This window comes from Streptomyces sp. NBC_00289 (assembly GCF_041435115.1).
Classification (GTDB): Bacteria; Actinomycetota; Actinomycetes; order Streptomycetales; family Streptomycetaceae; genus Streptomyces.
This window is the reverse complement of sequence record NZ_CP108046.1, coordinates 5,344,317-5,401,987: the sequence shown is the minus strand read 5'-3', so window position 1 is coordinate 5,401,987 and position 57,671 is coordinate 5,344,317. Positions and strand designations below refer to the sequence as shown.

The window sequence follows — 57,671 nt, the reverse complement described above, 5'->3', positions numbered from 1 at the left end:
GGCCGGGGGCGATCGTCCACTGCGCCACCGACTGGGAGCCGTACGCCGAACAGATGCTCGACGTACTGACCGCGCACCCGGACTTCGAGAACACGCGGCCCGACGGCGGTTTCGCGCCCCGTCCCGACTTCAGGCCGCTGACCCGTTTCGAGGGCCAGGGACTGGAGAAGGGACATGTCGTGAACGACCTGCTCTGCCGCCGCGTACAGCGAGAAGACAACCGCACGGACCTGCCCCCCACCGGCGCCTGAGCCTCGCCGCCCGTCTCAGCGGGCGGCACGGCGCACCGTCGCGGGCGGCGCCCATCCCTCGTTAGGGTCAATGCTGTGGCCACCTGTCCCCCGTACCCGACGCATCCCAGTGACACCGCCGGCGGAGTACTGCGGCACGCGCACTGGTGGCAGCGCACATGGGTGCGTTACGGCGCGCTGATCACCCTGCTCACGCTCTCCGGGCTCGTCATCCTCGCCCTGGTCCGCGAACAGACCGGCACCGAGGGCTTCCTGGTCGGCCTCGGGCTCGCCGTCCTGCCCGTGCCGCTGCTCCTGGCCGCGTTCCGCTGGCTGGACCGCGTCGAGCCCGGCCCCTGGCGCAACCTGCTGTTCGCCTTCGCCTGGGGTGCCTGCGCGGCGGCGCTGATAGCGATCGTCACCAACAGTTTCGCGACCAGATGGATAGCCACCGCGACCGCCGATCCGTCGAGTGCCGACACCATCGGCGCGACCGTGATAGCGCCCGTCGTGGAGGAGTCCGCGAAGGCCGCCGCCGTCCTGCTCGTGTTCCTCTTCCGCCGCCGGGACTTCACCGGGATCGTCGACGGGGTCGTCATAGCCGGAGTCACCGCCACCGGTTTCGCGTTCACCGAGAACATCCTCTATCTCGGCACCGCGTTCGGCACCGACCAGCTCACCGGCGACCGCGGCATCGCCTCCGTCACCGCCGCGACCTTCTTCGTCCGCGTCATCATGTCGCCGTTCGCGCACCCCCTCTTCACCGTCCTCACCGGCATCGGCTTCGGCGTCTCCGCGCTGTCCGCCGAGCGCCGGCGGATACGGCGGGTGCTGCTGCCGCTGTCCGGGCTGCTGCTCGCGATGGGGATGCACGCGATCTGGAACGGCTCGTCGAAGTTCGGCGAGTACGGGTTCTTCGCGGTGTACGCGGGCTTCATGGTGCCCGCGTTCGGGCTGCTGACCTGGCTGGTCGTCTGGACACGGCAACGGGAGCTGAGGACCGTACGGGCCGAGCTGCCCGCCTATGTCGCGGCCGGCTGGCTGACCCCGGCCGAGCCGTACGCGCTCGGCTCGATGCGGGCCCGGCGGCTGGCGCGCGACCACGCCCGGCGCCGCTTCGGCAAACCGGCGGCCCGGGCGGTCGCCCAGTACGAGGCGTACGCGACCTCACTGGCGTTCCTGCGGCACCGGGGGCGCAACGGGCGGGCGAACACCGACTTCGTCGTACGGGAGAGGGAGTTGCTCCAGGAGCTGTGGTGGCGGCGGGAGGTGGCGCGCCCGGCGCTGGACTACGCGGCGAGGGCGACGGCTCCTCCCGTGCCGGTGACCGCGCCGCCGTGGCCGGTGTACGGCGTGTACGGCCACGCCAACGGCTACGGGATGGCGGGGAGCGGGCCCGTGACCGGAGCGGGACACGGTGTCGGCCTCGGCCTCGGTCACGGCGTCGGCGCCGGCTACGGCTACGGCTACGGCTACGGCTACGGAGCCGCCGGATACGGGCATCAGGCGGGACCGTACCCGGCCTACAACCCGTACCAGCCGTAACTCCTGCCGATCCCGCAGCCCCTACCGATCCGGCATCCCCTGCCGATCCGGCACCCCCTACCAATCCGGCATCCCCGCCGATCCCGCACCCCCTACCCATCCAGCATCCCCCGCCGATCCCGCACCCCCGGCCGGTCGTCAGCCCGGCCTCACGCCGACGCGTCGGTCAGGCGGGTCAGCTCCGGTTCGTCGAGCTTCAGCTCCGCCACGCCCAGCAGGGCGGGCAGTTGCTCCACCGTCCGCGCGGAGGCGATGGGCGCCGCCACCGTCGGCCGGGCGGCCAGCCAGGCCAGCGCGACCGTGGCCACGGGGGAGTCGTGGGACTGGGCGATCTCGTCGAGGGCGGTGAGGACGCGGCGGCCCCGCTCGGTGTCCAGGTGCTTGCCGGCGGCTCCGGCCCGTGCGCTGTCGACCGTCGTACCGGGGCGGTACTTCCCGCTGAGGAAGCCGGAGGCGAGCGCGGAGTACGGGACGGCGGCGAGACCCGACTGCTCGGCGAGGTCCCGCAGCTCACCCTCGTAGGTGCCGCGCGAGACCAGGTTGTAGTGGGGCTGGAGCGCCACGTACCGGGCCAGGCCCTCACGGTCGGAGAACTCCAGGGAGGCGCGGAGCCGTTCGGGCGAGATGTTGGAGGCGGCGATGTGTCGCACCTTGCCCGCCTTCACCAGCTCGTCGAGCGCGCCGATGATCTCCTCGACCGGGATTTCCGGTTTGTCGAAGTGGGTGTAGTAGAGGTCGATGTGGTCGGTGCCCAGGCGGCGGAGCGACGCGTCGGCGGCCGCCTTGATGTTCGCCGCGGACAGTCCCGGGAACCGCGGGTGCTGGCTGACCTTGGTGGCGATGACGACGTCGGAACGGTTGCCGCGTGCCTTGATCCAGTTGCCGATGACGGTCTCGGACTCGCCGCCCTGGTTGCCCTCGGCCCAGGACGAGTAGGAGTCGGCGCTGTCGACGAAGTTGCCGCCGGCGGCCGCGTAGGCGTCGAGCACCGCGAAGGAGGCGGCCTCGTCGGCGGTCCAGCCGAAGACGTTGCCGCCGAGGGCGAGCGGGAAGACCTCGAGGTCGGATGAGCCGAGCTTGCGGAGAACAGTCATGCTCTTGTTCAACGGGCGGACCGGGGCGGTCCATTCCGCGATCGCCGCAAAGATGCCGTAAACACAGCGACCGGCGGTCCTGACGCCGGGGGGTTGGCGTCAGGACCGCCGGGGTCTCGGTGTCAGGCCGTCAGGGAGTGAGGCCCTTGCCGCGCAGCCACGCCATCGGGTCGATGCCGTCGGCGCTGCCGCCGGGGTGGACCTCGAGGTGCAGGTGCGGCCCGGTCACGTTGCCGGTGGCGCCCACGCGCCCGATCACGTCACCCGTGTTGACCTTCTGGCCCACGGTGACGCTGATGGACGACTGGTGGCAGAACCACAGCTCGGTGCCGTCGTCCAGGGTCAGGATCGTGCGGTAGCCGTAGGAACCGGCCCAGCCCGCCTCGGTGATGGTGCCGCTGTGGATCGCCTTGATCAGCGTGCCGGTGGGCGCGGCGAAGTCGAGGCCGGTGTGGTAGCCGGAGGACCACATGGAGCCGGCCTGGCCGAAGGTCGAGGTGATGGTGTACGAGGAGGTCGGCAGCGTGTACTGCTTGGCCAGCTCGGCCAGGCGCTCAGCCTCGGCCTTCAGCTTGGCGGCCGCCTCGGCCTTCTCCTTCGCGGCGTCGGCCTTGGCCTCGGCCGCCTTCTCCGCCTTGGCGACCGCGGCGGCGGCCTGCTTCTCGGCCGTGGCCGCGGCGGCTGCGGCGGCCTTGGTCTCGACCTGGTCCTGCTGCTGCTCGGCCTGGGCCATGATCCGGCTGCGGAGCACCTCACCGGCGTCGGTGGTGCCCTGCGCCGTTTCGGTGGTGCTCACACCGACGCTGCTGAGCGCGGTCGCGGAGCCCTGGTCGGCGTCGGCGGAGGAGTCGTCGTCCGACAGGAGCGAGCCCACGGACGGCAGGTCGGGAATGGAGATGGAGACCGGCGGCTTGCCGGTGTTGGCGCTGGCCATGCCACCCGCGCCGACGGCGGCTATGACACCGACACCGAGGACGGTGGAGCTGCGGGCGAGTCCCCCGCCGCGCTGCTTGGAGACGCGATGCCGGCCTCGTACGGGGCGAAGGGACTCCTCGGTGGGATTCCACTCCTCCCACGGACCCTCGTCGGTGCGGAGGCCGCCGGAGCCGAAGGGCTCGGTGCTGCGCCGGCTGGGCACGAACGGGGCTTGCGGGGCAGGCGGGTTGGACGCCACGTGGGCGTGCTCCTTTCCTTCCTTCTCGCCTACCGGGTTAGCTGACGGGTTCGGAGCAGGAAGGTCTCCTACGCGCGTATATCCGCCGTGCTGTGCACGGCGACCTACGAGCGATTCACCCCAAGGTGTGGTTCCCCGGTTCCCTTGCGGAATTCGGCGCATGCGCACGGAGCCGACTCTTGTGACGGCTGGGACGACCGCGCTGCGTTATCGAACGTTAATAGACCCGGGTACCCGATTCCAAGCTGTTCCACTTGATCATTAACCTTTCCGGCCAGGAACTTTCGGGTCATGACCGGCGTAATTCGGGCGAGTTGACCTCGGATCAGGAAACTCACGGGTCGTCACGGCCGACGGGATGCTGTGCGCAGGGCGGTCGGCCGCTCACCCGGGGTGACAATGAGGCGAGCTTCACGCACCGCACGCGGCGAGGCGCCGTGACAGACGCACGCCGGACACCACGCACCGAGGGCCGGAACCCTTTCGGATTCCGGCCCTCGGCCTTCAGTAGCGGGGACAGGATTTGAACCTGCGACCTCTGGGTTATGAGCCCAGCGAGCTACCGAGCTGCTCCACCCCGCGTCGTTGAAACCAGTGTACGCCATCCGCGGGACCCGAAGCACACGCGTTGTTCCTGGCCACGCACGCGGCCCGGAACGGGGGTCTCAGCCGAGCAGGTGACGGTTGGGCGCCTGGGCCCGCTCCTCGTACTCCGGGAGTACGGCCACGGCGGCGCCCTCCGTCGCCAGCAACCCGCTCCCGTCGGCCCCCGTGACGAAGGTGTCCGGCTCCCGCCAGGCCGTCACCACCCGCCGCACCCCCGCGTCGAGGATCAGCCGGGCGCAGGGCGCCGGGCGGGAGGCGCGCAGGGCGCAGGGCTCGAGGCTGCTGTAGACCGTGGCGCCGGCCAGCCTCGGGTCGGACGCGTCGAGCTTGGCGAGCGCCGCCTCCTCCGCGTGGACGACCGGGTCGCCGCCCTCCCGCGAGTGGCCGCGCGCGAGCTCCGTGCCGTCGGCCGCCACGACCACGGCGCCCACGCTGAACGCGGTGCTCGACGGCGGGCACCGCTGTGCCAGCTCGCAGGCCAGGGCCAGCCAGTGCCGGTCGGCGGCGGAGGGGACGTCTCCGGTGCCGGGGGCGGTGGGCTCGTACCGCATGAGGACGACGTCCTCGATCCGCCGGGTCTCCACGAGACGCAGCCGTCCGCCCTGGTAGGCGCCGGGGCCGAACAGCCGGGGCGCGTCCGGGGTGCCCACGAACAGGGGGGCCAGGACCAGCTGGAGTTCGTCGGCGAGGCCCTGCTGGAGCAGCTGTGTGTGGATCCGCCCGCCCCCCTCGACCATGAGGCGCCGGACGCCGCGCGCCTCGTACAGGTGCTCCAGGAGGCGGCGCCAGTCGATGTCGGGGCCCAGGGCGACGACGTCGGCGGCGACGGGCGCCCGGCGGAGGTGTTCGGCGCCCTTGTCGGTCGTACAGACGAGCTTCTCGCCGCCCGTGTGCCAGAAGTTGGCGGCCGGGTCGAGGTCGCCGGAGCCGCTGACCGTGACCTTGAGCGGGTAGGCGGGGCGGCCGGCGGCGACGCGGGCGGCCCGGCGGTCGGGCGAGTTGACCAGGAGCCGGGGGTTGTCGGCGCGGATGGTGCCGGCGCCGACGAGGATCGCGTCGACGGAGGCGCGCACCTCGTCGACCCGGTCGAAGTCGGCCGGGCTGGAGAGCAGGAGGCGCTCGGGGCCGGTGTCGTCCAGGTAGCCGTCGAGGGAGACGGCGGCGGACAGCAGGACGTACGGGTGGGGCATCGGGCGCGCTCCCCGGCTGGGTGGGACGGACGGTGACGGGCTGCTCTTGGTTCAAGTTTGAAACAAAACTACACTGGGGGTATGACGACCCGCTGGCTCACCCCCGAGGAGCAGCGCGCCTGGCGCGCGTACATCGCCGCGACGCACCTCCTGGAGGACGCGATCGACCGGCAGCTCCAGCAGGACGCCGGCATGCCCCATCTCTACTACTCCATTCTCGCCAACCTCTCCGAGGCGCCGGAGCGCCGGCTGCGCATGACCGATCTCGCCGAGCGGTCGAAGATCACGCGCAGTCGGCTGACGTACGCGGTGACCCGCCTGGAGAAGGACGGCCTGGTCCGGCGCGAGAACTGCCGGTGGGACAAGCGGGGCAGTGTCGCCGCGCTGACCGACGAGGGGATGACCGTCCTGGAGCGTACGGCGCCCGGGCACGTCGCGACGGTGCGGTCGCTGCTGTTCGACCGGCTCACCGAGGAGCAGGTGGGGCAGTTGGAGGAGATCTGCACGGGCATCGCGCGGACGCTGGAGGGGGACGGGGAGCACCCGGCGGCCGACGAGGTGCCGTGGCGGCGGCGGTCCTCGCCACCCTGTCCCTGATCTCCGGCTCACCGCCCGCCCGCGGTTCGTGACTCCCGTCCCGGCTGCCGCCGAACCTGTTGCTTCAAATTTAAAGCATGAGGTAGGGTCCCGGACCATGGATCTGCTTCAAATCTGAAGCAGATCTGGACCTCCGGACCCGGGAGAACCCGCATGCCCGACTTCCCCGCCGCCACGTCACGCTCCCGCGTCCGGGTACCGCTGCGCTTCCACGACGGCTACGCCGTCGATGCCGAAGTGGTCACCTTCCACGGCCTCACCGACGGCCGGGAACATCTCGCGGTCGTCCTCGGCGACCCCGGCCCCGTTCCACTGGTCCGGCTGCACTCCGAGTGCCTGACCGGCGACGTCTTCGGCTCGGCCCGCTGCGACTGCGGCCCGCAGCTGCGCGAGGCGGTCGAGCGCATAGCCGACCGCGGCGGTGTCCTGCTCTACCTGCGCCAGGAGGGCCGGGACATCGGCCTCTACAACAAGCTCGACGCCTACGCCCTCCAGGACCAGGGCCTCGACACCTACGCCGCCAACACCGCGCTCGGCCTGCCCGAGGACGCCCGCGACTACACCGCGGCCGCCCAGATGCTCCGGGCGCTGGACGTCGGAACACTGGACCTGCTGTCCAACAACCCCGACAAGGCGAGCCAGTTGCGCGATCTCGGAGTGGAGGTCCGCGACCGCGTCCCCACCGGTGTCTTCACCACCGCCCACAACGTCCGCTACCTGCGCGCGAAGGTGCTCCAGACCCAGCACACGCTGCCGCTCGCGGAGTTGACGGGCCGGGCGGAGCTGAGCGCGCGCTGATGCCGCGCCGGCCTCCGGCCGGGCGTCACCGCGGGGTGTGCGCCAGATAGGCCAGGACGGCCAGGACCCTGCGGTGGCCGCTGTCGCTCGGCGGCAGGCCCAGCTTCAGGAAGACGTTGCCGATGTGCTTGCTGACCGCGCGTTCGGTCACCACGAGGGTCTTGGCGATCGTCGTGTTGTCGTGCCCCTCGGCCATCAGCTTCAGCACCTCCCGCTCGCGCGGGGTCAGCGAGTCGAGCGGTGTGTCCCGGCGGCGGGTGAGGAGCTCGGTGACGACCTCGGGGTCCAGCGCGGTGCCCCCGCCGGCGACCCGCTCCAGCGCGTCGAGGAACTCGTCGACCCGGCCCACCCGGTCCTTGAGCAGGTAGCCGATCCCGCTGGTGCCGCCGCTCAGCAGCTCGGCGGCGTACGACTCCTCGACGTACTGCGAGAGCACCAGCACCGGCAGTCCGGGGAGCTCCTGGCGGGCGACGAGTGCCGCGCGCAGTCCCTCGTCGCGGAAGCCCGGTGGCATCCGTACGTCGAGCACCGCCACGTCCGGACGGTGTTCGAGGAGGGCGGGCAGGATTTCGGGGCCGGTGCCCACCACGGCCACGACGTCGTGGCCCGAGGATCCCAGCAGCATCACGAGCCCCTCGCGCAGCAGGGCGTTGTCCTCGGCGATCACCACACGCACGGCAGCTCCACTTCGATCACGGTCGGGCCCCCGACCGGACTGGTCACGTCGAAGGTCCCGTCGAGCGCGGCGACACGGCGTCGCATGCCGAGCAGCCCGGAGCCCCGGCCCTCGTCGGCGCCGCCCCGGCCCTCGTCGCTCACCCGCACCCGCAAACCGCGCCGGAACCGGGCGAGTTGGACCTCGGCCCGGGGCGCGCCACTGTACTTGGCGGCGTTGGTCAGCGATTCGGCCACCACGAAGTAGGCGGCCGCCTCCACCGCGGCGGGCGCCCGCACCCCCTCGTCCAGACCGCCGTCCGCCACGGTCACCGCGAGGCCGCTGCTCGCCGCCAGCGCCCGTACGGCTCCGGCGAGACCGCGGTCGGTGAGGATCGGCGGGTGGATGCCACGGACGACGTGCCGCAGTTCGGTCAGTGCCTCCTCGGCCTGGTCCTGGGCGTCGTCCAGAAGCCTGCGGGCGGCCTCGGGGTCGTGGTCGTAGGCGCGCTTGGCGAGTCCGATCCGCATCGACAGGGCGACCAGCCGGGCCTGCGCGCCGTCGTGCAGATCGCGTTCGATCCGGCGCAGTTCGGCGCCGTGCGCGGCGATCGCGTCGGCCCGGGTCTCGGTCAGCTCCTCCACCCGCGCGGCGAGCCGCGCCTTCGGCGAGGGTTCCAGCAGGACGGTCGACCAGTGGGCCTCCAGGTCCGCGAGCCGGACGATCAGCGGCAGCACGACGGCGGGGCGGCGGAGCAGCCCGCACCACACGCCGTCGACGAGGAGCCCCACCGGCCACAGCGGCAGCGCGAGGAAGACCAGGGCGCCGTACACGTAGTAGGCGAGCATCCAGCGCACGTCGGTGAGCGTGCCGGGATCGCGAACGGCCGTGCGCAGCCGCTCCCGCAGCGGGCCGGTGATGCGCTGGTACGCCTCGGGCACCTCGCGCCCGGTCCAGGCCGCCGTCAGGCCTCGCTTGGCGCCGGCGATGCGCCGGATCAGCAGCACCGTCTCCGGCAGCATCCAGGCCCCGACGACCGCGAGCGTGCCGATGGCCGTGATCAGCAGCACGGTGATGAAGAGGTACATCCCGAACGCCATCGCCGCGGCCACCACGAGGTGGACCGTGGCCCACGCGGCCTGCCGCACCGACTTCCACATGGAGGCAACGCTAGGCGCCCGGACGGCGGGGCGCGGGGGAGGGGGCACCCGTACGAGGGTGTAGCGGGCTGCACCGCGCGGAGCACTGGGAACGTGTAGGGCCGTCGGCACGGCACCCCACGAACGACGCGGCGCCCGGCCCGGCCGAAGCCGGACCGGGCGCCGCACGGCAGATCGGAGGCACCGGCCTCCACCTGCGAGACGTAGGCCCTGTGGGACTCGAACCCACAACCAATGGATTAAAAGTCCACTGCTCTGCCAATTGAGCTAAGGGCCCAGGCGATGTTGCCTCCCCGAGCATAGCCGGAGCGGGCCGGGTCTCCGATCGGGTATCGGAGAGCCGGCCGCGCGAGTCGGGGGAAAGGGGGCGGGAGCGCCGGGAGTGTTACGGATCGACCGGTTCGGGGGCACCCTTGCGGCGCTCCTCGCGGGCGACCGTACGGGCGTGTTCGGGGTTGAGGAACCAGTGCCGGGCCGAGGCGTACCACCAGGCCGCGGCGAAGCCGAGGACGACCAGGACCGCGACGGGCGCGTAGTTGAAGGACTCCCAGGTGACCGGTGAGACCTGCGGCAGCATGAACAGGACGGTGATGACGCCGACCCACACCACCGAGACCACGCCGATCGCCCTGGACCAGCGGCCCAGGTGCCAGGGGCCGGGTACGAAGGCGTCTCCCTTGCGCAGCCGCAGAAGCGTCGGGATGACGTACGCGATGTAGAGGCCGATCACCGCGATCGACGTCACCGCCGCGTAGGCCGTGTAGTTGATGAGGTAGGGCAGGCCGAGGAGCAGTGCGGCCACCACGGCGAGCCACACCGCGGCCACGGGCGTCCGGGTGCGCGGGCTGACCGAGTGCCAGACGTGGGAGAAGGGGAGGGCGCCGTCGCGCGAGAAGGCGTAGATCATGCGGCTGTTGGCGGTGACCGACGCCATTCCGCAGAACAGCTGCGCGCCGATCACCACCAGCAGGAGCAGCTTGCCGGAGGTCGCGCCGAGCGCGTCGAGCAGGATCTGGGCGGGCGGCGCGCCGGTGGGCGACGCGAGCTGGTCGTCGTAGGACTGGATCGCGAAGGTGAAGCCCAGCAGGAGGACGAAGCCGGCGATCCAGGAGGTCCAGATGGATCTCACGATGCCCTTGGGTCCCGCGGTCGACGCGTCGTGGGTCTCCTCCGTCATGTGGGCCGAGGCGTCGTACCCGGTGAAGGTGTACTGGGCCATCAGCAGGCCGAGCAGCACCACGTAGAAACCGCTCCCCCAGCCGGTGTTGTTCACGAACTCGCCGAACACGAAGGACGCCGACTGGTGCTCGTCGGGGACGAAGGTCAGCGCGCCGACGATCACCGCGACGCCCAGTACGTGCCACCACACGCTCACGCTGTTGAGCAGGGCGACGATCCGCACCCCGAAGGTGTTCAGCACGCCGTGCAGGAGCAGGATGGCCGCGAACAGCAGCACGGTGCGGCCCGGGGTCACCTTGAAGTCGAACTGCAGGTTGAGGTAGGCGCCCAGGAAGGTGGCCGCCCCGAAGTCGATGCCGGCCGTCACCGCCACCTGGCCCAGGACGTTGAACCAGCCCGTGAACCACGCCCAGGCGGCGGCCGTTCGGGGCGGGGCCAGCCGGTGCGCCCAGAAGTAGAGACCGGCCGACGTCGGGTAGGCCGAACAGATCTCGGCCATCGACAGGCCGACGAACAGCGTCATCAGGCCGACCGCGACCCAGCCCCAGGTGATCACCGCGGGACCGCCGGTGTTCATGCCGAACAGATACAGCGTCAGGCAGCCGGACAGGACCGAGATGATCGTGAACGAGACCGCGTAGTTGGAGAACGCCGACATGCGGCGGGCGAGAACCTGCGTATAGCCGAGCTGGGCAAGCCGTTCTTCGTCCGTGAGCCCACTCGCTATGGCGTCATCTGTCATGCCCCCAGCGATTCCCATCCCGGGGGCGTGACACACGTCACAACTTGGCTAGAAAATGCCCTTGTACCCGTTCCAGCCCGTGGCGATCTTCTGACGAGCGGCGAACGACCCCTTGCCGGTACCGGTCTGGCGGTAGAGGTTGCCGGCCGTGTCCCGGGCGACCAGGTCGTTCCTGCCGTCCCCGGTGATGTCCCCGACGCCGACGACCGCGTTGTAGCCGGCACCCCAGCCGGAGAAGACCTTCACCCGCTCCTTCACCTGGCCCGACCCGGTGCCGTCGTAGCGCCACAGCGTCCCGGCCCTGTCCAGCGCCAGCACGTCCCCGAAGCCGTCGCCGTCGAGGTCACCCGCGCCGACGATCTTCTTGTACGTCGACCACGAGCGGATCTTGACTCCCGCCTTCAGCTTCCCCGCGCCGTCGTTGGCGAACAGGTAGACGTCACCCGTCGACGCCTTGCGCGCCAGCAGGTCGGTGCGGCCGTCGCCGGTCAGGTCGCCGGGGGCGGTGAGGACGTTGTACGCGTTCCAGCCGGTGCCAAGCGAGGTGTGGCTGCTCGCCGGCTTGTACGACACACCGCACTTGCCCGCGTAGCGGCGCAGTTCGCCGTTCGGCATGCGCGTCAGCATCTCGGCGCATCGGTCGCTGCCCATGTCGCCGAACGGCACCGCGACCGTGCCGGCCGGCCAGCCGGACGCCGACTGCTTGGAGTCGAAGGTGCCCTTGCCCTCGGTGTACTGCAGGGTCAGGGCGCCGGCGGAGTTGAGCGTGACGAGCTCTCCGTAGCCGTAGCCGCCCTGGTCGTGGTGGCCCTGCAGCCCGCCGGTCAGCCCCAGCTTGCCGCTGGTGCTGTACGTGCCCGCGCCCTCGGCCGCCCTGGCGGTCAGCGTCCAGGTGTAACGGCCGTTGTACGCGTACCCGCCCGCGTCGGTGTCGCCCTCCCAGGAGGCGTCGATCGCGGTTCCGACACCGGTGTGCGTGCGCACGGTCCGCCCCGCGGAGTCCTTCACCGTGAAGGTCCAGGAGGCCGGCTTGTTCAGTTGCCAGGAGCTGTGCCACGCGTCGTTCTTGGCGCTGACGGTGGTGTCGTCCACCTCGGACTCGACCTTGGCGAGCGACTGGCCGGGCACCCCGCTCCGCACGATCCGGATCGTGTGGTCCTGGTCGACGTAGGCGATGTCGCCGCCGAACTTGTCCACCGTCCAGGTCTGCCGCCGCTGGTCGGCCGTGTTCCCGGCCGGCAGGTCGGCGATCCCCCGCGCGGCCCCGGCCGTCCCCGAGTGGTAGTCCGTCAGCATCAGCCGGCCGCCGGTCCGGTCGTGCTGGACGAGGTAGCCGTCGCCGACCAGCGCGGGACCGGACGGCACCGTGATGTTCTTCTTCGCCGTACGGTCGTACACGCCCGCGACGCCCGTGGGACCGCAGTTCCAGTAGACCCAACGGCCCACGACCTGGAGCTCCTTGACCGTGCAGGGCGCACCCGTGGAGACGGTCTGGACGGTCTTCTTCGCCTCCAGGTCGTACGCGGTCACCGTCCCGTTGCCCGAGCCCGGCGTCCACAGCGCCGCACCCCACACGGAGGCCGCGGTGGCGGTGCGGACCAGCCGCACGTCCTCGACGTAGTAGGGGCTGAGGGCATCGACGTACTGCTTGCCGGTGGAGGCCGCCTGGTAGACGTAGAAGCGGCCGGTGGCGTCCACGAACCTGCCGCCGGTTACCGCCGGTTCGCCCCAGTGGTAGGAGGTGGGCGAGTCCCAGACCTGCGCGCGCTCCTTGTCGTACTCGTCGACCTGGAAGTAGCCCACGTTCCCGTTGCCGGTGGAGCGCAGGGGCACACAGCCGCCGGCGTCGCACGGCTTCCGCTGAAGGTGCGTGCCGTCGGCGAAGGTTCCCGCGAAACCGCGGGTTGTCTGGTCCAGCACGGTGGAGCCGTCGGGCGAGATCTGTCGGCCGACCACGTACTGGTCGCCGTCCGGGCGGTGTTCCACGGTCGTCAGGAAGCCGCCCGCGTAGTCGATCCCCCACACGCCGTCCGTCGTGATCGGCGTCGGGGTGGTGTCCGCCGCCGCCGGGCCCGCGGTGGTCAGTGAGCCGGCGCCGAGGGCGGCCAGGCCGATGAGAGTGAGAGCGATCCGGGCACGCCGGGTCAAGGGTCCCTCCCCAGGGAAGTAAGAGAAGGCACGGTGGCAGGCCCGGTCGGATACCCCCTCGGCCACGCTCCACCGTGCGGCCAGGGGATGCTAACAACCGTCACACAGGTTCCGGTAGCGAAATCCCCTTCCCGGAAAGCGATTTCCCCGTCGCGCGGGTCCCTCCCCCAACGCCGGAAGGGCCCGTACGACCGGAGTCGTACGGGCCCTTCCGGGATCAGATCAGCAGGCGACGTCAGCCGTTGCGCTTCCAGCGCGGCTTGTCGTCGCGGCGGCCGAACGAACCGGTGGAGGTGCCGGTGCCGCCACGGTGGTCGTCACGACGGCCGGTCGGGCGGTCGTGGCCGCCGGAGCGGAAGCCGCCGCCGGTGGGGCGGTCGCCCTGACGGTCGCGGTTGAAGGGACGGTCGCTGCCCCGGTGGGTGGACGGACGGTCGTCACGACGGTCACGGCTGAAACCGCCCGAGGGACGGTCGTCGCGGCGGAAGCCACCCGAGGGACGGTCGTCACGACGGTCACGGTCGAAGCCGCCCGAGGGACGGTCGTCACGACGGTCACGGTTGAAACCGCCCGAGGGACGGTCGTCGCGGCGGAAGCCGCCGGAGGGACGCTCGTCACGACGGTCGCGGTTGAAGCCACCACCGGAGGGACGGTCGTCGCGACGGTCACGGTTGAAGCCACCGCCCGAGGAACGGTCGTCACGACGCTCGAAGGAACGGCCACCACGGTCGTCGCGGCGGTCGTCACGGCGGAAGCCGCCACGGTCGCCGTCACGACGGTCACGGTTGAAGCCACCGCGGTCGTTGTTGTCACGACGCTCGAAGGAACGGCCACCACGGTCGTCACGGCGCTCGTAGTTGCCCCGCTCGTCACGGCGCTGACGCGGCTGCTCGTACGCGGGCTGCTCGGAGACCACGGCCTCGGCAGCCGCCTCCGCCACGGCGTCCTGCTCCACGACCGCCTCGGCGGCCGCGACGACAGCCGCCTCCGGGTCCTCGCCGCGCTCACGCGCCGCCCGCGCGACCAGACGGTCGGCGTCCGCACGCAGCTCGGTCGCGCGCCGCTGCGCCCGCTCGAGCTCCTTCGTGAGCTGCGAGACCTCGCGCTCGGCCTGCTGCGCCGCGTTGCCCGCCGACTCGGCCTGCACCTCGGTCATCGACCGGGCACCGGTGATCTCGGCGACCTCCGGCTCGAACGCCGTACCGGAGTTGATGATGTGACGCGCGGCGTCGACGCCCGCGTCCTCCATCAGCCGGAAGATCTGGCGACGCTGGTGCGGAAGCGACAGCGACACGACGGTGCCGGAGCGGCCCGCACGCGCCGTACGGCCGGAACGGTGCAGGTAGTCCTTGTGGTCACCGGCCGGGTCCACGTTCAGGACCAGGTCGATGCCGTCGACGTGGATACCGCGGGCGGCGACGTCGGTCGCGACGAGCGCGTTGACGTAGCCCTCCTTGAAGTCCGCCAGCGTCCGCGTCCGCGCGCCCTGCGTCATACCGCCGTGCAGCGCGTCGGCCTTCACACCGGAGTCGCGCAGCTGCTCGGCGATACGGTCGGCGCCCAGCTGGGTGCGGACGAAGATGATCGTGCGGCCCTTGCGGGAGGCGATCGCGGCGGTGACCGGCGCCTTGTCCTTGGGCTTCACGATGAGGATGTGGTGCGACATGGTCGTGACGTTGCCCTGGGCGCTGTCGACCTCGTGCGTGACCGGGTTGGTCAGGTAGCGCTTGACCAGCGTGGAGATCTCGTTCTCCATCGTGGCCGAGAACAGCATGCGCTGGCCGCCGCCGGGGATCTGGTCGAGCAGCTCGGTGACCTCGGGCAGGAAGCCCAGGTCGGACATCTGGTCGGCCTCGTCGAGCACGGCCACCTGGACGTTCGCCAGCGAGCAGGCGCCGCGGTTGATGATGTCGCGCAGGCGGCCCGGGGTGGCGACGAGGACGTCGACGCCGCGCTCCAGGGCGTAGATCTGGTTGCCCATCGACGTACCGCCGCAGACGACCTTCATCTTCAGGCCGAGGACGTCGCCGTAGGGCTGGAGGGCATCCGCGACCTGCATCGCGAGCTCACGCGTCGGCGTGAGGATGATGCCGCGGGGCTTCTTCTTCTCGGTGTGGCCACCGGAGAGCTGCGTGAGCAGCGGCAGACCGAAGGAGAGGGTCTTGCCGGAGCCGGTGCGGCCGCGGCCGAGGATGTCCTTGCCGGCCAGGGCGTCCGGGATGGTCGCGGCCTGGATCGGGAAGGGGGCGGTCACGCCGTTCTGGGCGAGCTTGCGCACCACGCCCTCGGGAAGACCGAGGTCCGAGAAGGTGATCTCGGGGGTCGCGGTCGTCTCGTCGTTCTCGCCGTTCTCGGGCACGACGACGTGATCAGTACTGGAAATGGACATGCGAATGCGAAACCTTCCGGAGTCTCGTCGGCACGCGCCCGTCAACTCCGTGATTTCGCAATTCGACCGCCTCAATGCGGTCAGCCACGGCAAGGGAGAGTACGCGCCACGCGGCGCGCTCTTGTGCGGCGCCGGGCAATGGGATCAAACGATCTACCACCATACGCACCCGCCAACCCCGAAGGCAAACCGAAGGGCGTGGGCGGGACGTAGGTCACACCCCGGGCCGATGCCCCGGGCGCTTGTCGTTCCAACATAGGGCCACGCCTGACAATTCCCGCCGGTTTCACGACGTGATGTGTCCGACACGGTCTACGCCGGTGACCCCGCCGTCGGCGCCGGCTCCCGGTCCACCAGCTGCGGCCCCGTCTCCTCGTGCGCCGACGACGACGGCTCGGCGACCGTCGGCTCCGCCGAGACGGACGGTGCCGGTGGCGGAGACGGCTCGGGCTCCGGTTCCACCGGGGGCGTGGGAGTGGGCTGCGCCCTCGTCGGCAACGGCTCCCCCGGCGGCACCGGACGGCCCGGCGTGGCCACCGCGGAAGGGTGTTCACCGGCGGCCACCGACGCCGAGGCCGAGGCGGACGCCGACGCCCCCGGCTTCCCCGCGGCCTTCCCCCTCCCCCGCTTACCCTCGGCCGCGGCGGCCCCGAACCCCGCGGCCCCGCCCGGGCCGGCCTGCGCCCCGCCGGGCGCCTGACCGCCCCGCCGCCCGGCGGAGTGCGACGGCTTCGCGTCTCCGCCTCCCTCGTCCTGGCCGACACTCATGCAGCCGGCGGCGGCGGCGACGGCCATGACCGTGGCGGCCAGACGAACGGGAACGTACAAGGGGCGCACGGAAGCCACCTCCGGAGGCGGGCGGGTGAAGCAGTCGCCCGTCCAACTCCCGCCGCCCACAAGAGGACACGCGCCCCGCTTCCGAGAGGCTCGTTCGCGCCGGCACCGGCGCCTCAGCCGTACCGCCGTCGCCTCAGCCGTATCGCCGACGCTTCATCCGTAGCGCGGGCGCCTCAGCCGTACCACCGACGCTTCATCCGTAGCGCGGGCGCCTCAGCCGTACCCGAGAGCGTGCAGCCGCGCGTCGTCGATCCCGAAGTGGTGGGCGATCTCGTGCACGACGGTCACCTCCGTCTCCGCGACGACCTCCTCCCGCGTCCCGCACATCCGCAGCGTCGGCCCCCGGTAGATGGTGATCCGGTCCGGCAGCACACCCGCGTACCACTCCCCCCGATCGGTGAGCGGAGTCCCCTCGTACAAGCCGAGGAGCCCCGGATCGTCCGCCGGCGGCTCGTCCTCGACGAACACCGCGACGTTGTCCATCAACCGCGTCAATTCCGGCGGAATCCGGTCCAACGCCTCGGCGACCAGTTCCTCGAACTCCTCGCGCGTCATCTCCAGCACCACCCCATTGTCCGGCACCGCGCCCGCACGGCACCCGACGAGACGCACCGGTTCCTCCCGCATGGCGACCCCCGGACTTGGGCATACGCGACCAATGGTCCGCGTCCCCGTCGCCGTCCGGAAAACCCGCCACGCCCTACGAAGGTCCCGTCGCACCGCCCGTCCCCAGCTCCCGGTCCTCGAACTCACCCCCCGGCCCCGCCCCTGGGCCCGCGGCCTGGGCCTGGTCGCCGTCGGCGTGCTGGGCGCGTGGCTGGGCCTGCTGATCGTCGGCAACGTACGGGTGCCGGTCGGCCCCATGAACACGACCATGACCCTGCGTCCCTCCCTCACCGGCGGCACGAAGATCAACATCTCACCGCTCGGCGCCCTCCAGCTCGACAGCCACCACGCGCCCGTCCGCCTCGACGTCAACGTCGACCAACTGGACCCCGTCCGCTCCCAGGCCCTGGTCGACCACCCCGAACGTCTCACCGGCCTCCAGGACGAGGTCAGCCGCGACGTCGAGCACGGCACGCTCGACCTGGCCCTGCGCTCCTGCGTCGCCGTCGTCTCCGGCGCCACCGCCCTCGGCCTCGCCGTCTACCGCCGCCCGCGCCGCGCGCTCGCCGCCGGCGGCCTCGCCCTCACCCTGCTGGGCGCCTCCGGAGCCTCCGCCTACGCGACCTGGAACCCCGAGTCCGTCCTCGAACCGAAGTTCTCCGGCCTGCTGTCCTCGGCGCCCTCGCTGGTCGGCAACGCCCGCAGCATCGTCACCGACTTCGACGTCTACCAGAAGGAGTTGGCCCGTCTGGTCACCAACGTGACCAAGCTCTACGACGTCACCTCCACCCTGCCCGCCTACCAGCCGGACCCGAACACGATCCGTGTCCTGCACGTCTCCGACATCCACCTGAACCCGGCGAGCTGGAAGATCATCGGCTCCCTCGTGGAGCAGTACGAGGTGAACGTGATCGTCGACTCCGGCGACACCATGGACCACGGCACGGCGGCCGAGAACGGCTTCCTCGACCCCATCGCCGACCTCGGCGCCCCCTACGTCTGGGTCCGCGGCAACCACGACTCGCTGACCACCCAGCGCTACCTGGAACGTATGAAGAACGTGCACGTCCTCGACGACGGCGACGCCGAGACGGTCGCCGGCCTGCGCTTCGCCGGCATCGGCGACCCCCAGTTCACCCCCGACCGCTCGACCGTCCCGGGTGCCGCCGCCACCCAGGAACTGGCGGGCGACCGGCTGGCCGCGGCTCTGCGTGCCCAGCGGTCCGCCGGCACCCCCGTGGACCTCGCCGTCGCCCACGAACCGTCGGCGGCCCGCCGGGTCGACGGCGAGGTCCCCATGGTGCTGGCCGGACACCTCCACCACGAGGAGACGGAACTCCTGAAGAAGGGCACCCGGCTGCGCGTCGAGGGCTCGACCGGCGGCAGCGGGCTGCGCGCGGTCGAGGGCAAGTACCCGGATCCGATCGAGGCGTCGATCCTCTACATGGACCGGGCCACCCACCGCCTCCAGGCCTGGGACGAGATCAAACTCGGCGGCCTGGGCCTGACGACGGCGGAGGTCAGCCGTCATCTCCCCGAGAAGAACCAGCCGTGAAGCGCCCCGCACTATCTGGTTTGGCCCGCATCCAGGCCACGTAGTACAGTCTGTTCGTGCCCAAGGGCGCCGGTCAGGGCTTGACCGTCCTGAACTTCCGTCGAAGTGAAGGAGAAGCGGAACCCCTCGGGGGGAAGCTAAGTCACATGCTTCTCACGTCCCCTCGGTTTCGGGAACGCGAAGACGAAGCAGAGCGGTATTGGCTTCTCGCCCTCATCGTCTAGCGGCCTAGGACGCCGCCCTTTCAAGGCGGTAGCACGGGTTCGAATCCCGTTGGGGGTACGCGGTACGGTGTGCGAGAGTGTTTCGCACACAACAGCTTGGTCCTGTGGAGCAGTTTGGAGTGCTCGCCACCCTGTCAAGGTGGAGGCCGCGGGTTCAAATCCCGTCAGGACCGCTGAGGCCTCGAAAGAGACCTCGTGGCTGGGTAGCTCAGTTGGTACGAGCGATCGCCTGAAAAGCGATAGGTCGCCGGTTCGACCCCGGCCCCAGCCACATCCCGAAGACCCCGTCCCTGTGGACGGGGTCTTCGTCTTCGTGCGTTCCGCTTGGCAGCGTTCCCGGGTGCCGCTACGTTCTGGCTGGTCGGCGTAGGGGTCAGGGGCGGGGAGACGATGGGTCGGGACAAGGCCGGGGCGGGTCAGGACGTCGAGCTGGAGAAGGTCCGCGCGCGGTACGGGTTACTCGCCGTGGTGCTGAGCAACCTGGCGATCTGCGGAGTGGCGGTCTTCGGGGTGTGGCGGCTCGACGGTGACAAGGCGGTGATCGTCGGTCTGCTGACCGCCGCGTTCACCGCGGTGAGCGGCATGACCACGGCCTACCTCGGCATCAAGGCGGTCTCCAACACGGCCCGGTCCATCGCGTTGGGCGACGGCATCAGGCGTGAGGCGGCCCCCGCACCGGTGCAGGCACCGGCACCCACACCCACACCCCCCGGCGAACCGGTACCGGCGCCCGCGCCCCCGGCCCCCCGCAGCCCCTGAGACGCCTCGCCGGGAGCCTTCCGAGCCCCGGCGGCAAAAGCGTTCGCCACGAATTTCCCCGGGATGAGATCCTGGATCGCGTATGTCTACGCACCCTGCCCCCGAAACCCCGGCCGCCCTCGGCGCCCTCGCCCCTCGCCTGACCGAGCTGTCCCTGCGCGACGCGCAACGGCTCGGGCGCAGGCTCGAAGGTGCGCGCAAGATCCGTAAGCCGGAGGCCCGTGCCGCCGTGCTGGCCGAGATCGAGGCGGAGGTCGAGCGGGGCGAGGCCCGGATGGGCCGACGGCGCGCCCGGGTGCCCGCCGTGACCTACCCCGAGCAGCTGCCTGTCAGCCAGAAGAAGGACGTGATCGCGGACGCCATCCGTGATCACCAGGTTGTCATCGTGGCCGGTGAGACCGGGTCGGGCAAGACGACCCAGATCCCCAAGATCTGTCTCGAGCTGGGGCGTGGGGTGCGCGGCATGATCGGGCACACCCAGCCCCGCCGGATCGCGGCCCGTACCGTCGCCGAGCGGGTGGCGGAGGAGCTGGACACCCCGCTGGGGGAGGCCGTCGGCTGGAAGGTGCGGTTCACCGACCAGGTGAATCCGGAGGGCACCTTCGTCAAGCTCATGACGGACGGCATCCTGCTGGCCGAGATCCAGACCGACCGTGAGCTGCGCGCCTACGACACGATCATCATCGACGAGGCCCACGAGCGGTCCCTGAACATCGACTTCCTGCTCGGGTATCTCGCCCAGCTGCTGCCCAGGCGGCCGGATCTGAAGGTCGTCATCACCTCCGCGACCATCGACCCGGAGCGTTTCTCCCGGCATTTCGGCGAGGCGCCGATCGTCGAGGTCAGCGGCCGCACGTATCCGGTCGAGGTGCGTTACCGCCCGCTCCTGGAGGAGGAGGGCGACGACGCCGACCGCGACCAGATCACGGCGATCACCGATGCCGTGGAGGAACTGATGGGGGAGGGCAAGGGCGACATCCTGGTCTTCCTCTCCGGTGAGCGGGAGATCCGGGACACGGCCGACGCGCTGACCAGGAAGCAGTACCGGTTCACGGAGGTGCTGCCGCTGTACGCCCGGCTCTCGCACGCCGAGCAGCACCGGGTGTTCCAGCCGCACACCGGCCGCAGGATCGTTCTGGCGACCAACGTCGCGGAGACCTCGCTGACGGTTCCGGGCATCAAGTACGTCATCGACCCCGGCTTCGCCCGGATCTCCCGGTACAGCCACCGCACCAAGGTGCAGCGGCTGCCCATCGAGCCGGTCTCGCAGGCGAGCGCCAACCAGCGCAAGGGCCGCTGCGGCCGGCTGAGCGACGGTGTCTGCATCCGGCTCTACAGCGAGGACGACTTCCTCGCCCGCCCGGAGTTCACCGACGCGGAGATCCTGCGGACCAACCTCGCCTCCGTCATCCTGCAGATGACGGCGGCCGGCCTCGGCGAGATCGAGAAGTTCCCCTTCATCGACCCGCCGGACCACCGCAACATCCGCGACGGCGTCCAACTCCTCCAGGAGTTGGGTGCGTTGGACCCGGCGCAGAAGGACGTACGCAAGCGGCTCACGGACACCGGCCGCAAGCTGGCCCAGCTGCCCGTCGACCCCCGGCTGGCCCGTATGGTCCTGGAGGCCGACAAGAACGGCTGTGTGCGCGAGGTCATGGTGATAGCGGCCGCGCTGTCGATCCAGGACCCGCGGGAGCGTCCCGCCGACAAGCAGACGCAGGCCGATCAGCAGCACGCCCGGTTCAGGGACGAGACGAGTGACTTCCTCGCCTATCTCAACCTCTGGCGTTACGTCCGTGAGCAGCAGAAGGAGCGGGGCTCCTCGTCGTTCCGGCGCATGTGCAAGCAGGAGTACCTGAACTTCCTGCGCATTCGCGAATGGCAGGACATCTACTCGCAGTTGCGGACCGTGGCCAAGCAGATGGGCATCCATCTCGCGGAGGAGGACGCCCCGGCGGACCGGGTCCACGTCTCCCTCCTGGCCGGCCTGCTGTCGCACGTCGGCATGAAGGACGTGAAGGACGGCGCGAAGAACGACTATCTCGGCGCCCGGGGCGCCAAGTTCGCGATCTTCCCGGGCTCGGCCCTGTTCAAGAAGCCCCCGCGGTTCGTGATGTCGGCGGAGCTGGTGGAGACGTCCCGGCTGTGGGCCCGCGTCAACGCGAAGATCGAGCCCGAGTGGGTGGAGCCGCTGGCCGGCCATCTCCTCAAGCGGACGTACAGCGAGCCGCACTGGGAGAAGGACGAGGCGGCGGTGATGGCGTTCGAGAAGGTGACGCTGTACGGCGTGCCGATCATCGCCCAGCGCAAGGTGAACTACGGCCGGATCGACCCGGAGGCCAGCCGCGAGCTGTTCATCCGTAACGCGCTCGTCGAGGGCGACTGGCGTACCCACCACAAGTTCTTCGCGGACAACCGCAGACTCCTCAGCGAGGTCGAGGAGTTGGAGCACCGGGCGCGGCGCCGGGACATCGTGGTCGACGACGAGACGCTGTTCGACTTCTACGACCGGCGGGTGCCGGAGCAGGTGGTGTCGGGCGCCCACTTCGACTCGTGGTGGAAGCACCACCGGCACGAGCAGCCGGACTTCCTCGACTTCGAGCGGGAGATGCTCATCCGCGAGTCGGCGGAGGCGGTCACCAAGGCGGACTATCCGGACTCGTGGCGGCAGGGCCCGCTGAAGTTCCGCGTGACGTACCAGTTCGAGCCGGGCGCGGACGCGGACGGTGTCACCGTCCACATCCCGCTCCAGGTGCTGAACCAGGTCGTCGACGAGGGCTTCGACTGGCAGATTCCCGGGCTCAGGGAAGAGGTGGTCACGGAGCTGATCCGTTCCCTCCCGAAGCCGATCCGCCGCCACTACGTGCCGGCACCGAACTACGCGAAGCGGTTCCTGGACCGGTCGGTCCCGCTCCAGGAGCCGCTGACGGTGACGATGGCGCGAGAGCTGAAGCGGATGGTCGGTGTCCCCTTCACGGTGGACGACTTCGACTGGGCGAAGGTCCCGGAGCATCTGCGCATCACGTTCCGGATCGTCGACGAGCGGCGCCGCAAGATCGCCGAGGACAAGGACCTGGAGGCGCTGAAGCTCAGGCTGAAGCCGAAGGCGCGGCAGGCCCTCTCGCAGGCCGCGGCGGCGACGGCGGAGCGACAGGGCGGCGAGTCGCTGGAGCGCAGGGGGCTGACGGACTGGACGATCGGTTCCCTCACCCGCGTCTTCGAGACCCGTCGGGCCGGCCAGCCGGTGAAGGCCTACCCGGCGCTCGTCGACGACGGTGACACGGTGTCCGTACGGCTCTTCGACACCGAGGCCGAGCAGACGGAGGCGATGTGGAGAGGTACGCGGCGGCTGATCCTGCGCAACATTCCGGTCAATCCGGCGAAGTTCGCGTCCGAGAAGCTGACGAACGCCCAGAAGCTCGCGCTGTCCGCGAATCCGCACGGTTCCATCCAGGCGCTGTTCGACGACTGCGCGATGGCGGCGGCGGACAAGCTGATCGGGGACTTCGGCGGCCCGGCGTGGGACGAGGAGTCGTACCGCAAGCTGTTCGACAAGGTGCGGGCGGAGATCGTCGACACGACGGTTCGTACGGTGGGTCAGGTGCAGCAGGTGCTGGCCGCCTGGCAGGCCTGTGAGCGCCGTCTGAAGGCCTTCCGCAGCCCCTCCCTGCTGCCGAACCTGGCGGATGTCCGCAAGCAGTTGGACGCCCTGGTGAAGCCGGGGTTCGTGACGGCGGCGGGGTTGCGGCGGCTGCCGGACCTGATGCGCTATCTCGTGGCCGCGGACCGCCGGCTCCAGCAGATGCCGACCGGTGCCCAGCGGGACACCAGCCGCATGGAGAAGGTCCACGAGATGCAGGACGAGTACGCGTGGCTGCTGGAGCAGATGCCGCAGGGCCGCCCGGTCCCCTCGTCGGTGCTGGACATCCGCTGGATGATCGAGGAGCTGCGGGTCAGCTATTTCGCCCACGCGCTGGGCACGGCGTACCCGGTCTCCGACAAGCGGATCGTGAAGGCGATCGACGCGGCTGTCCCGTAACGGCGCTCCCACCCTGGGTGAGTTCGACCGGGGGCTCCCCCTCCTGTACAGTCTCTTCTCGCAGCACAGCGCAACATCAAGTGCCGCGAAACCTGGTCCTGTGGAGCAGTTTGGAGTGCTCGCCACCCTGTCAAGGTGGAGGCCGCGGGTTCAAATCCCGTCAGGACCGCAGACGAAGAAGGCCCGCCCCGGCAAGGGGCGGGCCTTCTTCGTGTTCCAGCTTCCCGGCCCTCTCCCCGGCCCCCTCCCCGGTCCTCTTCTCAGCCCTGAAGACGCCCGTCGGACCCGACGCCGTCTTGACGCCGTCCCGTTCGCTCGGTACCCAGGGACCAGGGCCCGTTCGTTCCCGTACGGCCCCGGAGGTGGCGCATGGCGGAGTCGGTCAGGCACGAGACGCGGGCACTGCTCCGCGCGCATCTGTCGGCTGCCTCCTCCTACGGCCACCTGACGCGTCACTGCCCCATCTGCCACCGTCTGCTGCGGCTGGCGCTGGACTCCGGCCCACGGGCCGCGCAGGCCCCGCAGCAGGCCCCGGAGGACGAGAGGGCGGCCACCGCGTGAGGGGCCAACCACGCCCAACACCCGTTCTCCGGTGGGATGCTGACGGTCAGGTCTCCCATAGCGCACCTGCCCCAGCGGCAACAAGCGGCTCGCCATGTGACGGGTGTCACCGCATGAGTTTCTGAAAGTGCGGTACTTACACCTCGCCTACAACTGGTCAATTTAATATGTGCAATTGCACCAGTCCGAAGGCGTTCCCCACAGGAGATCCGACACCCCTCCCCAGACTCCGACAAGGGCGCTCACAGACCTGTCGATCAGGCCACGTTCCGCGCACAAAAAAGATCGCGCTGGACCCGGCGGAGTCCAGCGCGATCTACGACGCACCCTGTGTGTTACTGGGAAAGCTTGGAAGAGCGTGGGCGTGGGGCCTGTTGGGGCAGGACCCGCGTCGCTTGGAGCTGCGGTTCCGGACGCCTCGACATGTTGGGGAACTGCCGGTTTGTCCGATTATTCAGTTGTTCAGGCTTCGCTGCGCTGCTGCGGGATGCCCGCGAGCAGAGCGCGGACTTCGGCTTCGCGGTACCGGCGGTGACCGCCGAGCGTACGAATCGAAGTCAGCTTGCCGGCCTTCGCCCACCGCGTGACCGTCTTGGGGTCGACACGGAACATGGTGGCGACCTCAGCCGGGGTCAGCAGCGGCTCGGCATCAGGGGTGCGAGCGGTCATGAGCGGCCTCCTCGGGAGAACCGAACCATCTCGGTTCTTTCCTCTAAATTCTGCACCTTGACCCGCGTTGCCCGAAATGGCGGACGCGAGTCGAGTCGGTTATAGGACGAACGGCTTGTCCTCGGCACTACAACTACACCATCCGTCCAGCCACGTCGGCCAAACCGATGGAATTGCCCTCCCAGGGGTTCATCCGCGACGGAAGCCGATGGACCATGCCATAGCGGACAGTCACGCCACTGTGACGATCAGTCACAGGGGCGATCAGGAGTCACCAGACCCCCCATAGCGTGCAATGCTGAGATTCCACCCATACATGGGCAGACAGAGTCTCCCCCGGACTCCTTGTCCTATTTTGGCATGAGGAGGGGCAAGCGGCGCAAGGGCCGCGTACGTGCGGTCCGTCACGCTTGGCAGTAATCGCCCGGATCGGGACCTACGCCCCTTGTTGACGAAACCTCAGGAACCCCGGAACCCCGGTGCGAGGACAAAACCCCAAAACGGGCGTCAGGTCAAACGTCAGTTCGCCGACCGGCGGTCCCGCACCGACCGCCACCGCTCCACCAGCCGCCCGTACGCCTCACCCGCGGCCGCCCCGTCGCCCTGCCGCAGCGCCTCGATGCCCTCGGCCACGTCCGTCGCCGAATGGTCCTCGGCGAGCTCTTCGGCCGGCAGCACGTGCACCAGGCCGCCGTAGTCCAGCTCCACCAGCGAGCGCGGGTGGAACTCCTCCAGCCAGCGTCCGACATCGACCAGGCCGTCGATCAGCGGCCCCTCGTCGATGGCCTCCTTGAGCGTCCGCAGCGCCCGCGCCACCCGCCGCCGGGCCTGCACCATCGGCGTCCGGTAGCGCAGCACCGGCGCCTCGCCGCCCTCGTCGCCCGAGCCCTTCCCGACTTCCCGCTCACCGTCGGAGACCAGCACGAACCAGTGCAGCGGCACCTGCCAGGTCGCGGTACGGATCCAGGGGCGGGCGTCCGGGTTGCGGATCAGCCAGCGCTCGTAGTCCTTGGCGGCCTGCCCACGGACGACCGGGGGCAGCACCGCGTCCAGGACCGGCGCCGGCAGCTCCTCGCCCAGCTCGCCCAGGGCCTGCCAGCCGCGCAGCCGGGTGCGCCAGGGGCACACGCACACCACCCCGTCGACCTCGAGCACGAACGCGTCGCCGCTCTCGTGCACCGGCACCGGTACCGGCGGGGTGGGCAGCAGGTCGGTCAGGGAGCGGCGCAGCTCGTCCTGGTACGAGGGGCGGTCTTCGCGGCGGGCGTAGCGCTCCCAGTGACCGCGCTCCGCTTCCGGGAAGGCGGCCAACGGCTCGTACACGCGCAGATAGGTCGCGTACGGGACGATCACCGAGGACACCTTGGGCACGCCTGCTCCCTCCCCCTCCCACCACCGGGAAAACCTCCGGACCCGCCGACTGACGGACGGGAAATCCATGCAAATCGTCGCACGGCCGTACTCCGGCAGGGGGTGATCCTGGGCACTGCGCGGTCCGCGGGCGCACCCAGGCTCTAATCTCATGGCCACAGGCCCCGCCACCCATACGGGAGCCCGTGTCCGACCGCCGCTACTTACCCGGGAGTCACCACAGTGACCGACGTAACCGGCGCGCCTGCTGATGTACTGCACACCCTGTTCCACTCGGATCAGGGGGGTCATGAGCAAGTCGTGCTCTGTCAGGACCGCGCCAGCGGACTCAAGGCCGTCATCGCCGTCCACTCCACCGCGCTGGGCCCCGCGCTCGGCGGTACGCGCTTCTACCCCTACGCGAGCGAGCAGGAGGCCGTCGCCGACGCGCTGAACCTCGCCCGCGGGATGTCGTACAAGAACGCCATGGCCGGTCTCGACCACGGCGGCGGCAAGGCCGTGATCATCGGTGATCCCGACCGGGACAAGACCGAGGAGCTGCTCCTCGCCTACGGCCGGTGCGTGGCCTCGCTGGGCGGCCGGTACGTCACCGCGTGCGACGTCGGCACGTACGTCGCCGACATGGACGTCGTGGCGCGCGAGTGCCGCTGGACGACCGGCCGCTCTCCCGAGAACGGCGGCGCGGGCGACTCCTCCGTGCTGACCGCCTTCGGCGTCTACCAGGGCATGCGGGCCAGCGCCCAGCACCAGTGGGGCGACCCGTCGCTGCGCGGCCGCACGGTCGGCGTCGCGGGCGTCGGCAAGGTCGGGCACCACCTGGTGGAGCACCTGCTGGCCGAGGGCGCGCGGGTCCTGATCACGGACGTGCGGCAGGAGGCGGTGCGGCGCATCGCCGACAAGCACCCCTCCGTGGGCGTCGTCGCCGACACCGAGGCGCTGATCCGGGTCGAGGGGCTCGACATCTACGCCCCCTGCGCGCTCGGCGGCGCCCTCAGCGACGAGAGCGTGCCGGTGCTGACCGCCGAGGTGGTCTGCGGAGCGGCCAACAACCAGCTCGCCCACGCGGGCGTCGAGAAGGACCTCGCCGACCGCGGGATCCTCTACGCGCCGGACTACGTGGTGAACGCCGGCGGTGTCATCCAGGTCGCCGACGAGCTGCACGGCTTCGACTTCGAGCGGTGCAGGGAGAAGGCGGCGAAGATCTTCGACACCACACTGGCGATCTTCGCACGTGCGAAGTCGGACGGGATTCCGCCGGCCGCCGCGGCCGACCGGATCGCGGAGCAGCGGATGGCGGAGGGCCGCCGGGCGGGCTGATCCGCAAGGTGGTTGCAGGTTTGACCGGTACCCGTCGGCGGGCACTTCGAGAGAACTCTCACGTTCGTCGGCGGGTCGCCCGCCAATAAGTGGTTAAAATCGCGGTTGACCAGCGGGGAAAGGGCACCTCTCTGGTTCTGGGACCGGGCACGTCCTGTGGGCGACGTACCGTATGGGCGCGGGCTCAGGTACCGTGGAAGCCCTACGGACGGGTCTCTCCACGGAGAGCCCGTTCCAGATCATGAACGCGTGTCAAGACTCTGGGGCCACCGAGCCCCGTATCCGAGGGGGTCGAGCCATGGGGCGCGGCCGGGCAAAGGCCAAGCAGACGAAGGTCGCCCGCCAGCTGAAGTACAGCAGCGGCGGGACTGACCTCTCGCGTCTGGCCAATGAGCTGGGCGCTTCGACTTCGAGTCAGCCGCCGAATGGCGAGCCGTTCGAGGACGACGACGAGGAAGACGACCCGTACGCGCAGTACGCGGATCTGTACAACGACGACGAGGACGAGGACGACGAGTCCGGTCCGACGTCTCAACGTCGCGGAGCTTGACGCGGTGCGCGTTCGGCATTTCCCGCGGTTCTCGCAGTAACCGCACTTCACCCGGTCCAGGGCAGCAGCGCCGGACCGGGTTTTGTGCTGCCTTGTGGACCGTGGAACCTGTCGGGTGGATCAGGCCGGGCTCGCGGAACCTGATGATCCGGCCTGATCCGATCGACAGACCCTAGACGGCGTAGTCGCCGACCAGCTCGGCGCCCGTCGCGTGGTCGCCGCGCTCCGTGATCTCGCCGGCGACCCAGGCCTCGACCCCGCGGTCGGCGAGCGTGGCCAGTGCGACGTCCGCCGACTCCTGCGGCACGATCGCGATCATGCCGACGCCCATGTTCAGGGTCTTCTCCAGCTCCAGGCGCTCGACCTGGCCCGTCCGCCCGACCAGGTCGAAGACGGGGGCCGGGGTCCACGTGGAGCGGTCGACGGTCGCGTGCAGACCGTCGGGGATCACGCGGGCCAGGTTGGCCGCCAAGCCGCCACCGGTGACGTGGCTGTAGGCGTGCACGTCGGTGGTGCGGGTCAGGGCCAGGCAGTCCAGCGAGTAGATCTTCGTCGGCTCCAGGAGTTCCTCGCCGAGGGTGCGGCCGAACTCCTCGATGTGCGCGTCCAGGGCCAGACCGGCCTGGTTCAGCAGGACGTGCCGGACGAGCGAGTACCCGTTCGAGTGAAGACCGGAGGCGGCCATGGCGACGACCGCGTCACCCGTACGGATGCGATCCGCGCCGAGCAGCCGGTCGGCCTCCACGACGCCCGTACCGGCGCCCGCGACGTCGAAGTCGTCCGGGCCCAGCAGGCCGGGGTGCTCGGCGGTCTCGCCGCCCACCAGGGCGCAGCCGGCCAGTACACAGCCCTCGGCGATGCCCTTGACGATGGCGGCGACCCGCTCGGGGTGGACCTTGCCGACGCAGATGTAGTCGGTCATGAACAGCGGTTCGGCGCCGCACACCACGATGTCGTCCATGACCATGGCGACCAGGTCGTGGCCGATGGTGTCGTAGACGCCCAGCCGGCGCGCGAGGTCGACCTTCGTGCCGACACCGTCCGTGGCGGAGGCCAGCAGCGGGCGCTCGTAGCGCTTGAGGGCGGAGGCGTCGAAGAGGCCGGCGAAGCCGCCGAGGCCGCCGAGGACCTCGGGGCGCTGCGTCTTCTTCACCCACTCCTTCATCAGCTCGACGGCGCGGTCGCCCGCTTCGATGTCGACGCCCGCGGCTGCGTAGCTGGCACCAGTTGTCTCAGACATGGCTAGTGAGAACCTTCGTGTCGTACGGCAGGTGAAACGGGCTGTCTACGGGCGACGGATCGCGTCGGCCGCGGCCGTGGCGGCGGGCCCGGCGGCCAGCTCGGTCTCCAGGAGCTGCTTGCCGAGCAGCTCGGGGTCCGGGAGATCCATCGGGTACTCGCCGTCGAAGCAGGCGCGGCACAGGTTCGGCTTGGCGATGGTGGTCGCCTCGATCATGCCGTCGATGGAGATGTAGGAGAGGGAGTCGGCGCCCAGCGAGGTGCCGATCTCGTCGATCGTCATGCCGTTGGCGATGAGCTCCGCGCGGGTGGCGAAATCTATGCCGAAGAAGCACGGCCACTTCACGGGCGGCGAGGAGATCCGGATGTGGACCTCGGCCGCGCCCGCCTCGCGGAGCATCCGCACCAGGGCCCGCTGGGTGTTGCCGCGCACGATCGAGTCGTCGACGACGACCAGGCGCTTGCCCTTGATGACTTCCTTGAGCGGGTTCAGCTTCAGGCGGATGCCGAGCTGCCGGATCGTCTGCGAGGGCTGGATGAACGTACGGCCGACGTAGGCGTTCTTGACCAGTCCGGCGCCGAACGGGATGCCGGACGCCTCCGCGTAGCCGATGGCCGCGGGGGTGCCGGACTCCGGAGTCGCTATCACCAGGTCGGCCTCGACCGGGGCTTCCTTGGCGAGTTTGCGGCCCATCTCCACGCGGGAGAGGTACACGTTCCGGCCGGCGATGTCGGTGTCCGGGCGGGCCAGGTAGACGTACTCGAAGACACAGCCCTTGGGCTTCGCTTCCGCGAATCGCGAGGTGCGCAGGCCGTTCTCGTCGATGGCGACGAACTCGCCGGGCTCGATCTCGCGGACGTACGCGGCGCCGCAGATGTCCAGGGCGGCGGACTCGGAGGCGACGACCCAGCCGCGCTCCAGGCGGCCGAGGACCAGCGGGCGGATGCCCTGCGGGTCGCGGGCGGCGTAGAGGGTGTGCTCGTCCATGAAGACGAGCGAGAAGGCGCCCTGCACCTGGGGAAGGATCCGGGCGGACGCCTCCTCGATGGTCAGCGGCTTGCCGTCGTCGTCGACCTGGGCCGCGAGGAGCGCGGTGAGCAGGTCGGTGTCGTTGGTGGCCGCGACCCGGGTGGACCGGCCGTTGGTGTCCTTCGGGAGGTCGGCGACCATCTCGGCGAGCTGCGCCGTGTTGACCAGGTTGCCGTTGTGGCCGAGCGCGATGGAACCGTGCGCGGTGGCCCGGAACGTCGGCTGGGCGTTCTCCCACACGGAGGCACCGGTGGTCGAGTAGCGGGCGTGACCGACCGCGATGTGACCCTGGAGCGAACCGAGCGAGGTCTCGTCGAAGACCTGGGACACGAGGCCCATGTCCTTGAAGACGAGGATCTGGGAGCCGTTGCTGACCGCGATACCCGCGGATTCCTGGCCTCGATGCTGGAGGGCGTAGAGCCCGAAGTAAGTGAGCTTGGCGACCTCTTCGCCGGGAGCCCAGACACCGAAGACGCCGCAAGCGTCCTGGGGGCCTTTCTCGCCGGGGAGCAGATCATGACTGAGTCGACCGTCACCACGTGGCACGCCACCGAGTGTAGGCGAGATCGACCACTGGTCCGAATTGGGTAATGCCCCAAAACGGACCGTCGTGCTGGGTCACCCGTCGGCGGCAGCGGTGACGGTCCCGGCGTTCTTGCTGGTCAGCGTGAGGCTGTCGTGATCCAGCGCGTAGGACACCGTGGAGTCGAAGAGCCGCAGGAGCCTCTCCTCCGAGGTCATGAGTGAGGCTTCGCACATCATCCGGGTCGTGGACGGGGCGCCCAGGGTGATATGTCCGTCGCGGACCGTCGCGGTGGCGTTCACCTTGTTGCAGCCGAGGCTGCCGGAGACCTTCCGGCCCTTCTCGTCGAAGGTGAGGTGGGCCCGGCCGCCCGCGGCGGGGGACGTGACGACCCACTTCGTGCCGTCCAGCGGGGCGGTGGCCCGGGCCGCGGTCTCCTTGATGAGGTCGACGCGGTCGCCGTCGGCGGTGGTGAGCGTCATTCTGTCGCCCTTGACCTTCGGCGTGAGGGGGTGGTCGGCGAGGGTGGCGGCGAAGTTCCGTTCGAAGGCCATGGGGACGTCCTCGCAGGCCATGGCCGTCGACTCGATGCGGCCGAGCGAGAGACGGTTGCCCTCGAAGGCGGCCGTGGAGGCGAAGCCGTTGCAGCCGAGGTTGCCCTTGACCTCGCCGTCCCCGGCGATCCGCAGATACGCCCGGTCCGGCGCACGGCTGGTGCGGCCGTTCACGGTGAGACCGTCGACCGCCCAGCGGACGCCGGTCACGGAGGTGCCGGCCTCGGCCGAGGCGCTGCCGCCGTCACCGGCCTGTTCACTGCCGCAGGCGGCGGCGAGCGGGAGGAGGGCGGCCACGGCGGTCGCTGTCAGGGCCGGGCGCCGCCGGTGTCCGGAGGGGTGGGGTCGCTCCTTGTACGTGTACCGGTACATGCTGATTCGACGGACCGCGGAGGCGACCGGTTCCCCTCGCGTCACCCCATCAGCGGCAGCAGCCCGGCCAGGTCCGCCCGCTCCCCGCTCGCCCTGACCGCGCCCTCCGCCACGGCGTCCCGCCACTCCACACGTCCGGTCGCCAGCCGGACCCAGGTGAGCGGGTCGGTCTCGACGACGTTCGGCGGAGTGCCACGGGTGTGCCGCGGCCCCTCGACGCACTGCACCACGGCGTACGGCGGGATCCGCACCTCCGTCGAACCGCCGGGGGCCCTGGCGGCGAGGGCGTCGGCCAGGAGCCGGGTGCAGGCTGCCAGCGCCTGGCGGTCCTGCGGGACGCCGAGGCCGGGAACGGCCGCGTTCAGGTCGTCGGTGTGGACGACGAGCTCGACGGTGCGGGTGACGAGGTGGTCGGCGAGGCTCATGGCACCGGTGCGGGTGGCGAGGAGCCGGGTGTCCGGGGCGGTGGCCAGGCATGCGGTGAGCCGCTCCTCGACGCGGGCGTACAGCGCGTCGAGGTCGGGGTTCGCGGCGGCCAGTCGGCGGGTGCCGTCGGCGATGTCCACGGCCCGGGCGGCGGTGGCGAACGGCCACTGCGGAAGGGTGAGTTCCGCCTTCGGGGGCGCCTCCCGGTCGAGGTTGCGGCTGACGGACTCGACGGCCATGGCCAGGTGCGCCGCCAGGTCCCGTACGGTCCAGCCCGTGAGCCGAGTGGGCAGCTCCAGCTGTTCGGGGGTGAGGGTGCGGACGGCCGCGCGGACGTTCCCGAACTGGGCGAGCACGGCGGTCCGGATCTTGGCGGGGGCGTAGGCGCGAGCGCGCTTCTTGGCCGGGGGCATGGCGGTGAGCCTAGGCCGTGGGACTGACAGTCCCCTCGGGGCGGGCGACGCCCGGCACGTCACGTCGTCGCCCGACCCGGGCAGGTCCGACACGCGGTTCCCTCCGACATGCGACGCACCGCACCGGACGCCGGCACCCGCTGCTCCGACGCGCACGGCCGGACGCGGCCTGGTGCACCCGTCGGTCGGTACGGCGCCGACCCGGCGACCCGCCCGTCCTTCAGCCCGCCCACCCGTCGGCACGCGGAAGGCCCCGACCGTCGGAACGGACGCTGTTGGTAAATCCGCCCCGCTGGATCTCATCCGGCGGGGCGGAGTGCTGCGAAGGGTGAGACGCGGGTGCGGGCGAGGGGTCTGCCGGTGAGCCAGGCATCGATGCGGGCGAGGTTGATGGCGGCGCCGGTGAAGTGGTGTTGCAGTCGGGTCTTTGCGAGACCGCGGTAGCGGGATCTGCGCAGGCCGAAGGCTTGGACGCCTTGGGAGATGCTGCCCTCGACGCCGGCGCGGTGTCCGTAGCGGCGGCGCCAGTGGTCGGTGTCCTGCTCGGTGCGGGCCTGCTGAAGAATCTCGTGCTCGGCTTTCGGCCGCAGGGTCAGGTTGCGGCCGGTTCCGGCGTTGGTGCAGGACGTTCGCAGTTCGCAGGGGCCGCAGTGCCGTTCGGCGAAGCGGACGCGGGTGACCGGGGTGCCTCGGTGGCTGCGGGTGTCTCGCCACGAAACGCTGATGTGGCCACCAGGACAGACGGCGTGGCGCTGGTCCCAGTCGATGGTGAAGCGGGTGCTGTCGAAGAAGCCGCCGGTCACCTGGTGCCGGTTGGTGTTCTTCCCCACCGGTCCGACGAGGTCGATGCTGTGATCGCGGCGGGCGTGGTGGATCTGCTCGGCATCCACGTATCCGGCGTCCACCAGGTGTTCGTCCGGCACCAGTCCGCGTTCAGCCAGGGCGGTGTGGATGTCCTCCAGCACCGCGCCGTCGGTCACTGGTGCCGGGGTGGTGTGGATGTGGGTGATCAGGTGCGGGGCGTCGGGCTCGCAGGTCTCGCTGAGATGAACCTTGTATCCGGACCAGCCCAGATCCCGCTTCGCCCCGGTCCTGGCCTCGGGCTCGTGCGGGGTGCGTAAGCGGATCAGACCGGGCGGGGTGTTCTTCGGCTCCCGCCAGCGCACGGCCCCCTCGGCCTGGTGGAACTGCTGCACCCAGGTCTGACGCAGGAACTCCACCGCGGGCAGATGCCGCAGGCCGGGCGGTGCCGACGCCGACCAGGCGGCTTGGAGCAGCACCATGCCGTCGGCCCCGCACTGGTCGCCGTGCTCGACGCGGGCGGCCCACCGGGAGGGGAAACGGCTGTCCTCCGGCCGGGCCGAGTACCGGTCGAACCACTCCGGCGCCGCCACGGTCACCAGCCAGTCCCCGGCCGCCTCGGCGATCTGGTTCAGTGCCGTGCGCAGCGTCTCGACCACGAACTCCAGCCGGCTCAGGTCCCTGGTCACGGCCAGTACATGAGTGGCGTCCGTGCGCTGCCGCTTGCCCGCCGTGACCAGCCCCGCTTCCCCGGCGGCGGTCAGTACCGCGTCGAACACCGCCCGGCCCGCATCCGACTCGGCTAGCCGGGCCCGGAACTCACTGAGCACGGAGAAGTCGAACCCCGTGTCGGCCAGCTCCAGCGACAGGGCGTACTTCCAGTCCAGACGCGAGCGCACCGCGTGCGCGGCCTGCCGGTCGGTCAGCCCCTCCGCGAACTGCAACACCGACACCAGCGCCAGCCGGGCCGGTGACACCGCCGGACGCCCTCGCACCGGGAACAGCTCCTCGAAATCGACGTCGGCGAAGACCGGCCCGAGCGCATCCCGTACCCGCATCACCAGACAGCCCTTCGGGAACACCGCACGCGCCAACCGCACGGTCTCCTCAGGGATCTCCGCCAACTCCACCCCACGCAACGACACGAACCCACCCCAGAAACACGACGACGGCCTGCACAACCCCAACGGGGTCACACAGGCCGTCGTCACGCAAACCCCGGATTTACCAACAGCGTCCGTCGGAACGGGCGGGGCCTTCACCGTCGTACGACCGCTGTGGCGCGACGCGAGGCGGGCGCCGGGGCGTCGTTACGCGAGCAGCGCCGGGATGGTCTCCTCGTGGGCCGTGCGGAGCTCGTCCAGGGGAAGGGTGAACTCGCCCTGGACCTCGACCGCGTCACCGTCGACGACACCGATGCGGGCGACGGGCAGGCCGCGCGCCCCGCACATGTCGGTGAAGCGGAGTTCCTCGGAGCGCGGCACGGCGACGACCGCGCGCCCCGCCGACTCGGAGAAGAGGAAGGTGAAGGCGTCGAGCCCGTCCGGTACGACCAGTCGCGCGCCCTTGCCGCCGAGCAGCGCCGACTCGACCACGGCCTGGACCAGACCGCCGTCGGACAGGTCGTGCGCGGAGTCGATCATGCCGTCGCGGGAGGCGGAGATCAGGATCTCGGCGAGCAGCCGCTCGCGCTCCAGGTCGACCTTGGGGGGCAGGCCGCCCAGGTGGTCGTGGACGACCTGGGACCAGGCCGAGCCACCGAACTCCTCACGCGTGTCGCCGAGGAGGTAGAGCAGGTGCCCCTCCTCCTGGAAGGCGACCGGCGTGCGCCGGGCCACGTCGTCGATGACTCCCAGGACCGCCACGACCGGGGTCGGATGGATGGCCACCTCGCCCGTCTGGTTGTAGAGGGAGACGTTGCCGCCGGTCACCGGGGTGCCGAGCTGCTGGCAGGCGTCGGCGAGACCGCGGATCGCCTCGGCGAACTGCCACATGACGGCCGGGTCCTCGGGCGAGCCGAAGTTCAGGCAGTCGGAGACGGCGAGCGGCTTGGCGCCGGTGGTCGCCACGTTGCGGTAGGCCTCCGAGAGCGCCAGCTGGGCGCCCGCGTACGGGTCGAGCTTGGCGTACCGGCCGTTGCCGTCGGTCGCGATGGCGACCCCGAGGCCGGTCTCCTCGTCGATCCGGATCATCCCGGAGTCCTCGGGCTGGGCGAGGACGGTGTTGCCCTGCACGAAGTGGTCGTACTGCGAGGTGATCCACTTCTTGGACGCCTGGTTGGGCGACGACACCAGCCGCAGGACCTGGTCCCGCAGCTCGGCCGGGGTCGCCGGGCGGGGCAGCTTGTTCGCGTCGTCGGCCTGGAGGGCGTCCTGCCAGGACGGGCGGGCGTAGGGGCGCTCGTAGACCGGGCCGTCGTGGGCGACCGTGCGCGGGTCGACGTCGACGATCTTGCCGCCGTGCCAGAAGATCTCGAGGCGGTCGCCGTCGGTCACCTCACCGATGACGGTGGCGATGACGTCCCACTTGTCGCAGATCTCGAGGAAACGCTCGACCTTCGCCGGCTCGACCACCGCGCACATGCGTTCCTGCGACTCGCTCATGAGGATTTCCTCGGGCGAGAGCGTCGAGTCGCGCAGGGGTACGTCGTCGAGGGTGACGCTCATGCCGCCGGAGCCGTTGGAGGCGAGCTCGGAGGTCGCGCAGGACAGGCCGGCCGCGCCGAGATCCTGGATGCCGACGACCAGCTTCTCCCTGAAGGCCTCCAGGGTGCACTCGATGAGGAGCTTCTCCTGGAAGGGGTCGCCGACCTGGACGGCCGGGCGCTTGGAGGGCTTGGCGTCGTCGAAGGTCTCACTCGCCAGGATCGACGCACCGCCGATGCCGTCGCCGCCGGTCCGGGCCCCGTACAGGATGACCTTGTTGCCCGCGCCGGACGCCTTCGCGAGGTGGATGTCCTCGTGCCGCATGACACCGATGGCACCGGCGTTGACCAGCGGGTTGCCCTGGTAGCAGGCGTCGAAGACGACCTCGCCGCCGATGTTCGGCAGGCCGAGACAGTTGCCGTAGCCGCCGATGCCGGCCACGACACCCGGCAGCACGCGCTTGGTGTCGGGGTGGTCGGCCGCGCCGAACCGAAGGGGGTCGACGACCGCGACCGGGCGGGCGCCCATCGCGATGATGTCGCGCACGATGCCGCCGACGCCGGTGGCCGCGCCCTGGTAGGGCTCCACGTACGACGGGTGGTTGTGCGACTCGACCTTGAAGGTGACCGCGTAGCCCTGGCCGACGTCCACGACGCCCGCGTTCTCGCCGATGCCGACGAGGAGGGCGTCCGACTGCGGGGCCTTCTCGCCGAACTGGCGCAGGTGCACCTTGCTGCTCTTGTACGAGCAGTGCTCGGACCACATGACGGAGTACATGGCGAGCTCGGCACCGGTGGGCCGGCGGCCGAGGATCTCCACGACCCGCTCGTACTCGTCCTTCTTCAGACCGAGTTCGGCCCAGGGCAGCTCGACGTCGGGGGTCGCGGCCGCGTGCTCGACCGTGTCCAGAGGCGTCCGGCTCATGCGTTGACCAGCTTCTTGAGGATCGAGGTGAAGAACGGCAGGCCGTCGGTACGACCGGTACCGATCAGCGACTCGACGGCGTGCTCCGGGTGCGGCATCAGGCCCACGACGTTGCCGGCCGCGTTGGTGATGCCGGCGATGTCACGGAGGCTGCCGTTGGGGTTGAAGTCCATGTACCGGAAGGCGACGCGGCCCTCGGCCTCGAGCTGGTCGAGGGTGTACTCGTCGGCGACGTACCGGCCGTCCATGTTCTTCAGCGGGATGTGGATCTCCTGGCCGGCCGAGTAGTCGGTCGTCCAGGCGGTGTCCGCGTTCTCCACCCGCAGCTTCTGGTCGCGGCAGATGAAGTGGAGGTGGTCGTTGCCGAGCATCGCACCGGGCAGCAGGTGGGCCTCGGTGAGGATCTGGAATCCGTTGCAGATGCCGAGGACCGGAAGACCGACCTTCGCCTGCTCGAGGAGCGGTTCCATCACCGGCGAGAAGCGCGCGATGGCTCCGGCCCGCAGATAGTCGCCGTAGGAGAAACCCCCGCACAGCACCACGGCGTCGACCTGCTTGAGGTCCTTGTCCTTGTGCCAGAGAGCGACCGGTTCGGCGCCCGCGACGCGGATCGCGCGCTGGGTGTCCCGGTCGTCGAGGCTGCCGGGGAAAGTGACGACGCCAATACGAGCGGTCACTTCGCGGCCCCCGCGACTTCCTCCACCTTGACGGTGAAGTCCTCGATCACGGTGTTGGCGAGGAAGGATTCCGCAAGATCGTGGATGCGGGCGAGCGCGGCCTCGTCGACCGGGCCGTCAACTTCCAGTTCGAATCGCTTTCCCTGACGTACGTCGGAGATGCCTTCGAAACCCAGCCGCGGCAGTGCGCGCTGCACCGCCTGGCCCTGGGGGTCGAGGATCTCCGGCTTGAGCATGACGTCGACTACGACGCGTGCCACTGGCACTCCCGGTGTGTGGTGCTGAGCAGGTTCCTTCAGACTACCCGTACAAAATTTCTACGCGGGTAGAGTTGGAGGAATCTACGTGACGGCGATCACGATCCGGTGTCGAAGGGGTGCCTTCACGAAAAGTTCAGGGAAAGATCCCCGAGCAAACCGGCATACCCATTGCGCCGGGACACGCGGGCAGATTTAGTCGGGCTTCACAATGCAATGCCGGGCACTGTACAAATGAATTGGCAATAGCCGATACTTTGCCCAATATCAGGCGGACAGTCGGCATCTCCGAGACGTCCTGGCACGTCATCGCAGAGATGCCGCACGAAGGGACCGATTATTCGTGGCGCAGCGTGTCGTAGTCACTCTCTTTGACGACATCGACGGCTCGGAAGCGGCGGAGACGATCGCCTTCGGGCTCGACGGCAAGTCGTACGAGATCGACCTGAACCAAGCCAATGCCAAGAAACTGCGTAAGGCACTCGAGCCGTACCTCGAGGCCGGCCGCAAGCGTTCGCGGTCGGGCCGGGCGTACCGGCAGACGGAGGTCGCCCCCGACCCGGCGGCCGTCCGGGCATGGGCCCAGGCGAACAAGATGGACGTCCCGGCGCGCGGCCGGATCCCCAAGAAGGTCTACGAGGCGTTCGCCGAGGCGCAGTGAGCCGTGGGCCGACGGCCGGTCACCCGCCCCTCGGAAGAGCCGACTTGCGCTGCACCCCTCCTGGTCAGCTAGAGTCTGGAGCACGCCGAGGGGCAAGGCCGAAAAGCCCACCTCACGGAGTACACGCGGGTGTAGTTCAGTAGTAGAACATCCCCCTTCCAGGGGGAAGGCGCAGTGTGCAATTCCTGTCACCCGCTCTGCACCGCCGATCCGACCACTCCTGTGGATCAGGTAGGCTGGTGCTCGCGCCGATCGGTGAGAGCCGGTCGGAGGCAATGCGGACGTAGCTCAGTTGGTAGAGCGCAACCTTGCCAAGGTTGAGGTCGCCAGTTCGAACCTGGTCGTCCGCTCCATGAATGAAGGCCCCAGTCCTTGACTGGGGCCTTTGTCGTGCCCCGATCGTCCGCGGCGTCCCCGGTTATCCACGGCCGTCTGACATTTGTCATGCCGAGTGATGACACCGCGCACTGCTGCCGGGGCCGGTGGGCCGGGACGCTGAGGACATGGACACCAACGAACGCGAACACGTGATTGAGGTCACTGACCTGCGGCGTGTGTACGGGGGCGGGTTCGAGGCGGTACGCGGGATCACGTTCTCCGTGCGCCGCGGCGAGGTCTTCGCCCTGCTGGGCACCAACGGCGCGGGCAAGACGTCGACGGTCGAGCTGCTGGAGGGGCTGGCACGGCCGGCCGGCGGACGGGTGCGGGTCCTCGGCCACGATCCGTACACCGACCGGGCCGCCGTACGGCCCCGTACCGGCGTCATGCTCCAGGAGGGCGGCTTCCCCTCCGAGCTGACCGTCGCCGAGACCGCGAGGCTGTGGGCGGGCTGCACCAGCGGGGCGCGCCCCGAGCGGGAGGCACTCGCCGCGGTCGGGCTGGATCGCCGGGCCGGGGTGCGGGTGAAACAGCTGTCCGGAGGTGAGCGGCGACGCCTGGACCTGGCGCTCGCCCTGCTCGGTGAGCCCGAGGTGCTGTTCCTCGACGAGCCGACGACGGGGCTGGACGCCGAAGGACGCCGGGACACCTGGGACTTGGTGCGGGCCCTGCGCGACGCGGGGACGACCGTACTGCTCACCACGCACTACCTGGAGGAGGCGGAGGGCCTCGCCGACCGGCTCGCCATCCTGCACGAGGGCCGTGTCGCGGCGGCCGGGACACCCGAGGAGGTGACCGCCGGGCAGCCGTCGCGGATCTCCTTCGAACTGCCCCAGGGGTACTTCGTGGGGGACCTGCCGCCGCTGGCCGAGCTGGGCGTGTGCGGCCACGACGTGGAGGGGCGCCTCGTCCGGCTGCGGACCCGGGAGCTCCAGCGGGCGGCCACCCGGCTGCTGGTGTGGGCCGAGGGAGCGGGCGTCGAACTGCGGAGGCTGGACATGCGCTCGGCTTCACTGGAGGAGGCGTTCCTGGGCATCGCGCGGGACACGTCGGAGCGGGACGCGTTGGAGCGGGACGGCGCCGAGCGGGGATCGGCGGAGCGGGGATCGCCCGAGCGGGGCGGGTCGGAGCGGAACGCCTCACCTGGGCACGCGTCGGAGCAGGCCGGAGAGTACGCGGCATGAGCGGCGCCCTGACCACCCCGGTGGGCCGTATGACCGCCCTGGCCCGCGCCGAGCTGACGCTTCTCGGACGCAACCGCAGCGCGCTCCTGTCGGCCGTGTTCGTACCGCTGGCCCTGCCGTTCAGCGTGCGGTCGGTGAGCGACCAGATGAACCTCGACGACGTCGGCCTCAGCGTCGGGCTGGTCATGCTGCCCGCCGCGATCGGCTTCTCGCTGCTCTTCGCGGTCTACGCGACGCTCGTGGGGGTCTTCGCCGCCCGGCGCGAGGAACTGGTCCTCAAGCGGCTGCGCGCCGGCGAGCTGCGCGACACCGAGATCCTCTGCGGAGCCGCGCTGCCGGCCGCCGCCCTCGGTCTCGCCCAGGCACTGATCATGACGGCGGGCTGCGCGGTCCTGCTCGACGTGCCGGCCCCGAAGACGCCCCAACTCGCCGTGGTGGGACTGCTGTTGGGCCTCACGGTGTGCACGGCCCTGGCTGCGGTCACGGCGAGCTTCACCCGGACCGTGGAGAGCGCGCAGGTCACCTCGCTGCCACTGGTCCTGGTGTCGATGACGGCCTCCGGGATCGTCGTACCGCTGGAACTGCTGCCCGACCGGCTGACCGCGGTGTGCCAACTGCTGCCGCTGACCCCGGTGATCACCCTGGTGCGCGGCGGCTGGAGCGGCGACCTCTCCGCGTACGAGACGCTCGGACCGTTGATGACCGCCCTGGCCTGGACCGCCGTGGGCGTGTTTGCTGTACGGCGGTGGTTCCGGTGGGAGCCGCGACGCTGACGGACGGGGGGAGCGAGGTGCGCGGGCCGGTGCGATGGTGGCGGGGAAAGAGCACGCCGGCGAAGGTCGAGACGTACACGCGGTGGTCGTTCCACTTCTTCGTGGTGGTCGAGGTCGCGACGTTCGGGCTCCCGGCCTTCAGCGAGGTGCCGGCGCCGACGGCGGGCTGGCTGCTGCTGATGGTGTGCGCGCACGCGGCGGCCTGCGCGGTGACCGCGTCCCGGGCGCTGGACTGGACGCGTGGGCGCCGCGAGCAGCCCGTGCGCCTGCTGTGGGGGCTCGCCGCGATCACCGCGGTGATCGCGGCGACGGCGATCGCCGTCGAGGAGCTGGGACCGGCCGGCGACGGCGTCGACTCCGCGGCGGGCGCCCTCTTCGCGGGCGTGCTCTGCTACGGCGCCGGCGTCATCACACTCGGTGTCCGCGACCGGCTGCGCGCCTTCGCGGTCGTGGGCGGTTTCGCGGCGGCCTCCGGGATTCTGGCGCTGCCGGCGGGTGCCTCCGGGCCCGGCGCGCTCGGCGCGATGCTCGCCGTGCTGGTCGGCGCCGGGTTCCTCGCCTCCACCTCCATGTTCTCCGTCTGGCTCCTCAACGCGGTCTACGAGCTCGACGAGGCCCGCGAGACCCGCGCCCGCCTCGCCGTCGCCGAGGAACGGCTGCGGTTCGGGCGCGATCTGCACGACGTGATGGGGCGGAACCTGGCCGTGATCGCGCTGAAGAGCGAGCTCGCCGTACAGCTGGCGCGGCGCGGGCGGCCGGAGGCCGTGGACCAGATGACCGAGGTGCAGCGCATCGCGCGGGAGTCGCAGCGCGAGGTACGGGATGTCGTACGGGGATATCGCGAGGCCGACCTCGGTGTCGAACTCGCCGGTGCGCAGGGGGTGTTGACGGCGGCGGGAATCCGGTGCGAAGTGAGCGGGGAGGCGGACGGGCTGCCCGCCGAGGTGCAGTCGGCGCTCGGCTGGGTGGTGCGGGAGGCGACGACCAACGTGTTGCGGCACGGGGACGCGGGGCGGTGCGCGGTGGCCCTGCGGGTGACGCCGGAGCACGTGGTGCTGACGGTGGAGAACGACGGGGCCGGCGGTCCGCCGGGGGAGGGCGGCTCGGGGCTGACGGGGCTGCGGGAGCGGCTGACGGCGGTGGACGGGACGCTGGAGGCGGGGTCCGTCGCCGAGGACCGGTTCAGGGTGGTGGCCACGGTGCCGCTGCCGACGGCACCAGCGGTGAGCGAGGTCGTCGCGTGACACCCGTACGCCTTCTGCTCGCCGACGACGAGCACCTCATCCGGGGTGCGCTGGCCGCGCTCCTGTCCCTGGAGGACGACCTGGTGGTCGTCGCGGAGGCGGCCAGCGGGCCCGAGGCACTGGCGATGGCCCTGTCCCACGCACCCGACGTGGCCGTCCTCGATCTGCAGATGCCCGGTGCGGACGGTGTGAAGGTCGCCACATCGCTGCGCACCGAACTGCCCGGCTGCAGGGTGCTGATCGTCACCAGTCACGGGCGGCCCGGCCATCTGAAGCGGGCCCTGGAGGCGGGCGTGCGCGGATTCGTGCCGAAGACCGTCAGCGCGCGGCGGCTGGCGGAGATCATCCGTACGGTGCACGCGGGGAGCCGTTACGTCGACCCGGAGTTGGCCGCCGACGCGATCGCCGCCGGTGACTCGCCGCTGACGTCGCGGGAGGCCGAGGTGCTGGAGCTGGCCGCCGACGGGGCACCCGTCGCGGAGATCGCGCGGCGGGCCGCGCTGTCGCAGGGGACCGTCCGCAACTACCTCTCGTCGGCCGTCTCCAAACTCGGCGCGGACAACCGTCATGCGGCGGTGCGTCTCGCCCGGGAGCGAGGTTGGGTATAGTTGCTCTCGCGCCACGGCGCAGTGCGGACGTAGCTCAGTTGGTAGAGCGCAACCTTGCCAAGGTTGAGGTCGCCAGTTCGAACCTGGTCGTCCGCTCGTATGAAGGAAGGCCCCGGTCAGTGACCGGGGCCTTCGTCGTGCGGGTCAGCTCCAGCTGGTGCCCGTCAGACGCTCGTACGCCTCCACGTACTTGGCGCGGGTCGCGTCCACCACCTGCTCGGGCAGCGGCGGCGGGGGCTGCTCGCCCTTCCGGTCCCAGCCGGACTCCGCGGAGGTCAGCCAGTCGCGGACGAACTGCTTGTCGTACGACGGCTGCGCGCGGCCCGGCTGCCACTGGTCGGCCGGCCAGAAGCGGGAGGAGTCCGGAGTGAGCACCTCGTCGGCAAGGACCAGGGTGTCGCCCTCGAAGCCGAACTCGAACTTGGTGTCCGCGAGGATGATCCCCCGGTCTCGGGCGATGTCGCGGGCGCGGGCGTAGACGGCGAGGGTCGCCTGCCGGAGCTGGGCGGCGGTCTCCGCGCCGACCTGGCGGGCCACCTCCTCGTACGAGACGTTCTCGTCGTGCTCGCCGACCGCGGCCTTGGTGGCCGGGGTGAAGATCGGGGCGGGTAGTTCCGAGCCGTCGACCAGGCCCTCGGGGAGGGCGAGGCCGCAGACGGTACGCGACTCCTCGTACTCGACGAGGCCCGAGCCGGTGAGGTAGCCGCGGGCCACGCACTCGACCGGGACCATCTGGAGCGACGTGCAGACAAGGGTGCGCCCGGCCCAGTCGGCGGGGGCGCCGGCGGGAAGTTCGGTGCTCAGGACATGGTTCGGTGCCAGGTCACGGAGCTTGTCGAACCACCACAGGGACAGCTGCGTGAGGACGCGGCCCTTGTCGGGGATCTCGGTCGGCAGCACCCAGTCGTAGGCGGACATGCGGTCGCTGGCGACCATCACGAGGTCGCCCGCCTCGTTCTGGTACAGGTCGCGCACCTTGCCGGTGTGCAGATGCACCAGGCCCGGAACCTGAAGCGGCTCGGGCTTTTCGACGAATCCGGACACGGTTCCTCCCCGTGGTTCTGTCCAAGTGGCTCGATTCTCCCGTACGCGGGAGTCGTCGCGGACAGGGGGACCGGACAGTGGGCGGTCAGGCGCGTTTGCAGATGCGATCCAGGAGGTTTGCCGTGGCCCGCTGGACCCGTGCGTCGACGTGGCCCGGGCGGTCCAGGGACGGCGACCAGGCGAACGTCCCGGATGCGAAGACCAGGGCGCCGGACGGGGCTCGGTAGAGGGAGGTCTCCTGGTGACGCAGGGCGCCCTCGGCATCGGTGTACGGGGAGTGCGCGAGCAGGATGCGGTCGTCGTGCTCGGGCAGCGGGGTGCGCGGGAAGTAGCGGTCGGCCTCGCCCGCGACCAGACCGCCGATCTCGTCGCCCTCGTGCGCGCCGGTCGCCTCCCACAGCCAGTGGTCGGCGTTGCGGACGACCAGGGGGTGCGGTTCGGGGACCCGGCCCGCGTACTGGATGCCGATCAGCTGCTGCTCGGCCCGGTCGATCTCGCGCCAGAGCAGCGGCCGGCCCGGGCCCCTGCGCTTGCGGCAGGTGAGCAGCCGGTCCGGGACTCCGGAGGGCGAGGCGCCCAACTCGACCTGCCAGTAGAGGGAGTTGGCGGACAGGAAGACGAGGGACGTGCCGTGGTCGCGGGCGTCCTCCACGGTACGGCGCATGGCCGTCGACCAGTACTCGTCGTGTCCGGGGAAGACCATTCCGCGGTAGCGGGTGGGGTCGATGTGACCGCCGTGCAGGTCGCGGGCGTCGGCGTAGGCGAGGTCGTAGCCGTAGCGCTCGGCCCAGCGGATGAAGTCGTAGGCGTGACCGACATGCAGCGGGAGGCCGGCTCCCGCGTACGGCCGGTCGAAGGAGACCGTGGTCGCGGCGTCTGCCTCGCCGAGCAGACGGCCGCTCTCGTCCCAGGCGTGGTAGAGGCTCGCCCCGGTACGGCCGTCCTCCGGGTAGAGGTTGTAGGCCTGCCAGGTGATGTCGGGCAGCAGCAGGAGCAGGTCCGCGGGCTGGTGGTCGCGGACGGTGAAGGGGATGTGGGAGCGGTAGCCGTCGACGGTGGTGAGGACGGCGACATACGCGCCGGCGCTCCAGTAGCTCGGGACCTGGAGCCGCCAGGACAGCCACCAGTGGTGACAGGAGACCGTGCGGTCGGCGGTGAGCGGCGGTGGCTGGACGATGCCGGACAGGCGGGGGCTGGTGGTGATCTTGGCGGCGCCGTCACCGCCGTAGTGGCCGATCCGGTAGACGTCGACGCTGAACTCCTGGGGCGGGTCGACCGTGATGTGGAAGTCGACGGCCTCGCCGGGCTGGACCGCCCCGGTGGAGGTGAAGCCCTTGATCTGACGGCGGACGTCGTCGGCCGCGCGGGGGCCTCCGGCGGCGCGGGGGGCCGGGATTCTCGCTGCGCCGGCCTCCGGGCGGGCGGCCGGGTCCGCTTCCACGTACCAGGGGACCATCTGGCCGGTGTCGCCGAAGTACGTCTCGCCGCCCCGCAGCCAGGGAACCGGGCCCTGGCCGAAGGGATCCGTCACCGCGTGCGCCAGTGCCCCCGACTCCCAGCGGCGGCTGTGCTCCGAACCCGTGCCCATGGTCGCTCCCCTCCCTCTTGCCCCCGTGGTGGTGCGTCTTGAGTGGTGGTGCGTTGTGAGTGGTGGTGCATGTGGCGGGTCTCTGTGGTGTCCGTGGTGTCCGTGAGGTCTGCCGGGTCTGTGGTGGGTGCCTTCGGTGCGCCTGTGCTGCCGTGCTCGGCGCCGGTTTCGGCCGTCGGTGGTGTGGCGCCGCGCCGGGTGGTGCTGTGCGGTGGGCGGCTCCGGCGGGACGGTCACCTGGCCTAGGCCGCTGCCATGTGCGCGATCGGTCCCAGCACATCACATGACGCACTCAGGCTGTCACTATTCGTCGCGAATTGGCCGAAAGTGGAATCAGGACCTCCGATACGGCGGCCCGTGGGCGGCGCGTGTCAGACGAGTCGTACCGGTTTCTCCGGACGTATCCCCGACTCGATCAGCCACGCCTGGAGCGGGGCCGGGTCGCCGTCCTCCACGAGGCTGAGGACGCGGGGGGTCAGATCGACCGCCCGTTCACCGTTGATGAGGAGCGACGGGCCGTCGAGCCAGTCGAGGCCCGGCATCGCGCCGGCGGTGTCCATCGCGGCACAGCAGACCATCGCGGTGACGTGGTCGGCGAGCAGTTCACGGGCCGTGCGGGGTGGCTGGAGGGGGAAGAGAGGAAGCGCGCCGACGTCCCACAGGGCGGTGTCGGAGGCCTGTCCGGCCGCTTCCGCCGACGTGCCGCGGTCCGAGGGGGCGGTCGCCTCCTCGCGTGCCAGTTCCGCGGTGAGACCGGCGGCGAGGGCGGAACTCCGTTCGTTCCCGCCGACGGTGTCGTCCTCGTCGTCGTCCCTGCCCATGGCCTCGTAGGCGGCCGGGACGCGGGGCGCGGCGTTGCGGGTCGTGTCGTCCGGGCGGTTCGAATCGTCCGGGCGGTTCGTGTCGTCCGGGTGGCCCGCGCGGTCCGCGCCGTCCGTCTGGGTTCTGCCGCCCGGCTGCTCCGTCGGTCGCGGGGTGGCGGGGGTGGTCGCGGGTTCCGGCGGGGTCGTCAGGTGGTCGAGGACCCGGGCCAGGGTGGGGCCGACGGGGTTGGGTGCGGCGGGGCCGGGGGACCTGCGGACACCGAGGGTGTCGAGGACCCGGTGCAGGCGGGCCGCGTCGATCCGCCACTTCCGGTCGACCACCTCGTCCGGATACTCCTGCCAGTCCACCGGGGCCCAGTCCGGGCCGGTCTCGGCGGGGCCTCCGTGGAAGAGGCGAGCGGCCAGGAGGGAGGCGGCCTCGTCGATCGTGCCGGGCTCTTCGAGCAGGTCACAGGCGGGGCGCTCGCCCAGCCGCGAGGTGAAGCCCTCGGCCAGCCGGTCGCGGCGGGACAGCTCGGTGAGGGCCGCGACGACGCCGGCGTCGAGCCGGGCGGGCCAGCGGCCCATGCGCCAGGCGGGCAGCGCGACGCGGGTCAGCAGCCGGTCCCAGCCCGCGTACGCCAGACCCACCTGTTCCTGGGCGACGATCCGCAGGCCGTAGTCCACAGCCTGTGCGCGCTCGGCGGCCGCGGCGGCGACGCCACGCTCCATCTCGGCGGCATGGACACGGCAGCTGCGCAGCAGCAGTCGGGTGATCCGGCCGACGCCCGCGAGAACCGTGCGGGAGACGGGGTCGCGCCCGGGTGCCGAGGCCACGGCCACCGCCGCGTCCAGGCCTCGTACGAAGCGGCGGGCCGCGGCTATGTCCGGGTGCGCCGAGGGGCCCGTACCGGCGACGACCGGGGCGAGAACCGCGCGCAGCTCACCGACGCGCATCCACCACAGGAACGGAGAGCCGATGACGAGGACGGGCGCTGCCGTCGTACGACGCGGCCGGGGCGTGCCGATGCCCCGGACACCCGCTATCTCGTCACGTGCCTCGGGCGGGGGTGTGCCGTTGGCCGGGTGGGTGCGGTCCTCGAGCCAGCTGTCGCAGTCCGGCGTGAGTGCCAGGGCGGAGGGCGCGGGGACGTCGAGGCGGTCGGCGAGGTCACGCACCAACCGGTACAGGTCGGGGGCCGACGCCTCGGCGATCGGGACGGTGGGGCTGACGGCGGGACGGGCGCGGGCCACGACCAGCGCGACCCCGGCCGCGGCGAGCAGAACGAGGACGGCGGCCCACGTCACGACCCAGCGCGCCGTGTGCCAGCCCGGGCCGACGAGATGGCCGGTGGCGTCGCCGGCGAGCAGCACCACGGCGACCGCCGCGGGCAGCAGCGCCACGGCCAGTGCCCGGCTGCGGATGCGCAGCACGGCGAGTGCCCGCGACCGCGCGGTCTGCGCCCCTGCCTCCACACCGATACCGGTCACGAGCTGACCTCACCCCCTCCCTGCTGTCCTGGCTGCCTGGCCCTGCTGGGGTTGCTCACTCCCCCACTGTGGCACCCACGACTGACATCGCAATGCCGGTGGGCCAAGTGCCGGAACGCTTGCGCCGCACCATAGTTGGGGCCCCGGCCCCCGTCAGCCATAAATGGCACCGCTCACTCGATCGAATGGCTTTGGGGAAAGGTGGATGACGGTGGGCAAAGATCAGGCCCCGAATCCTGAGACGGATTCGGGGCCTTCGAGGTTCATCCGCGGCCTTGGCCGGGCGTCGGGTCAGGACCGTCGCGAGGCGTCCGCGGCGGCCTTCGCCGCGATGTCCGTACGGTGCTGGGAACCGTCGAGCCGGATACGGGAGACGGCCCGGTAGGCCCGCTCGCGGGCCTCGGTGAGGTCCTCGCCGCTCGCCGTGACGGACAGGACACGGCCGCCGGCGCTGACCACGGCGTCGCCGTCGAACCGGGTCCCCGCGTGCAGGACGTAAGCGTGCGGGGCGTCCTGGGCGGCCACCTCGTCGAGGCCGGTGACGGTGTCGCCGGTGCGCGGGGTGTCCGGGTAGTTGTGGGAGGCGATGACGACGGTGACGGCCGCCTCGGCGCTCCAGCGCAGGGGCTCCAGGTGGGCGAGGGTGCCCGTCGCGGAGGCCAGCAGGATGCCGGCGAGCGGAGATTTGAGGCGGGCCAGCACGACCTGGGTCTCGGGGTCGCCGAAGCGGGCGTTGAACTCGATCACGCGGACACCGCGCGAGGTGATGGCGAGCCCGGCGTAGAGCAGGCCGGAGAACGGTGTGCCGCGGCGGCGCATCTCGTCGACGGTCGGCTGGAGAACGCTCTCCAGGACCTCCTCCACCAGCTTCGGCTCGGCCCAGGGCAGCGGGGAGTACGCGCCCATGCCGCCGGTGTTCGGACCCTCGTCGCCGTCGAGCGCCCGCTTGAAGTCCTGGGCGGGCTGGAGGGGCAGGACGGTCACGCCGTCGGTGATGGCGAAGAGGGAGACCTCCGGGCCGTCGAGGAACTCCTCGATGACGACCCGCTCACAGGCCGCCGCGTGTTCCTTGGCGGCCTCGAGGTCGCCGGTGACGACGACACCCTTGCCGGCAGCCAGCCCGTCGTCCTTGACGACGTACGGCGCCCCGAAGGCGTCGAGCGCCTCGGCGGCCTCCTCCGGAGTCGTACAGACATACGACCGCGCGGTGGGGACACCGGCTCCGGCCATCACGTCCTTGGCGAAGGCCTTCGAGCCTTCGAGCTGCGCGGCCTCCTCGGAGGGACCGAAGACGGGGATGCCCGCCTCGCGCACGGCGTCGGCGACCCCGGCGACAAGGGGTGCCTCCGGTCCGACCACGACCAGTTCGGCGCCGAGTTCGGTGGCCAGCGCGGCTACCGCGGTGCCGTCCAGGGCGTCGACCTGGTGCAGCTCGGCGACCTCGGCGATGCCGGCGTTGCCGGGGGCGCAGTGCAGCGCGGTGACATCGGGGTCGAGGGACAGGGAACGGCACAGGGCGTGTTCGCGGGCGCCGCTGCCGATGACGAGGACCTTCACGGGGGTCAGCCTAACGGGAGCGGGGCCGGGGAGTTTGTGCGGCCTTCCGAAGGGGCGCGGGCCGGGTGTTCGTACGTTCCTCCGAAAGCGGTGCGGAGTCGTGGGCGGGCCGCCTACTCGTTGGTGAACTCCTCGACCACCGTGGCCCCCAGCTCCCGCACGATGAGTTCGCGGCCGGACAGGGCCGACTCGTTGAGGTCGGGGTCGTCGTCCTCCGGGATGTCGTCCTCGATGGAGACCGGCGGCGGCGGTTTCGGTGCGGAGGCCTGGGGGGCGGGGCGCGAGACATCGGCGGAGGCCGAAGCCGTCGGGGACCCCGGGCCGCTCGGCGCGGGTGAGGCGGACGCGGGGCGCTGCGCGGTCGTACCGCCGCCCTGCGCGTAGGCGCCGGACGCGCCGGAAGCACCGGCGGAGCCACCGGCGGCACCTCCGCCGTAGCCGGCGTTGCCGCTGTAGCCCGGATTACCGGTGGGACCGCCACCGGTCGCCGGGGGTACCGAGCCGCCGCCCGACGGGTCGACGATCGCCTCGATCTTCCACTGCACGTTGAACTGCTCGGCCAGCGCCTGCTTCAGCACCTCCTCGCTGCCGCTGCTCGCGAAGTTGTCCCGCGCTCCGGAGTTGACGAAGCCGATCTGGAGAGTCGTGCCGTCGAAGCCGGTGACCTGCGCGTTCTGGCTGAGCAGGATCCAGGTGAACCGGCGCCGGTTCTTGACGGTCTCCAGGATGTTGGGCCAGAGCGTGCGGGGGTCGGGGCCACCACTCGGAGGCGGGGCGGCAGGGGCCGCGACAGGAGGGGGCGAGGAAGGGGCCGGCGGAGCGGCCGACGGGGTCGGCGGGGCGGGCGTGGGCGTGGGCTGCGCGGCAGCGGGGTTCCCGCCGCCGGCGGGAGACGCGGTCGGCCAGCCTCCTGGGCGCCGGGCTCCGCCCGCAGGGGCGGCGGTGGGCCAGGCACCGGGGGCGGCGGCCGGGGCGGAGGAGGGCTGAGGCGCTGGTGGCTGCGGCTGCTGCGGTTGTGGCTGCTGCGGCTGCTGCGGCTGCTGTTCGAAGGCCGGGGGACCGGCGGCGGCAGGAGCCGCGGCAGGAGTGACCGGTGCGGGGGCTCCCTGCCCTGCGGCCGGTGTCCGCACCGCCGCCCGGGCCGCCGCAGGCCCGCTGCCGGGCGGAACGGGAGCGGCGCCCGCGGGTGCCGCTCCCCCGTGGGCCTCGGGTCCGGGCACGTATCCGATCGGGGGCATGGCGGCCGCGCCGGCGCCCGCGGAGAGGTTCACGCCGCGTTCGAGGCGGTCCAGACGGGCCATGACCGCACGCTCGTCCCCGTAGGCGGCGGGGAGCATCACGCGCGCGCAGATCAGCTCGAGCTGGAGCCGGGGCGAGTTGGCGCCCCGCATCTCGGTCAGTCCCTCGTTGACGAGGTCGGCGGCACGGCTCAGCTCGGCGGCGCCGAAGGTGCCGGCCTGGGCCTGCATGCGCTCGATGACATCGGAGGGAGCGTCGATGAGCCCCTTCTCCGCCGCGTCGGGCACGGCGGCCAGGATCACCAGGTCGCGCAGCCGCTCCAGCAGGTCGGCGACGAACCGCCGGGGGTCGTTGCCCCCCTCGATGATGCGGTCGACGACCTCGAAGGCGGCGGCGCCGTCGCCGGTGGCGAAGGCCTCCACCACCGAGTCGAGGAGCGACCCCTCGGTGTATCCGAGCAGGGAGGTGGCCATGGCGTATGTCACACCGTCGGCACCGGCACCGGCGAGCAGCTGGTCCATCACGGACATGGAGTCACGCACCGACCCGGCGCCCGAGCGGACCACCAGGGGCAGCACCCCGTCCTCGACCGGGATCTGCTCCTGCCCGCACACCTCGCCGAGGTACTCGCGCAGGGTCCCGGGCGGCACGAGCCGGAACGGGTAGTGGTGGGTGCGCGACCGGATGGTCCCGATGACCTTCTCGGGCTCGGTGGTGGCGAAGATGAACTTCAGATGTTCCGGAGGCTCCTCGACGACCTTGAGCAGGGCGTTGAAGCCGGCCGACGTGACCATGTGGGCCTCGTCGATGATGTAGATCTTGTACCGGCTGCCCGCAGGCCCGAAGAACGCCTTTTCCCGCAGCTCACGGGCGTCGTCGACGCCACCGTGCGAAGCGGCGTCGATCTCGATGACGTCGATGGAACCCGGCCCGTTGCGCGCCAGGTCGCGACAGGAGCGGCACTCACCGCACGGCGTCGGCGTGGGCCCCTGCTCGCAGTTCAGACACCGCGCCAGGATGCGCGCGCTCGTCGTCTTCCCGCATCCGCGCGGACCGCTGAACAGGTACGCGTGATTGACCCGGTTGTTCCGCAGCGCCTGCTGCAGCGGGTCGGTGACATGCTCCTGCCCGATGACCTCGGCGAACGACTCCGGGCGATAGCGGCGGTACAGCGCGAGAGACGACACGCATACGAGGTTATAGGCGTCCACTGACAACCGGCCCCGCCCGAGGAACCGGGCCCGCCCACGCAAGCGCCCCCCACGCACCCGCCAGAGCCAACCTACCCTTGCTGCCTTCCGGCCCTGGGGGAGTTCAGTCAGATAGCGCCGCGTGAGGGGCTGCGCACAGGCTACAGGATCTGAGCGGGAGGAACGAGTTCGCGAGCACTCCTCAACGTCTTGTATTGTTTGCCGCGGAGGATTCGCCTAGTGGCCTAGGGCGCACGCTTGGAAAGCGTGTTGGGGGCAACCCCTCACGAGTTCGAATCTCGTATCCTCCGCCAGTGCCTCACCGGGCACGATGTCGAAGGGCCCCGCTGCTCGCAGCGGGGCCCTTCGTCGTTGTCCGTCCCCGTTTCCGCCTCGGTTCTCTGCCGGACCTCGCGAAGAGCATCGCCGCATCGCTTTCGTGCCGGGCGACCTTGTGGAGCGTGATCCCGGCGCGGGGCCATCGGTCGCCAACCGGTCGTGAGTCCTGCCGTAGGTCGGGTAACCGGTGCGCATGGACGGCGCGTTGGGCGGCATTCTGGTGGGGACGTGTTCATGGACCGATCGGGCTCTGGTCGGCAGCGGGTGGTATCCGGCCGGGCGGCGGGACGCCGAGGGGCGGTTGCGGTACTACGCCGAGCGGTTTCCGGTCGTCGAGGTCGACGCGAGTTACTACGCCCTGCCGAGCGAGCGCAACAGCCGACTGTGGGTGGAGCGGACGCCGGACGGGTTCGTGTTCGACGTGAAGGCCTTCTCGCTGCTCACCGGACATCCGACGAGAGACGCGGCCGTCCCCGGTGGGCTGCCCGCCGATGCCGGTGATCCCGCGGTGCTCGACGAGGTGTGGGCCCGGTTTCGCGCCGGGATCGAGCCGTTGCGGGCGGCCGGGCGGCTCGGAAGTGTGCTGTTCCAGTTCCCGCCGTGGTTCCGGCCCGGGACGCGCGCCGAGAAGTTCCTGGAGCAGTGCGCGGTCCGGACCGCCGGATGGCCCGTCGCCGTCGAGTTCCGGCATCCCGACTGGTGGCGGGGGGAGCGGGCGGAGGCGACCTGTGCGCTGCTGGCCCGGTACGGTCTGGCGGCCGTCGCCGTCGACATGGCGCAGACGCTGCCCGCCTCCTTACCGCCTGTCACCCCCGTCACCTCGCCCCGGCTGTCCGTCGTGCGGTTCCATGGGCGCAGCAACGCCTGGGGCACCGGGAGCAAGGAGGACCGGTTCCGGCACGACTACCGGCGCGAGGAACTCCAGGAGTGGGTGCCGCGGGTGCGGGCGCTCGCCGAACGGGTGGGCCCGGACGGGCAGGTGCACGTCCTGTTCAACAACTGCTGCGGGGACTCGGCCGTCCGGGCCGCCGGGACCATGGCCCACCTGCTGTCCGCGGGGACCTCCTAGCGCACGATCCGCACCGTCCGCGTCACGCTGACCTGGTCCACTTCCGAGACCCTGATCGTCGCCTTCATGGTCCAGTCGCCGGCGATGGGCAGGGTGAAGCTGTTCGCGGCCCAGTAGCCGCCCCTGTCGGTCACCTTGGCGTCCAGGGGGCCGATCTTCTGCGCGTCGAGGGTGAAGGAGAGGCGGAGTTCGGGGACGGCGGCCAGGCCGTCGTCGGCGCCGTAGACCACCGCCTGGACGGAGTTGTCGCCCACCCGGCCCGGGTCGAGGGTGATCTGCACCTTGCCGCGGGCGGGGGGAGTGCCGATGTCGAACGGGATGGTGGTGACGGACGCGACGGGCACCCCGGTCCCGGCCGCGGGAGCCGTCCCGGCGGTCTCGGCGGCCTCCGCGGCCGCCCGGCCGGGCAGCGTGCCGGTGAGTACGGTCGTGATCACCAACACCGCGACCCCGACGGCGACTTCGGCCAGGACGGAACGGCGCAGGCCACGGCGGTGCGCGTCCACGGAGCTGACATCCGGCTCCGTCGACGTTCCCGGATTCGGTGCCTTTCCCGGCTCTCCCGCCTTCCCCGCCTCGTCCGCACTCTCCAGATCCCGATGCGACCGTGCCGGCGGCTCGCCCCCCACCGGCTCCCTCACCGTCACCGGCACGGTCACCGCCTCCGGCACAGTCACCGCCCCCGGCACCCCTTCCCGTACCGGCGACTCGGTTTCCGTCTCGGTCTCCTCCCCCGCCTCCGCCGTCACCAGCCGTGCCGTCCACCGCCGGGACCAGCCCGCGGCCGCGAGCAGCAGCAGGACCGCGACGAGTTTGGCGGTCAGGAGACGGCCGTACGACGTGTCGGTGAACGCGTTCCAGGAGCCGAGACCGCGCCAGGACTGGTAGACGCCGGTGACGACCAGGACGGTCACGGAGACGAAGGCCAGGCGGGAGAAGCGGGTGACCATGGCGGCCGGAGCGGCCGACGAGCGGTAGAGGGTCGTGAGCAGGGCCGCGAGGCCGCCCAGCCACACCGCCATCGCCAGCACGTGCAGGACCGCCGAGGTCAGGGCGACCGGGACCTGGATGCCCGCGGAGGCGTGCTCCGCGGCGGCCCAGGTCAGGGCCAGGCACACGGCCAGGACGGCGCCCGCCGCGAGCAGTGGGCGCGGCTGCCGGTCCTTCTCGCGGTGCCGGGACAGCCGTAGCAGGAAGAGGGCCGAGAGCGGCAGCAGCGCCAGGCGGGCCAGCAGGACGATGCCCGGCCTGGTGGTCAGGGTGTGGTTCAGGGCGGACACGTCGAAGGCCGTCGCCGGGCCGGTGCCCGTCTCGTAGGGGGCGCGCAGCACCAGCAGGGCGAGGGTGCTGCCGAGCAGCGTCCACCAGCCCGCGACCAGCGGTTTCCGCAAGGGGGCGGGGTCCGGCGGGCGGCACAGGGCCAGGAACGCGGCCGTGCCGATGAGCAGGGCCGCGGCGAGGAACGCCAGGTACCGGGCGATGTTGTAGAGGCTGGTGGTGGCCGGGTCCTCGGCCGGTCCCGTGTCGAGGGTCGCCGCGGTGGCGGAGGCCTTGCCGACGGAGAAGGTGAAGGCGCCCGAGACCGGGTGGCTGTCCGCCGACACCACGCGCCACGCCACCACGTACGTGCCCTTGGGCAGCTTCGCGGGCAGGCTCACACGGGCCGTGTCGGACCGACCCTGCGCGTGCTGCGCCTCGCCGAGGCGCAGTCGCCGGTTGTCGGGGTCCAGGACGCGGAACGAGTCGTCGAGCAGGCCGACGGACTCGGTGAAGGTCAGGGTGACGTCGCGGGGGGCGGACTTGAGGACGGTTCCGTCCCCGGGGTCGGTGCCGCGGAGGGCGGCGTGGGCCGACGCGGGGGACGCGCCGCCGAGGACGAGCAGGACCAGCACGGCGCCCAGCAGCACCAGCCCTTGAAGTCCGCGTCGCCGGCTTCCTCGTCGGGCATCGTCCTGTCCCTCGATCCGCCGTCGCTCCACGTCACTTCTCCGTCTTGGGGCTCGCCTCTCCGGAATACGTACGGACGCGAGCGCTTCGCCGCTCACCCACCCCGGTGTGTCCGGGGGAGACGCTCACCACCCTGGCCGAGTCGACATCCCGCCGTCCACCACCAGGTCGTGCCCGGTGATCCAGCCCGCGAGCGGCGAGGCCAGGAACACGCACGCGTCGCCGACGTCCCGCGGGCTGCCCAGCCGTCCCGTCGGCGCCCCCTCCCGCCACCGCCGTACGCCGTCGGGCCAGGCCTCCGCCAGGCCCTCGCGGTCGATCAGGCCGGGGGAGACCGTGTTGACGCGGATGCCGTACGGGCCGTACTCCAGGGCGGCGGAGCGGGCGTGCATCAGGACGGCGGCCTTGGACGCGCAGTAGTGGGCGTGCAGCGGGGCGGGGCGGCTCGCCTCGATCGAGGCGATGTGGGTGACCGTGCCCCCGCCCTGTTCGCGCATGATCTCCGCCGCCGCCTGGGTGCAGGCGAAGACGCTCGACAGGTTGGTGTCGACGACCGCCCGCCAGTCCGCCGCCGTCATCCCGGGCAGGTCCCGCGTCGGCTGTACTCCCGCGTTGTTGACCAGCGCGGTCAGCCGGCCCCCGCCCCACTCGGCCGCCTCCGCGACCAGCCGCCGGGCCGCGTCCTCGTCGGTGAGGTCCCCGGCCGGCAGGACGACGGCCCGGGCGCCCAGGGCGCGGATCCGTTCGGCCACCTCGTGCGCGGCCGCCACCCCGGTGCGGCAGTGCAGCGCGAGGGCCGCGCCCTCCTCGGCGAAGCGCAGCGCGATCCCGCGCCCGATGCCACCGCTCGCGCCCGTGACCAGGGCGACCTGCCCGTCGAGAAGTCGCGTCGGCACGCTCGTCGGCCGTCCCGTCGCCTGTGTCATGGGCGGCACAGTGGCACGATCCGGGCCGCCTCGGACGGATAGCGCGCCGTCAGCCGCGCCGCGTCCCCGTGCTCGTATCCCTCGTAGGTGAAACCGGGTGCCATCGTGCAGCCGAAGAACGTCCACGCGCCGCCCTCGGCGACCCGCGCGCCCATCCAGGTGCCGGCGGGGACGGTGAGCTGGGGGTGCTGGCCGCCGAGGACGTCCGGGCCGAGCACGGGTGTGCTGGACGTGCCGTCCGGGGCGAGGAGCAGCAGGCCCAGAGGGTCGCCCAGGTAGAAGTGCCAGATCTCGTCGGTGGGCAGGCGGTGCAGGGCGGAGAAGTCGTCCGGTGCGGCGGTGAGCAGGGCGACGATGGCCGAGCCCGCCGGGCGTCCGTCCGGGCCCGGCGGTCCTGCCCAGGTACGGCGGAAGCGGCCGCCCTCGCGCGGGATCGGCTCCAGGTCGTAGTGCGCGACGAGGTCTTCGGGAGTCACCCGGGGAAGGCTACCTCCCGGCTGAGGAAGGCCAGTTGGGCGTGCTTCTCGGGCAGTTGGACGTCCGGGAGGTCGATCTCCGGCAGGACGACCACGTCTCCCGCCTCGAAGCCCTGCCGGAGGAAGCGGGCGATCGCCTTCTCGTTGCGCAGGTCGGGGTCGACCACGACCCGGTCGCGGTCCAGGCCCAGCAGCACGTACGACGTGACGGCGGTGAGCAGCGCCGACGACCAGCCGGGCCGCGGGCCGTCCGCCGCGGCGGGCGCGAGCAGCACGTGGACGCCGATGTCCCCGGGCCTGACCTCGTAGCACTCGCCGACCCGGTCGGCCTCCGGCTCGTAGGTCTGCAGCAGTCCGGCCGGCTCGTCGTCCCGCAGCAGCAGGTAGGCGTGGTGGGTGTCGAGGGTGTCCAGGTGCGCGTAGATCTCCGCGACCTCGTCCTCGGTCAGGCCGTTCATGCCCCAGAAGGAGGCCCGTTCCTCGCTGACCCAGGCGTGGACCACCCCGGCGTCGGCGTGCGGGTCCAGGCGCAGCACGCGGATCGTGCCGAAGCCCTCGGCGAACCGCTCGTGAACGGGCTCGCGGCCGGCGATGTGCGGGCGGCGGTCAGACATCGGTCTCCTTCTTGAGCTGATTCCAGTCGGTGACCACGGGGACGAGATCGCCCCGCAGCCACAGGGGGAGCTGGTCGCGGTAGTGGGGCGAGCCGGGCAGGCCCGAGGCGCCGAGCGGGACCACCCACCGGCTGTCCTCGCGGCGGGCCAGGTCCCAGACGTAGCGGGCGGCGGGGCCGCGTGCGCTCAGGTCGGTCAGGCCGGGCACGGCGGAGGTGCACAGCACGCAGTCGTGGTCGCCGGACAGTCCGGGCTGCTCGGCCGCCGGGTACGCGAACCGCGCGAGGTAGGAGTCGTACGACGGGCCGGTGAGCGCCCGCCACGGGACCAGGCGGTGCACCTCTCCCCACGTGGCGGCGGGCGGCGCGGCGGCCACCTCCTCCACGGCCTCGCGGACGGCGGCGGCGCGGTCCACGCCGTACGACTCCTCGGCGCGCAGGAGGTGTTCGAGGGCGAAGCCGATACGCGGGACGAGGGCGAGCCAGGGCAGCAGGACCTCGGGGTAGGCGGGCGGGGCGGTCAGCGCGGCGAACGCCGGGTGCGCCGCGAACCGGCGTACGACCGCGCCACGCAGCGCCGCGTAGGTGGCGGCGTCCGCGCTGCCCGCGTCCATGCGGCGGTCCCAGCCGAGCAGGGACTCCCTGACACGGTCGGCCTCGGGGGACAGCTCGTCGAGGGCGGCCA

46 protein-coding genes, 10 tRNA genes, 1 other RNA gene and 1 riboswitch (2 of these 58 cut by a window edge) are annotated in these 57,671 nt (G+C 71.2%); of the genes, 25 read left to right on the top strand and 32 right to left on the bottom strand.

Annotated features, from left to right (window positions below):
- A protein-coding gene (gene trmB / locus OG985_RS24555) for a tRNA (guanosine(46)-N7)-methyltransferase TrmB (protein WP_371670483.1) crosses the window boundary here: on the top strand, positions 1 to 251 show its 3' portion. Its footprint begins 625 nt before the window's first position; only the last 251 of its 876 coding nucleotides appear in the window; the start codon falls outside the window, past its left edge; it ends in the stop codon at positions 249 to 251.
- A 75-nt stretch (positions 252 to 326) separates the two neighbouring features.
- A complete protein-coding gene (locus OG985_RS24550; protein ID WP_371670482.1) occupies positions 327 to 1,775 on the top strand; it encodes a PrsW family intramembrane metalloprotease in 1,449 nt (482 codons plus the stop codon).
- Positions 1,776 to 1,924: 149 nt separating this feature from the next.
- On the opposite strand, the gene OG985_RS24545 is transcribed toward OG985_RS24550, so the two are convergent.
- From OG985_RS24545 to OG985_RS24530, 4 genes are all read right to left on the bottom strand, one after another.
- Entirely contained in the window at positions 1,925 to 2,869 is a 945-nt protein-coding gene (locus tag OG985_RS24545; protein WP_371670481.1) for an aldo/keto reductase, read from the bottom strand.
- Between the two features lie 130 nt (positions 2,870 to 2,999).
- A complete protein-coding gene (locus OG985_RS24540; RefSeq protein ID WP_371670480.1) occupies positions 3,000 to 4,043 on the bottom strand; it encodes a M23 family metallopeptidase in 1,044 nt (347 codons plus the stop codon).
- Between the two features lie 11 nt (positions 4,044 to 4,054).
- Positions 4,055 to 4,212: riboswitch (cyclic di-AMP (ydaO/yuaA leader) on the bottom strand.
- A gap of 339 nt (positions 4,213 to 4,551) precedes the next feature.
- Positions 4,552 to 4,625: transfer RNA gene (locus OG985_RS24535), tRNA-Met, on the bottom strand.
- An 83-nt stretch (positions 4,626 to 4,708) separates the two neighbouring features.
- Positions 4,709 to 5,839, bottom strand: coding sequence for a dihydrofolate reductase family protein (locus tag OG985_RS24530; RefSeq protein ID WP_371670479.1), 1,131 nt, complete (start codon positions 5,837 to 5,839; stop codon positions 4,709 to 4,711).
- 81 nt (positions 5,840 to 5,920) lie between these two features.
- On the opposite strand from OG985_RS24530, the gene OG985_RS24525 reads away from it, so the two are divergent.
- Positions 5,921 to 6,436: a MarR family winged helix-turn-helix transcriptional regulator gene (locus OG985_RS24525; protein WP_371670478.1), complete on the top strand. Its 516-nt coding sequence runs from the start codon at positions 5,921 to 5,923 to the stop codon at positions 6,434 to 6,436.
- Between the two features lie 153 nt (positions 6,437 to 6,589).
- Positions 6,590 to 7,234 carry a GTP cyclohydrolase II gene (ribA, locus tag OG985_RS24520; protein ID WP_371670477.1) on the top strand — a complete coding sequence of 215 codons (645 nt, stop codon included), beginning with the start codon at positions 6,590 to 6,592 and terminating at the stop codon, positions 7,232 to 7,234.
- Between the two features lie 25 nt (positions 7,235 to 7,259).
- Here the strand turns inward: ribA and OG985_RS24515 are convergent, their stop codons facing one another.
- The 6 genes from OG985_RS24515 to OG985_RS24490 form a co-directional block, all read right to left on the bottom strand.
- Entirely contained in the window at positions 7,260 to 7,910 is a 651-nt protein-coding gene (locus OG985_RS24515; RefSeq protein WP_371670476.1) for a LuxR C-terminal-related transcriptional regulator, read from the bottom strand.
- Positions 7,898 to 9,049: a histidine kinase gene (locus OG985_RS24510; protein ID WP_371670475.1), complete on the bottom strand. Its 1,152-nt coding sequence runs from the start codon at positions 9,047 to 9,049 to the stop codon at positions 7,898 to 7,900. The genes OG985_RS24515 and OG985_RS24510 overlap by 13 nt, the downstream gene beginning before the upstream one ends.
- A 204-nt stretch (positions 9,050 to 9,253) precedes the next feature.
- A tRNA-Lys gene (locus OG985_RS24505) sits at positions 9,254 to 9,326 on the bottom strand.
- Between the two features lie 108 nt (positions 9,327 to 9,434).
- A complete protein-coding gene (locus OG985_RS24500) occupies positions 9,435 to 10,970 on the bottom strand; it encodes an amino acid permease (RefSeq protein WP_371670474.1) in 1,536 nt (511 codons plus the stop codon).
- A 48-nt stretch (positions 10,971 to 11,018) separates the two neighbouring features.
- Positions 11,019 to 13,118: an FG-GAP repeat domain-containing protein gene (locus OG985_RS24495; protein WP_371670473.1), complete on the bottom strand. Its 2,100-nt coding sequence runs from the start codon at positions 13,116 to 13,118 to the stop codon at positions 11,019 to 11,021.
- Positions 13,119 to 13,353: 235 nt separating this feature from the next.
- On the bottom strand, positions 13,354 to 15,507 hold the full coding sequence (locus tag OG985_RS24490) for a DEAD/DEAH box helicase (RefSeq protein WP_371670472.1): 2,154 nt from the start codon (positions 15,505 to 15,507) through the stop codon (positions 13,354 to 13,356).
- A 298-nt stretch (positions 15,508 to 15,805) separates the two neighbouring features.
- On the opposite strand from OG985_RS24490, the gene OG985_RS24485 reads away from it, so the two are divergent.
- Positions 15,806 to 16,207, top strand: a complete 402-nt coding sequence (locus OG985_RS24485; protein ID WP_371670471.1) for a hypothetical protein — start codon at positions 15,806 to 15,808, stop codon at positions 16,205 to 16,207.
- 350 nt (positions 16,208 to 16,557) lie between these two features.
- Here the strand turns inward: OG985_RS24485 and OG985_RS24480 are convergent, their stop codons facing one another.
- The gene (locus OG985_RS24480) at positions 16,558 to 16,908 is read right to left on the bottom strand and encodes a metallopeptidase family protein (RefSeq protein WP_371670470.1); all 351 of its coding nucleotides are present in this window, start codon (positions 16,906 to 16,908) and stop codon (positions 16,558 to 16,560) included.
- 94 nt (positions 16,909 to 17,002) lie between these two features.
- Between OG985_RS24480 and OG985_RS24475 the strand changes: the two genes are divergently transcribed.
- The 8 genes from OG985_RS24475 to OG985_RS24440 all read left to right on the top strand — a co-directional run bounded on the left by OG985_RS24475 (position 17,003) and on the right by OG985_RS24440 (position 24,088).
- On the top strand, positions 17,003 to 18,505 hold the full coding sequence (locus tag OG985_RS24475; RefSeq protein ID WP_371670469.1) for a metallophosphoesterase: 1,503 nt from the start codon (positions 17,003 to 17,005) through the stop codon (positions 18,503 to 18,505).
- Positions 18,506 to 18,714: 209 nt separating this feature from the next.
- Positions 18,715 to 18,787, top strand: a tRNA-Glu gene (locus OG985_RS24470).
- 40 nt (positions 18,788 to 18,827) lie between these two features.
- Positions 18,828 to 18,902 (top strand) — tRNA-Asp (locus OG985_RS24465).
- A 24-nt stretch (positions 18,903 to 18,926) separates the two neighbouring features.
- Positions 18,927 to 19,000 (top strand) — tRNA-Phe (locus OG985_RS24460).
- A gap of 119 nt (positions 19,001 to 19,119) precedes the next feature.
- Positions 19,120 to 19,488: a hypothetical protein gene (locus OG985_RS24455; RefSeq protein ID WP_371670468.1), complete on the top strand. Its 369-nt coding sequence runs from the start codon at positions 19,120 to 19,122 to the stop codon at positions 19,486 to 19,488.
- An 82-nt stretch (positions 19,489 to 19,570) separates the two neighbouring features.
- Positions 19,571 to 23,527, top strand: a complete 3,957-nt coding sequence (gene hrpA, locus OG985_RS24450) for an ATP-dependent RNA helicase HrpA (protein ID WP_371670467.1) — start codon at positions 19,571 to 19,573, stop codon at positions 23,525 to 23,527.
- Between the two features lie 94 nt (positions 23,528 to 23,621).
- Positions 23,622 to 23,696: transfer RNA gene (locus OG985_RS24445), tRNA-Asp, on the top strand.
- Positions 23,697 to 23,896: 200 nt separating this feature from the next.
- Positions 23,897 to 24,088: a DUF6274 family protein gene (locus OG985_RS24440; protein WP_371670466.1), complete on the top strand. Its 192-nt coding sequence runs from the start codon at positions 23,897 to 23,899 to the stop codon at positions 24,086 to 24,088.
- Positions 24,089 to 24,550: 462 nt separating this feature from the next.
- Here the strand turns inward: OG985_RS24440 and bldC are convergent, their stop codons facing one another.
- The gene (gene bldC, locus OG985_RS24435; protein WP_003949541.1) at positions 24,551 to 24,757 is read right to left on the bottom strand and encodes a developmental transcriptional regulator BldC; all 207 of its coding nucleotides are present in this window, start codon (positions 24,755 to 24,757) and stop codon (positions 24,551 to 24,553) included.
- A gap of 519 nt (positions 24,758 to 25,276) precedes the next feature.
- A complete protein-coding gene (locus OG985_RS24430; RefSeq protein WP_371670465.1) occupies positions 25,277 to 26,128 on the bottom strand; it encodes a hypothetical protein in 852 nt (283 codons plus the stop codon).
- Between the two features lie 222 nt (positions 26,129 to 26,350).
- On the opposite strand from OG985_RS24430, the gene OG985_RS24425 reads away from it, so the two are divergent.
- Positions 26,351 to 27,445, top strand: coding sequence for a Leu/Phe/Val dehydrogenase (locus tag OG985_RS24425; RefSeq protein ID WP_371670464.1), 1,095 nt, complete (start codon positions 26,351 to 26,353; stop codon positions 27,443 to 27,445).
- Positions 27,446 to 27,743: 298 nt separating this feature from the next.
- Entirely contained in the window at positions 27,744 to 27,995 is a 252-nt protein-coding gene (locus OG985_RS24420; RefSeq protein WP_010985561.1) for a DUF3073 domain-containing protein, read from the top strand.
- Positions 27,996 to 28,167: 172 nt separating this feature from the next.
- Here the strand turns inward: OG985_RS24420 and purM are convergent, their stop codons facing one another.
- From purM to purS, 8 genes are all read right to left on the bottom strand, one after another.
- Positions 28,168 to 29,235, bottom strand: a complete 1,068-nt coding sequence (purM, locus tag OG985_RS24415) for a phosphoribosylformylglycinamidine cyclo-ligase (RefSeq protein ID WP_371670463.1) — start codon at positions 29,233 to 29,235, stop codon at positions 28,168 to 28,170.
- 45 nt (positions 29,236 to 29,280) lie between these two features.
- Positions 29,281 to 30,810: an amidophosphoribosyltransferase gene (gene purF / locus OG985_RS24410; protein ID WP_371670462.1), complete on the bottom strand. Its 1,530-nt coding sequence runs from the start codon at positions 30,808 to 30,810 to the stop codon at positions 29,281 to 29,283.
- A gap of 72 nt (positions 30,811 to 30,882) precedes the next feature.
- A complete protein-coding gene (locus tag OG985_RS24405) occupies positions 30,883 to 31,713 on the bottom strand; it encodes an META domain-containing protein (protein WP_371670461.1) in 831 nt (276 codons plus the stop codon).
- Positions 31,714 to 31,754: 41 nt separating this feature from the next.
- Positions 31,755 to 32,552: a sterol carrier family protein gene (locus tag OG985_RS24400; protein ID WP_371670460.1), complete on the bottom strand. Its 798-nt coding sequence runs from the start codon at positions 32,550 to 32,552 to the stop codon at positions 31,755 to 31,757.
- Between the two features lie 299 nt (positions 32,553 to 32,851).
- Positions 32,852 to 34,498: an IS1182 family transposase gene (locus OG985_RS24395; RefSeq protein WP_331718584.1), complete on the bottom strand. Its 1,647-nt coding sequence runs from the start codon at positions 34,496 to 34,498 to the stop codon at positions 32,852 to 32,854.
- Positions 34,499 to 34,663: 165 nt separating this feature from the next.
- On the bottom strand, positions 34,664 to 36,922 hold the full coding sequence (purL, locus tag OG985_RS24390; protein ID WP_371670459.1) for a phosphoribosylformylglycinamidine synthase subunit PurL: 2,259 nt from the start codon (positions 36,920 to 36,922) through the stop codon (positions 34,664 to 34,666).
- Entirely contained in the window at positions 36,919 to 37,599 is a 681-nt protein-coding gene (gene purQ, locus OG985_RS24385) for a phosphoribosylformylglycinamidine synthase subunit PurQ (protein WP_371670458.1), read from the bottom strand. The genes purL and purQ overlap by 4 nt, the downstream gene beginning before the upstream one ends.
- Positions 37,596 to 37,859, bottom strand: coding sequence for a phosphoribosylformylglycinamidine synthase subunit PurS (purS, locus tag OG985_RS24380; protein WP_266399704.1), 264 nt, complete (start codon positions 37,857 to 37,859; stop codon positions 37,596 to 37,598). Before purS ends, purQ begins: the two co-directional genes overlap by 4 nt.
- A gap of 340 nt (positions 37,860 to 38,199) precedes the next feature.
- On the opposite strand from purS, the gene OG985_RS24375 reads away from it, so the two are divergent.
- The 8 genes from OG985_RS24375 (at position 38,200) to OG985_RS24340 (ending at position 42,800) form a co-directional block, all read left to right on the top strand.
- Positions 38,200 to 38,517: an Lsr2 family protein gene (locus tag OG985_RS24375; protein WP_371670457.1), complete on the top strand. Its 318-nt coding sequence runs from the start codon at positions 38,200 to 38,202 to the stop codon at positions 38,515 to 38,517.
- 125 nt (positions 38,518 to 38,642) lie between these two features.
- Positions 38,643 to 38,714: transfer RNA gene (locus OG985_RS24370), tRNA-Gly, on the top strand.
- An 80-nt stretch (positions 38,715 to 38,794) separates the two neighbouring features.
- Positions 38,795 to 38,870, top strand: a tRNA-Gly gene (locus OG985_RS24365).
- Between the two features lie 150 nt (positions 38,871 to 39,020).
- Complete coding sequence (locus tag OG985_RS24360; protein ID WP_371670456.1) at positions 39,021 to 40,079, top strand: ABC transporter ATP-binding protein; 1,059 nt, start codon at positions 39,021 to 39,023, stop codon at positions 40,077 to 40,079.
- Positions 40,076 to 40,852, top strand: a complete 777-nt coding sequence (locus OG985_RS24355) for an ABC transporter permease (protein ID WP_371670455.1) — start codon at positions 40,076 to 40,078, stop codon at positions 40,850 to 40,852. The genes OG985_RS24360 and OG985_RS24355 overlap by 4 nt, the downstream gene beginning before the upstream one ends.
- On the top strand, positions 40,834 to 42,096 hold the full coding sequence (locus OG985_RS24350; RefSeq protein WP_371670454.1) for a sensor histidine kinase: 1,263 nt from the start codon (positions 40,834 to 40,836) through the stop codon (positions 42,094 to 42,096). Before OG985_RS24355 ends, OG985_RS24350 begins: the two co-directional genes overlap by 19 nt.
- Positions 42,093 to 42,704, top strand: a complete 612-nt coding sequence (locus tag OG985_RS24345) for a response regulator (RefSeq protein ID WP_371670453.1) — start codon at positions 42,093 to 42,095, stop codon at positions 42,702 to 42,704. Before OG985_RS24350 ends, OG985_RS24345 begins: the two co-directional genes overlap by 4 nt.
- Before the next feature lie 23 nt (positions 42,705 to 42,727).
- Positions 42,728 to 42,800, top strand: a tRNA-Gly gene (locus OG985_RS24340).
- Between the two features lie 48 nt (positions 42,801 to 42,848).
- On the opposite strand, the gene OG985_RS24335 is transcribed toward OG985_RS24340, so the two are convergent.
- The 6 genes from OG985_RS24335 to ffs form a co-directional block, all read right to left on the bottom strand.
- A complete protein-coding gene (locus OG985_RS24335) occupies positions 42,849 to 43,748 on the bottom strand; it encodes a phosphoribosylaminoimidazolesuccinocarboxamide synthase (protein WP_371670452.1) in 900 nt (299 codons plus the stop codon).
- 85 nt (positions 43,749 to 43,833) lie between these two features.
- Positions 43,834 to 45,336: a N,N-dimethylformamidase beta subunit family domain-containing protein gene (locus OG985_RS24330; protein WP_371670451.1), complete on the bottom strand. Its 1,503-nt coding sequence runs from the start codon at positions 45,334 to 45,336 to the stop codon at positions 43,834 to 43,836.
- A 371-nt stretch (positions 45,337 to 45,707) separates the two neighbouring features.
- Positions 45,708 to 47,630 carry a hypothetical protein gene (locus OG985_RS24325; protein ID WP_371670450.1) on the bottom strand — a complete coding sequence of 641 codons (1,923 nt, stop codon included), beginning with the start codon at positions 47,628 to 47,630 and terminating at the stop codon, positions 45,708 to 45,710.
- Between the two features lie 291 nt (positions 47,631 to 47,921).
- Complete coding sequence (gene purD, locus OG985_RS24320; protein ID WP_371670449.1) at positions 47,922 to 49,187, bottom strand: phosphoribosylamine--glycine ligase; 1,266 nt, start codon at positions 49,185 to 49,187, stop codon at positions 47,922 to 47,924.
- A gap of 113 nt (positions 49,188 to 49,300) precedes the next feature.
- On the bottom strand, positions 49,301 to 51,613 hold the full coding sequence (locus OG985_RS24315) for a DNA polymerase III subunit gamma and tau (protein ID WP_371670448.1): 2,313 nt from the start codon (positions 51,611 to 51,613) through the stop codon (positions 49,301 to 49,303).
- Between the two features lie 59 nt (positions 51,614 to 51,672).
- Positions 51,673 to 51,771: signal recognition particle sRNA small type (gene ffs, locus OG985_RS24310), an RNA gene on the bottom strand.
- Positions 51,772 to 51,842: 71 nt separating this feature from the next.
- Here ffs and OG985_RS24305 point away from each other — a divergent pair.
- Together OG985_RS24305 and OG985_RS24300 are read left to right on the top strand one after the other, a co-directional pair.
- Positions 51,843 to 51,930: transfer RNA gene (locus OG985_RS24305), tRNA-Ser, on the top strand.
- Positions 51,931 to 52,160: 230 nt separating this feature from the next.
- Positions 52,161 to 53,024 (top strand): DUF72 domain-containing protein, encoded by an 864-nt coding sequence (locus OG985_RS24300; protein WP_371674483.1) that lies wholly within the window; start codon positions 52,161 to 52,163, stop codon positions 53,022 to 53,024.
- Here the strand turns inward: OG985_RS24300 and OG985_RS24295 are convergent.
- From OG985_RS24295 to OG985_RS24275, 5 genes are all read right to left on the bottom strand, one after another.
- Positions 53,021 to 54,931, bottom strand: coding sequence for a copper resistance CopC/CopD family protein (locus OG985_RS24295; RefSeq protein ID WP_371674482.1), 1,911 nt, complete (start codon positions 54,929 to 54,931; stop codon positions 53,021 to 53,023). The genes OG985_RS24300 and OG985_RS24295 overlap by 4 nt on opposite strands.
- A gap of 165 nt (positions 54,932 to 55,096) precedes the next feature.
- Entirely contained in the window at positions 55,097 to 55,897 is an 801-nt protein-coding gene (locus OG985_RS24290; RefSeq protein ID WP_371670447.1) for an SDR family NAD(P)-dependent oxidoreductase, read from the bottom strand.
- A complete protein-coding gene (locus OG985_RS24285; RefSeq protein WP_371670446.1) occupies positions 55,894 to 56,373 on the bottom strand; it encodes a cupin domain-containing protein in 480 nt (159 codons plus the stop codon). Before OG985_RS24285 ends, OG985_RS24290 begins: the two co-directional genes overlap by 4 nt.
- Entirely contained in the window at positions 56,370 to 56,987 is a 618-nt protein-coding gene (locus tag OG985_RS24280; protein WP_371670445.1) for a GNAT family N-acetyltransferase, read from the bottom strand. Before OG985_RS24280 ends, OG985_RS24285 begins: the two co-directional genes overlap by 4 nt.
- A protein-coding gene (locus tag OG985_RS24275; RefSeq protein WP_371670444.1) for a penicillin acylase family protein crosses the window boundary here: on the bottom strand, positions 56,980 to 57,671 show its 3' end. Its footprint extends 1,411 nt past the window's final position; 692 of the gene's 2,103 nt are visible here — the last part of the coding sequence; the start codon falls outside the window, past its right edge; its stop codon occupies positions 56,980 to 56,982. Before OG985_RS24275 ends, OG985_RS24280 begins: the two co-directional genes overlap by 8 nt.

Coding starts and splice junctions, on each gene's coding strand:
- OG985_RS24440 (WP_371670466.1), top strand. CDS start 23,897: ATGGCGGAGTCGGTCAGGCACGAGACGCGGGCACTGCTCCGCGCGCAT.
- OG985_RS24420 (WP_010985561.1), top strand. CDS start 27,744: ATGGGGCGCGGCCGGGCAAAGGCCAAGCAGACGAAGGTCGCCCGCCAG.
- OG985_RS24330 (WP_371670451.1), bottom strand. CDS start 45,336: ATGGGCACGGGTTCGGAGCACAGCCGCCGCTGGGAGTCGGGGGCACTG.
- OG985_RS24400 (WP_371670460.1), bottom strand. CDS start 32,552: ATGCCCCCGGCCAAGAAGCGCGCTCGCGCCTACGCCCCCGCCAAGATC.
- bldC (WP_003949541.1), bottom strand. CDS start 24,757: ATGACCGCTCGCACCCCTGATGCCGAGCCGCTGCTGACCCCGGCTGAG.
- ribA (WP_371670477.1), top strand. CDS start 6,590: ATGCCCGACTTCCCCGCCGCCACGTCACGCTCCCGCGTCCGGGTACCG.
- OG985_RS24490 (WP_371670472.1), bottom strand. CDS start 15,507: ATGTCCATTTCCAGTACTGATCACGTCGTCGTGCCCGAGAACGGCGAG.
- OG985_RS24405 (WP_371670461.1), bottom strand. CDS start 31,713: ATGTACCGGTACACGTACAAGGAGCGACCCCACCCCTCCGGACACCGG.
- OG985_RS24455 (WP_371670468.1), top strand. CDS start 19,120: ATGGGTCGGGACAAGGCCGGGGCGGGTCAGGACGTCGAGCTGGAGAAG.
- OG985_RS24510 (WP_371670475.1), bottom strand. CDS start 9,049: ATGTGGAAGTCGGTGCGGCAGGCCGCGTGGGCCACGGTCCACCTCGTG.
- purL (WP_371670459.1), bottom strand. CDS start 36,922: ATGAGCCGGACGCCTCTGGACACGGTCGAGCACGCGGCCGCGACCCCC.
- OG985_RS24530 (WP_371670479.1), bottom strand. CDS start 5,839: ATGCCCCACCCGTACGTCCTGCTGTCCGCCGCCGTCTCCCTCGACGGC.
- OG985_RS24500 (WP_371670474.1), bottom strand. CDS start 10,970: ATGACAGATGACGCCATAGCGAGTGGGCTCACGGACGAAGAACGGCTT.
- OG985_RS24475 (WP_371670469.1), top strand. CDS start 17,003: ATGGTCCGCGTCCCCGTCGCCGTCCGGAAAACCCGCCACGCCCTACGA.
- OG985_RS24360 (WP_371670456.1), top strand. CDS start 39,021: ATGGACACCAACGAACGCGAACACGTGATTGAGGTCACTGACCTGCGG.
- OG985_RS24280 (WP_371670445.1), bottom strand. CDS start 56,987: ATGTCTGACCGCCGCCCGCACATCGCCGGCCGCGAGCCCGTTCACGAG.
- hrpA (WP_371670467.1), top strand. CDS start 19,571: ATGTCTACGCACCCTGCCCCCGAAACCCCGGCCGCCCTCGGCGCCCTC.
- purM (WP_371670463.1), bottom strand. CDS start 29,235: ATGTCTGAGACAACTGGTGCCAGCTACGCAGCCGCGGGCGTCGACATC.
- OG985_RS24290 (WP_371670447.1), bottom strand. CDS start 55,897: ATGACACAGGCGACGGGACGGCCGACGAGCGTGCCGACGCGACTTCTC.
- OG985_RS24525 (WP_371670478.1), top strand. CDS start 5,921: ATGACGACCCGCTGGCTCACCCCCGAGGAGCAGCGCGCCTGGCGCGCG.
- OG985_RS24355 (WP_371670455.1), top strand. CDS start 40,076: ATGAGCGGCGCCCTGACCACCCCGGTGGGCCGTATGACCGCCCTGGCC.
- OG985_RS24545 (WP_371670481.1), bottom strand. CDS start 2,869: ATGACTGTTCTCCGCAAGCTCGGCTCATCCGACCTCGAGGTCTTCCCG.